48 protein-coding genes, 1 pseudogene, 1 riboswitch and 1 other annotated feature are annotated in these 57,671 nt (G+C 44.6%); of the genes and pseudogenes, 34 read left to right on the top strand and 15 right to left on the bottom strand.

What is annotated here, in order from left to right:
* Positions 1–376 precede the first annotated feature (376 nt).
* Positions 377–1,666: an NAD(P)/FAD-dependent oxidoreductase gene (locus IQQ51_RS07125; RefSeq protein WP_009847154.1), complete on the top strand. Its 1,290-nt coding sequence runs from the start codon at positions 377–379 to the stop codon at positions 1,664–1,666.
* A 111-nt stretch (positions 1,667–1,777) separates the two neighbouring features.
* On the opposite strand, the gene IQQ51_RS07120 is transcribed toward IQQ51_RS07125, so the two are convergent.
* From IQQ51_RS07120 to IQQ51_RS07105, 4 genes are all read right to left on the bottom strand, one after another.
* Positions 1,778–2,323, bottom strand: a complete 546-nt coding sequence (locus tag IQQ51_RS07120) for a GNAT family N-acetyltransferase (RefSeq protein WP_193840679.1) — start codon at positions 2,321–2,323, stop codon at positions 1,778–1,780.
* Between the two features lie 137 nt (positions 2,324–2,460).
* On the bottom strand, positions 2,461–3,228 hold the full coding sequence (locus IQQ51_RS07115; protein ID WP_050650247.1) for a peptidoglycan binding protein CsiV: 768 nt from the start codon (positions 3,226–3,228) through the stop codon (positions 2,461–2,463).
* A gap of 63 nt (positions 3,229–3,291) precedes the next feature.
* The gene (gene mfd, locus IQQ51_RS07110; protein ID WP_193840678.1) at positions 3,292–6,753 is read right to left on the bottom strand and encodes a transcription-repair coupling factor; all 3,462 of its coding nucleotides are present in this window, start codon (positions 6,751–6,753) and stop codon (positions 3,292–3,294) included.
* Positions 6,754–6,759: 6 nt separating this feature from the next.
* The gene (locus tag IQQ51_RS07105) at positions 6,760–7,329 is read right to left on the bottom strand and encodes a PilZ domain-containing protein (RefSeq protein WP_086970387.1); all 570 of its coding nucleotides are present in this window, start codon (positions 7,327–7,329) and stop codon (positions 6,760–6,762) included.
* Positions 7,330–7,556: 227 nt separating this feature from the next.
* On the opposite strand from IQQ51_RS07105, the gene lolC reads away from it, so the two are divergent.
* Genes lolC through lolE form a run of 3 tightly spaced genes read left to right on the top strand, consistent with a single transcriptional unit; the run spans position 7,557 to position 10,695 of the window.
* Complete coding sequence (gene lolC / locus IQQ51_RS07100) at positions 7,557–8,765, top strand: lipoprotein-releasing ABC transporter permease subunit LolC (protein WP_193840677.1); 1,209 nt, start codon at positions 7,557–7,559, stop codon at positions 8,763–8,765.
* On the top strand, positions 8,758–9,450 hold the full coding sequence (gene lolD / locus IQQ51_RS07095) for a lipoprotein-releasing ABC transporter ATP-binding protein LolD (RefSeq protein ID WP_048614550.1): 693 nt from the start codon (positions 8,758–8,760) through the stop codon (positions 9,448–9,450). Before lolC ends, lolD begins: the two co-directional genes overlap by 8 nt.
* Positions 9,451–10,695, top strand: a complete 1,245-nt coding sequence (gene lolE, locus IQQ51_RS07090) for a lipoprotein-releasing ABC transporter permease subunit LolE (RefSeq protein WP_017072111.1) — start codon at positions 9,451–9,453, stop codon at positions 10,693–10,695.
* A 206-nt stretch (positions 10,696–10,901) separates the two neighbouring features.
* Here lolE and IQQ51_RS07085 read toward each other — a convergent pair whose 3' ends face one another.
* On the bottom strand, positions 10,902–11,414 hold the full coding sequence (locus tag IQQ51_RS07085; protein WP_017065303.1) for a DUF2062 domain-containing protein: 513 nt from the start codon (positions 11,412–11,414) through the stop codon (positions 10,902–10,904).
* Between the two features lie 17 nt (positions 11,415–11,431).
* Here IQQ51_RS07085 and IQQ51_RS07080 point away from each other — a divergent pair, with 17 nt between their 5' ends.
* The 11 genes from IQQ51_RS07080 to pyrF all read left to right on the top strand — a co-directional run bounded on the left by IQQ51_RS07080 (position 11,432) and on the right by pyrF (position 23,036).
* On the top strand, positions 11,432–13,762 hold the full coding sequence (locus tag IQQ51_RS07080; RefSeq protein ID WP_193840676.1) for a DNA internalization-related competence protein ComEC/Rec2: 2,331 nt from the start codon (positions 11,432–11,434) through the stop codon (positions 13,760–13,762).
* Positions 13,763–13,793: 31 nt separating this feature from the next.
* On the top strand, positions 13,794–15,542 hold the full coding sequence (gene msbA, locus IQQ51_RS07075) for a lipid A ABC transporter ATP-binding protein/permease MsbA (RefSeq protein ID WP_193840675.1): 1,749 nt from the start codon (positions 13,794–13,796) through the stop codon (positions 15,540–15,542).
* A 14-nt stretch (positions 15,543–15,556) separates the two neighbouring features.
* Positions 15,557–16,564 carry a tetraacyldisaccharide 4'-kinase gene (gene lpxK, locus IQQ51_RS07070; protein WP_193840674.1) on the top strand — a complete coding sequence of 336 codons (1,008 nt, stop codon included), beginning with the start codon at positions 15,557–15,559 and terminating at the stop codon, positions 16,562–16,564.
* On the top strand, positions 16,545–16,724 hold the full coding sequence (locus IQQ51_RS07065; protein WP_004736429.1) for a Trm112 family protein: 180 nt from the start codon (positions 16,545–16,547) through the stop codon (positions 16,722–16,724). Before lpxK ends, IQQ51_RS07065 begins: the two co-directional genes overlap by 20 nt.
* Positions 16,724–17,470, top strand: a complete 747-nt coding sequence (gene kdsB, locus IQQ51_RS07060) for a 3-deoxy-manno-octulosonate cytidylyltransferase (RefSeq protein ID WP_050652282.1) — start codon at positions 16,724–16,726, stop codon at positions 17,468–17,470. The genes IQQ51_RS07065 and kdsB overlap by 1 nt, the downstream gene beginning before the upstream one ends.
* A 292-nt stretch (positions 17,471–17,762) precedes the next feature.
* Complete coding sequence (gene cmk, locus IQQ51_RS07055; protein ID WP_017060237.1) at positions 17,763–18,443, top strand: (d)CMP kinase; 681 nt, start codon at positions 17,763–17,765, stop codon at positions 18,441–18,443.
* Between the two features lie 106 nt (positions 18,444–18,549).
* Positions 18,550–20,220, top strand: a complete 1,671-nt coding sequence (gene rpsA, locus IQQ51_RS07050; protein WP_010439921.1) for a 30S ribosomal protein S1 — start codon at positions 18,550–18,552, stop codon at positions 20,218–20,220.
* A gap of 121 nt (positions 20,221–20,341) precedes the next feature.
* On the top strand, positions 20,342–20,626 hold the full coding sequence (gene ihfB / locus IQQ51_RS07045; RefSeq protein WP_017060238.1) for an integration host factor subunit beta: 285 nt from the start codon (positions 20,342–20,344) through the stop codon (positions 20,624–20,626).
* A gap of 129 nt (positions 20,627–20,755) precedes the next feature.
* Complete coding sequence (locus IQQ51_RS07040) at positions 20,756–21,028, top strand: LapA family protein (protein ID WP_017066774.1); 273 nt, start codon at positions 20,756–20,758, stop codon at positions 21,026–21,028.
* A gap of 12 nt (positions 21,029–21,040) precedes the next feature.
* Positions 21,041–22,216 (top strand): lipopolysaccharide assembly protein LapB, encoded by a 1,176-nt coding sequence (lapB, locus tag IQQ51_RS07035; RefSeq protein WP_016769333.1) that lies wholly within the window; start codon positions 21,041–21,043, stop codon positions 22,214–22,216.
* Positions 22,217–22,340: 124 nt separating this feature from the next.
* Positions 22,341–23,036, top strand: a complete 696-nt coding sequence (gene pyrF, locus IQQ51_RS07030; protein ID WP_193840673.1) for an orotidine-5'-phosphate decarboxylase — start codon at positions 22,341–22,343, stop codon at positions 23,034–23,036.
* A gap of 104 nt (positions 23,037–23,140) precedes the next feature.
* On the opposite strand, the gene miaE is transcribed toward pyrF, so the two are convergent.
* Positions 23,141–23,896 (bottom strand): tRNA isopentenyl-2-thiomethyl-A-37 hydroxylase MiaE, encoded by a 756-nt coding sequence (gene miaE, locus IQQ51_RS07025; protein ID WP_008224293.1) that lies wholly within the window; start codon positions 23,894–23,896, stop codon positions 23,141–23,143.
* A gap of 143 nt (positions 23,897–24,039) precedes the next feature.
* Entirely contained in the window at positions 24,040–24,804 is a 765-nt protein-coding gene (locus IQQ51_RS07020; protein ID WP_048614538.1) for a hypothetical protein, read from the bottom strand.
* Between the two features lie 322 nt (positions 24,805–25,126).
* On the opposite strand from IQQ51_RS07020, the gene cysB reads away from it, so the two are divergent.
* The gene (cysB, locus tag IQQ51_RS07015) at positions 25,127–26,101 is read left to right on the top strand and encodes an HTH-type transcriptional regulator CysB (protein WP_017060244.1); all 975 of its coding nucleotides are present in this window, start codon (positions 25,127–25,129) and stop codon (positions 26,099–26,101) included.
* Between the two features lie 140 nt (positions 26,102–26,241).
* Positions 26,242–27,444 carry a methyltransferase gene (locus IQQ51_RS07010; protein ID WP_193840672.1) on the top strand — a complete coding sequence of 401 codons (1,203 nt, stop codon included), beginning with the start codon at positions 26,242–26,244 and terminating at the stop codon, positions 27,442–27,444.
* A 173-nt stretch (positions 27,445–27,617) separates the two neighbouring features.
* Here the strand turns inward: IQQ51_RS07010 and ald are convergent, their stop codons facing one another.
* Positions 27,618–28,742: an alanine dehydrogenase gene (ald, locus tag IQQ51_RS07005; protein ID WP_017060246.1), complete on the bottom strand. Its 1,125-nt coding sequence runs from the start codon at positions 28,740–28,742 to the stop codon at positions 27,618–27,620.
* A gap of 156 nt (positions 28,743–28,898) precedes the next feature.
* Here ald and lrp point away from each other — a divergent pair, with 156 nt between their 5' ends.
* The 5 genes from lrp to serS all read left to right on the top strand — a co-directional run bounded on the left by lrp (position 28,899) and on the right by serS (position 36,259).
* Positions 28,899–29,393 (top strand): leucine-responsive transcriptional regulator Lrp, encoded by a 495-nt coding sequence (gene lrp / locus IQQ51_RS07000; protein WP_004734558.1) that lies wholly within the window; start codon positions 28,899–28,901, stop codon positions 29,391–29,393.
* 163 nt (positions 29,394–29,556) lie between these two features.
* Positions 29,557–32,718: a DNA translocase FtsK 4TM domain-containing protein gene (locus tag IQQ51_RS06995; protein ID WP_193840671.1), complete on the top strand. Its 3,162-nt coding sequence runs from the start codon at positions 29,557–29,559 to the stop codon at positions 32,716–32,718.
* Between the two features lie 75 nt (positions 32,719–32,793).
* Positions 32,794–33,390: an outer membrane lipoprotein chaperone LolA gene (gene lolA / locus IQQ51_RS06990; protein WP_193840670.1), complete on the top strand. Its 597-nt coding sequence runs from the start codon at positions 32,794–32,796 to the stop codon at positions 33,388–33,390.
* 63 nt (positions 33,391–33,453) lie between these two features.
* The gene (locus IQQ51_RS06985; RefSeq protein ID WP_228012716.1) at positions 33,454–34,809 is read left to right on the top strand and encodes a replication-associated recombination protein A; all 1,356 of its coding nucleotides are present in this window, start codon (positions 33,454–33,456) and stop codon (positions 34,807–34,809) included.
* A gap of 142 nt (positions 34,810–34,951) precedes the next feature.
* A complete protein-coding gene (gene serS / locus IQQ51_RS06980; RefSeq protein WP_010439959.1) occupies positions 34,952–36,259 on the top strand; it encodes a serine--tRNA ligase in 1,308 nt (435 codons plus the stop codon).
* Between the two features lie 125 nt (positions 36,260–36,384).
* Here serS and IQQ51_RS06975 read toward each other — a convergent pair whose 3' ends face one another.
* The gene (locus IQQ51_RS06975) at positions 36,385–38,031 is read right to left on the bottom strand and encodes a response regulator (RefSeq protein WP_193840668.1); all 1,647 of its coding nucleotides are present in this window, start codon (positions 38,029–38,031) and stop codon (positions 36,385–36,387) included.
* A 462-nt stretch (positions 38,032–38,493) separates the two neighbouring features.
* Entirely contained in the window at positions 38,494–39,777 is a 1,284-nt protein-coding gene (bioA, locus tag IQQ51_RS06970) for an adenosylmethionine--8-amino-7-oxononanoate transaminase (protein ID WP_193840667.1), read from the bottom strand.
* A 160-nt stretch (positions 39,778–39,937) separates the two neighbouring features.
* Between bioA and bioB the strand changes: the two genes are divergently transcribed.
* Genes bioB through bioD form a run of 4 tightly spaced genes read left to right on the top strand, consistent with a single transcriptional unit; the run spans position 39,938 to position 43,672 of the window.
* Positions 39,938–40,990 (top strand): biotin synthase BioB, encoded by a 1,053-nt coding sequence (gene bioB, locus IQQ51_RS06965; RefSeq protein ID WP_016792500.1) that lies wholly within the window; start codon positions 39,938–39,940, stop codon positions 40,988–40,990.
* On the top strand, positions 40,977–42,188 hold the full coding sequence (bioF, locus tag IQQ51_RS06960; RefSeq protein WP_193840666.1) for an 8-amino-7-oxononanoate synthase: 1,212 nt from the start codon (positions 40,977–40,979) through the stop codon (positions 42,186–42,188). Before bioB ends, bioF begins: the two co-directional genes overlap by 14 nt.
* Positions 42,189–42,992, top strand: coding sequence for a malonyl-ACP O-methyltransferase BioC (gene bioC / locus IQQ51_RS06955; protein WP_193840665.1), 804 nt, complete (start codon positions 42,189–42,191; stop codon positions 42,990–42,992).
* Positions 42,989–43,672 (top strand): dethiobiotin synthase, encoded by a 684-nt coding sequence (bioD, locus tag IQQ51_RS06950; protein ID WP_193840664.1) that lies wholly within the window; start codon positions 42,989–42,991, stop codon positions 43,670–43,672. The genes bioC and bioD overlap by 4 nt, the downstream gene beginning before the upstream one ends.
* 114 nt (positions 43,673–43,786) lie before the next feature.
* Here the strand turns inward: bioD and IQQ51_RS06945 are convergent, their stop codons facing one another.
* Positions 43,787–43,954: a hypothetical protein gene (locus tag IQQ51_RS06945; protein ID WP_017078977.1), complete on the bottom strand. Its 168-nt coding sequence runs from the start codon at positions 43,952–43,954 to the stop codon at positions 43,787–43,789.
* A gap of 276 nt (positions 43,955–44,230) precedes the next feature.
* Between IQQ51_RS06945 and htpX the strand changes: the two genes are divergently transcribed.
* Positions 44,231–45,094: a protease HtpX gene (htpX, locus tag IQQ51_RS06940; RefSeq protein ID WP_048617716.1), complete on the top strand. Its 864-nt coding sequence runs from the start codon at positions 44,231–44,233 to the stop codon at positions 45,092–45,094.
* 266 nt (positions 45,095–45,360) lie between these two features.
* Here the strand turns inward: htpX and purB are convergent, their stop codons facing one another.
* From purB to mnmA, 3 genes are all read right to left on the bottom strand, one after another.
* A complete protein-coding gene (purB, locus tag IQQ51_RS06935) occupies positions 45,361–46,731 on the bottom strand; it encodes an adenylosuccinate lyase (RefSeq protein WP_019822492.1) in 1,371 nt (456 codons plus the stop codon).
* A gap of 143 nt (positions 46,732–46,874) precedes the next feature.
* Entirely contained in the window at positions 46,875–47,492 is a 618-nt protein-coding gene (hflD, locus tag IQQ51_RS06930) for a high frequency lysogenization protein HflD (RefSeq protein WP_019822494.1), read from the bottom strand.
* 47 nt (positions 47,493–47,539) lie between these two features.
* Positions 47,540–48,676 carry a tRNA 2-thiouridine(34) synthase MnmA gene (gene mnmA / locus IQQ51_RS06925; RefSeq protein WP_048609389.1) on the bottom strand — a complete coding sequence of 379 codons (1,137 nt, stop codon included), beginning with the start codon at positions 48,674–48,676 and terminating at the stop codon, positions 47,540–47,542.
* A gap of 204 nt (positions 48,677–48,880) precedes the next feature.
* Between mnmA and IQQ51_RS06920 the strand changes: the two genes are divergently transcribed.
* Together IQQ51_RS06920 and IQQ51_RS06915 are read left to right on the top strand one after the other, a co-directional pair.
* On the top strand, positions 48,881–49,150 hold the full coding sequence (locus tag IQQ51_RS06920; RefSeq protein ID WP_010439986.1) for a hypothetical protein: 270 nt from the start codon (positions 48,881–48,883) through the stop codon (positions 49,148–49,150).
* Between the two features lie 102 nt (positions 49,151–49,252).
* A complete protein-coding gene (locus IQQ51_RS06915; protein WP_017065317.1) occupies positions 49,253–50,557 on the top strand; it encodes an inosine/guanosine kinase in 1,305 nt (434 codons plus the stop codon).
* Between the two features lie 195 nt (positions 50,558–50,752).
* Here IQQ51_RS06915 and IQQ51_RS06910 read toward each other — a convergent pair whose 3' ends face one another.
* Entirely contained in the window at positions 50,753–51,163 is a 411-nt protein-coding gene (locus IQQ51_RS06910; RefSeq protein WP_017060262.1) for an H-NS family nucleoid-associated regulatory protein, read from the bottom strand.
* Positions 51,164–51,527: 364 nt separating this feature from the next.
* A riboswitch (Lysine riboswitch) is annotated at positions 51,528–51,705 on the top strand.
* A 112-nt stretch (positions 51,706–51,817) separates the two neighbouring features.
* Between IQQ51_RS06910 and IQQ51_RS06905 the strand changes: the two genes are divergently transcribed.
* From IQQ51_RS06905 to hisB, 5 genes and pseudogenes are all read left to right on the top strand, one after another.
* Entirely contained in the window at positions 51,818–53,410 is a 1,593-nt protein-coding gene (locus IQQ51_RS06905) for a Na+/H+ antiporter NhaC family protein (RefSeq protein ID WP_048609390.1), read from the top strand.
* Positions 53,411–53,600: 190 nt separating this feature from the next.
* Positions 53,601–53,736: a sequence feature (His leader region), on the top strand.
* A gap of 53 nt (positions 53,737–53,789) precedes the next feature.
* Positions 53,790–54,686 (top strand): ATP phosphoribosyltransferase, encoded by an 897-nt coding sequence (gene hisG / locus IQQ51_RS06900; RefSeq protein WP_048617711.1) that lies wholly within the window; start codon positions 53,790–53,792, stop codon positions 54,684–54,686.
* Positions 54,686–55,987, top strand: coding sequence for a histidinol dehydrogenase (gene hisD / locus IQQ51_RS06895; protein WP_059019210.1), 1,302 nt, complete (start codon positions 54,686–54,688; stop codon positions 55,985–55,987). Before hisG ends, hisD begins: the two co-directional genes overlap by 1 nt.
* A 9-nt stretch (positions 55,988–55,996) precedes the next feature.
* On the top strand, positions 55,997–57,037 hold the full coding sequence (hisC, locus tag IQQ51_RS06890; protein WP_193840663.1) for a histidinol-phosphate transaminase: 1,041 nt from the start codon (positions 55,997–55,999) through the stop codon (positions 57,035–57,037).
* A gap of 131 nt (positions 57,038–57,168) precedes the next feature.
* A pseudogene (hisB, locus tag IQQ51_RS26780) lies at positions 57,169–57,671 on the top strand (histidinol-phosphatase); the annotation flags it as partial.

Genomic DNA, 57,671 nt, shown 5'->3' with positions numbered 1-57,671 from the left:
AACGTTAACTAATTAGTCGCGAATCCTCATTGAGGGTAAGGATTTTTTTGTTGCGGTCATCTTTTTGCTATATATAATGTTCCCAAGCAAAATATTTTGACAAATATCAAAAAAAATTGAGAGCGAGTGAAAAAACTTGCCCATAATTTGTGTTCTGCCTCTCAGGTAGTCACCTTTTTTATCCATGTGAGCAAAGCAACAACCATTATTTGTTGTTTGTAACCCCTCTAACTACTCGGTGAGCTGTCGTTATTCTTTTTCGCGGTAATCCAATTTGTAACAGCCTTCGCATTCAAGGCCGAGTAGATACATAGAATTTATCGGTTGGAGTAATCGAGCCGAACCCCATTTATTCATTTTGTAGAGGATTGTCATTGTGACAAAAATTATCGTAGTAGGCGGCGGTGCTGGTGGTTTAGAGCTAGCAACTAAGCTAGGCCGCACTTTAGGTCGTAAGAAACGTGCCCAGATTACTCTGGTAGACCGTAAAGCAAGCCACCTATGGAAACCATTACTTCATGAAGTAGCAACTGGCTCACTGGATGAAGGTGTTGATGCACTAAGCTACCGTGCACACGCAAAAAACCATTACTTCGATTTCCAAATGGGCAGCCTGAACGACATCGATCGTGAGCGTAAAGTGATTGCACTAAGCGAACTTACAGACGAGCACGGTGAACTGCTGATGCCAAGCCGTGAACTTGAATACGATATTCTTGTGATGGCGCTAGGCTCAACGTCAAACGACTTCAACACTCCAGGCGTTCGTGACAACTGTATTTTCCTTGATAGCCCAGAGCAAGCACACCGTTTCCGTACAGAAATGAACAACCAGTTCTTAAAGCTTCACGCTAAGAACGGTCAAGGCACGGTAGACATCGCGATTGTTGGTGCTGGTGCAACAGGTGTAGAGCTTTCTGCAGAGCTACACAACGCAGTTAAAGAGCTTCGTACTTACGGCTTCGGCGACCTAGATTCAAGCAAGCTGAACGTAAACCTAGTTGAAGCGGGTGAGCGTATTCTTCCAGCTCTACCTCCTCGTATTTCAAGCGCAGCACACTCTGAGCTAACCAAGCTTGGTGTGAACGTTCGTACGAATACTATGGTGACTCAGGCGGATTCTGACGGTCTAACAACCAAAGATGGCGACAAGATCCCAGCTCAAATTATGGTATGGGCAGCAGGTATCAAAGCACCGGATTTCATGAAGGATATTGGTGGCCTTGAGACCAACCGTATCAACCAGTTGGTTGTGAAGAACACGCTGCAAACAACTTTAGATGACAACATCTTTGCTATCGGTGACTTGGCGCAATGTACACAAGCAGATGGTTCGTTCGTTCCGCCACGTGCACAAGCGGCTCACCAAATGGCAAGCTGTGCATTCAGCAACATCATTGCTAAGTTGAACGGTCGTGACCTGAAAGATTACATCTACAAAGATAAAGGCTCGCTAGTTTCACTTAGCCGTTTCTCTACGGTAGGTAGCTTGATGGGTAACCTGACGAAAGGTTCGATGATGGTTGAAGGTCGTATTGCTCGTGTGGTTTACATCTCTTTGTACCGCATGCACCAGATGGCGCTTCACGGCTTAATCAAAACATCACTGATGATGTTGGTTGGTCGTATTAACCGTGTACTTCGTCCAAACCTAAAGCTTCACTAATCAGGTAAGCCTTCTCAGGGCATTACGCTGATAATAAAAAAGAGCTCTTTGGAGCTCTTTTTTGATCGTGTCGATTATGTGCTATCGCTGGTATTGAACTCATTTCTGCTGTTAAGACGTTGGAGGTAGCACAGAATAAACCACGCCATCTTTTGGCTTACCGTTAAACAGAAATCGATTCTTGGCAATGGTTTCTCGTTCTGCGCCACACTTCTCTATCAACTTTTGGCTAGGTAGGTTCTCGGTATCGCAGACAATCTCCAAACGCGTTAACTTGAGTTGCGCGAAGCAAAATTCAAATAGGGCGAGCATTGCTTCTTTGGCGATCCCTCTCCTTTGAAAGTCATCACCGACCCAATAACCTAAACTCGCCATATTAAAGGTGTGGTAAAGCTCATTAATGGCAACCATACCGATTAACTTATCGCTTTTTCGTTCAAAGATGCCAAAGCCAAACGCATCGGCTTTCACCCAGTTTAGGCGAGTCGCCAGAATAAACTTCTCGGCTTCGACGATAGAAAACTCGCTATGACACCAGTCGACCCATGGCAACAAGCTAGGGGAGGACTTAACCAGCTGAGAAAATTCTTGAGCATCTGAGGCCTCAATGATTTTAAGGCTTAGATTTTGTGTGTTGATCTGAAATTCAGGGCTCATAAGACGTACCAAGTAACGTGTAAGTACTGAACAAAGAGAGTTAGTACAGAATAAAGATAGATAGCACTTAATAAAACGCCCTCACTAGGAGGGCGGATTGAATTATTTATATAATCATAGCCGAATCGGCAAGTAACTTACTGCGCTACACGTCTAACTTGAATCACCATTCCAAGAAGTGGGTGGTCAAGGTAGTGAGTTTCTGTACTGCGCATACGACGTTTTTGGTCCATGCGGTAGCTCTTAAGGAACTCTTGGACTTCAACCGTCGGAGAAATCTCAGTTAGGTTGCCCACTTGAACGTTGCTTTCTGCGCCACTTACTGGCGAATCTAGCTCAATTTGTTGCTCTTGTAGAGTCACTTCACGAACGCTTGGCGCTTTTAAATCTAATGTCGTTTCAGCGTATAGGTAGTGCTGAACATAGATTTGCAGCTTACCGTCTAATTCGTAGAGTGGCTTATCAATGCTCTCTTCTTGGAACCCATCAGCACTGCCTGCAGTGATTGCGCCTTTTTCAGAGCCATCAGCATTAAATTGTTTAGAGAAATCTTTACCTGCTTGAATATGGAAAACAGGTGCAGAGCTCTTACCTTGGTCGCCTTGACGCCAAGCGGTATGCATCAGAACTTCAAAGCCAGCGTGTTTACGTAGCTTGTCTTTTTGAGGCGTTAACTGGTATTCCGAGTAAGGCAGCATCTGTACGCCTTTCTTTGCTCGGTATTGGGTATCTTGAAATGAACCAACACGCTCAAGTGAAATCTTAGGCTGTGTATTTGGCCAAGATTCGTTCACCTTCTCTGCATCAACAGCGCGCTTAAAAATGATCACTTCTATATCAAATTGTCTCTGCGCCAAACTTGGCAGTGAGACGAACAATAGTAGCAGTGGGATCAGTCTTTTCATTTTTACTCCGTCTTCCAGCCGAACTACCGGCTGGATAATTTATATGTGCAAGTGGATTGGGTCTTATGCTGAAGGCAGCAAGTTTTGTCTGAATTCGCCCAATAAATCACTAACAAATTGAATTCGTTTCCGTCTGTCGACCAATGGTATCGTAAACTTGAACTTTGTTGGTCCTTCCATTGAAAACTTTTGCGGTTGAGATTGCAACAGTTTAACAAGGTAGGTCGGGTTTATGTCAGCATCCGGGTAGAATTCTAAGAATCCACCCTTATCGTGAGCTTCAATTTTCTTTGCTTTGATAGACGCCGCGGCTAATTTTAGCTCAGAAACCGACAACAAGTTCTTGGTTGCATCAGGCAGAAGGCCGAAGCGATCAATCAGCTCAACTTTTAACTCTGCCAATTCATCGGTGTCACTCACACTCGCTATACGTTTGTACGTTGATAAGCGCGTGTTGATGTCTGGAATATAGTCGTCTGGCAATAGTGCAGGCAAACGCATCTCAATTTCAGTTTGTTCACGCAGTAGGTCATCAAGCGATGGCTCTCGACCTTCTTTCAATGCTTCAACCGCTTGTTCAAGCATCTCCATGTACAAGGTGAAACCAACCGACTGGATTTGACCACTCTGTTCATCACCTAACAGCTCACCCGCACCACGAATCTCTAAATCGTGAGTTGCTAGGGTAAAGCCTGCGCCCAAGTCTTCGAGCGAAGCAATCGCATCCAATCGCTTGATCGCATCTTTGGTCATTGCTTTAGGGTGTGGCGTTAACAAGTAAGCATAAGCTTGGTGGTGCGAACGACCTACACGACCACGTAATTGGTGCAGCTGTGCTAAACCAAGGTTATCGGCTCTGTCCATCAAGATGGTATTTGCCGTTGGTACGTCGATACCGGTTTCGATGATGGTTGTACACACCAACAAGTTAAAGCGCTGGTGGTAGAAGTCATTCATGATGCGTTCCAGTTCGCGCTCACGCATCTGGCCATGAGCCACGGTAACACGCGCTTCTGGAATCAACTTCTGTAGTGACTCTGCTGTTTTCTCAATCGTGTCGACTTGGTTGTGCAGGAAGTAAACCTGACCACCACGCATGATTTCACGCAGCACCGCTTCTCTGACGATGGCATCATCACTTTCGCGAACGAAGGTTTTAATTGCCAAGCGTCGTGCGGGTGGTGTAGCGATGATCGAAAGGTCACGCATGCCACTCATTGCCATGTTCAGCGTTCGCGGGATTGGTGTCGCGGTAAGCGTAAGGATGTCGACATCCGCACGCATCGCTTTCACTTTCTCTTTCTGACGTACACCAAATCGGTGTTCTTCATCGACAACCAGCAGACCGAGGTCTTTAAACTTAATATCACTCGAAAGTAGCTTGTGAGTCCCCACCAATATGTCGACCTTACCGTCGGCGACATCTTGCATGATCAACTTCTGCTCTTTAGCTGATTTGAATCGGGATAGAACCTCAACACGAATCGGCAAGTTGGCGAAACGGTCACGGAAGTTTTCGAAGTGTTGCTGAGCAAGTAGGGTAGTTGGCACTAATACCGCGACTTGTTTGCTGTTGTCGGTACAAACGAATGCTGCACGCATCGCGACTTCGGTTTTACCAAAGCCAACATCACCACACACCAAACGATCCATGGCTTTTGCTTGGCACATATCAGACATAACAGCATTGATGGCCATCGCTTGGTCATCGGTTTCTTCAAACGGGAAGCCAGACTTAAAGGTCGCGTATTGGCCACGGTCGAGCACAAACTTGTAGCCAGGTTTTAGCTCTCGCTTGGCGTAAACATCAAGTAGCTCCGCTGCAACGTCACGGACTTTCTCTGCGGCGCGTTTACGAGCTTTTTGCCACGCTTCGCCACCGAGTTTATGTAGAGGTGCTGAATCTTCAGCGCCACCAGAGTAACGTCCGATTAAGTTCAAAGATGCTACTGGCACGTAGAGCTTGGCATCGTTTTGATACTCAAGTGTTACGTATTCGGTTTTCATGCCACCAGCTTCGAGTGTTTGCAGGCCAATGTAGCGACCAATACCGTGGTCAATGTGCACAACAGGTTGACCCGGTTTAAGTTCGGCTAAGTGACGAATGACAGTATCGCTGTTAACGCTTTTCTTGTCTTTCTTGCGGCGCTGAACAACGCGATCACCCAACAGGTCGCTTTCACAGATAAGGGCGATGTTTTGCTCTTCATGGATAAAACCGTGTTCAGCAGAGCCAAGGATGAGGCTGAACTTGTCCTTTGCTTTAATTGCGCCATCGAGGTTTTCAACTTCGCTTGGTCGAACTTTAATACCACGAAGCAGTTCACTCAGCGCTTCACGGCGACCTTCTGATTCAACCGAAAAGACCACTTTGCCGTCGAAGGCTTCAGTGAACTTTCTTAGGTTTGCCAAAGGTTCTTTATTTTGATGCTGAACGCTGAGGTCAGGCAATGACACGACAGGTAAGTTAGTGCGTCCGGCTTTTTCTTCAATTGAATCTAAGCTCAGATTGACTTGTGGCTTCTGTTTGAAGTGTGCGAACAGCTCGTCTTTCTTCAGCCATAGTTGTTCAGGCGTAAGCAGTGGTCGTAATGGGTCTACACCGCGCTGTTCGTATCGATGAGCAACGTCCGTTAGGAATGAATCTACTGCAGTCTCGACATCACCTAGAATCAGCAGTTGCGCTTCATCGGCAACGTAATCAAACAAGGTTTCAGTGTGATCAAAGAACAGCGGCTGCCAATACTCGATACCAGCAGGCCAAGTACCTTTTGAAACCTGCATATAAACCGATTCTGGTTCGCGGCGCGCATCAAACTGTTGGCGCCAACGAATACGGAAATCTTCAATCGCCGTTTCCGAGGTCGGGAATTCGTGAGCAGGCAGCAGGCGGATCTCAGAGATGTCTTCGATAGAACGCTGGTTTTCAGGATCGAAAGTACGAATAGTGTCGATCTCGTCATCGAAGAAGTCGATGCGATACGGGTCTTTACTGCCCATTGGGAACAGGTCGAGAATAGAACCACGGCTTGCGTATTCACCTGGGCCAAACACTTGGTCGACGTAACGATAGCCTGACTTTTCGAGCTGTAGGCGCAGTTTCTCAAGCGAGTAGAGGTCGCCCGTTTTCACCATTAACGTGTGTTGTAGCAAAAAGTCTCGCGGTGACTGGCGTTGCAATAACGTGCTGATCGGAACGATCGTGATGCCATCTTTTAGTGTTGGCAGTGCATAAAGGCGAGCGATACGATCTGAAATGATCTCTTGGTGCGGCGAGAAGCTATCGTATGGCAGCGTTTCCCAATCAGGAAATAATGCGACTTCATGTGCCGTAAACTGTTCAATTTCAGATTGAAGCTTAAGCGCCACTTGTGGGTCGGGTACAGCCAAGACGGTATGGCTGTTGTGTTGCTCTGCGAGTTTGGCAATGGCAAGAGCGAGAGACGAACCGACTAGGTTACCGATGTGCTTTTTGTCACCGGCACCTTTAAGTTTAGGTAGTGTAAATATGGATTTTTTGGTCATGTTAATTTACTTGTTATCTCGGTCTAGAGAGCGTTGACGCAAGAGTTTCTGTTGTTGATGAAGTGCCGCTTTAATTAGCAGGTCTTGGTCGGTATCGCGAAGATGAGCGTATTTAAATTTGATTTCGAAACCTGAGTCTTTCGCTTCGCTAGCAAAGACTTCTGCGTAGCAATAAATGGCAGCAGCAGGGTGCTCTAGGAAAAGTTTGGCTTTTACTATACGACCCGTTTCGATGTCTGCTTTAGAAAAGCAGGAAAACTGACTCGCACCAAATGAATAGGTGTGAGTGCGAAATTTCTCATCATCTTGCTGCGATAACATAAAGCTCAACAAGAGGTTTAATTTTGAGTTTTGTGCATCCAATAAACTGGTGACATTCTTCAAGTCGCTGTTTTTCAGTTCCGCTCGAGCGCTGTCAGCTAACAGATCCAATTGGCTAAATTCACTTGCCACCACAAATGGTGCTGGGATCTCAGATTCGAATTGAATTTGAGAAGGTAAAGTGAAGCCGCTGTCCATTGGTTCAATATTAGCGGTAAGGCTATGGTGAACGGTGAAAAACTCTTGTTCTGTCATGCGTTAGTTCCTTGAAGTGATCTATTGATTATCGCTATGTGGCCGCAGTAATCAAGGTCAGTTAATTGAAAGTCTCAAATAGTTGTTTGAAATTTGGCTATTTGACAAGGTTCTGTTTTTCAAGCCTAACTAATTGAGTTAATTCACTCTATATTTTCAATTAACCCCTACACAGTAACAGCAATACCCGTTACATTAACCCGCATCCCCTTTAGATGGTTCAAAGTATGTTTCATCCTATTTCGTTGTTTGTTGGCCTACGCTATTTGAAAGGCCGTTCAGGTGATCGCTTTAGCCGTTTTGTTTCTTATATGTCGACGGCAGGTATCACCATTGGTGTGCTGTCTTTGGTTACTGTTTTATCGGTAATGAATGGATTCGAAGCGCAGTTAAAAGACCGAATTCTTGGTGTTCTTCCTCAAGCGGTGGTTTATGAGCAAGGTGGCACCACCTCTCTTGCTGCCCAAGCGCCTAATTTTGCAGAGCAAATCTCGCTTAATGGTCACGTTGAACCGATTGTCCGCAGTGAGGCGGTGATTCAGAGTCCGGCCCAGTTATCTGCGGGTCTGTTAATCGGCATTGAACCTAATTCAGATGACCCTCTTCAGAACCACTTGATTGCGGGCAGATTGTCTTCACTTAAAGCGGGCCAGTATCAGCTATTTCTTGGTCACACCTTGGCGAGAAATTTGAAGGTATCTATGGGTGACAAAGTTCGCCTGATGGTGACCAGCGCGAGTCAATACACCCCATTAGGTCGTATTCCAAGCCAACGAAATTTCACCGTTGCCGGTATTTTCAACACAGGTTCTGATATCGACGCTCAACTGATGGTGACAGATATTAAAGATGCTGGGCGTTTGATGCGCTATAAATCAGACACCATTTCCGGTTGGAGACTGTTTTTTGAAGACCCGTTTGAAGTGGCAGAGTTATCAACTCAGCCATTGCCAGAAGGTTGGCTGTGGAGTGATTGGCGTGATCAACGTGGCGAGCTATTCCAAGCCGTTCGTATGGAAAAAAACATGATGGGCTTAATGCTTGGGCTTATCATCGGTGTTGCTGCTTTCAATATTATCTCGGCGCTTATCATGGTAGTGATGGAGAAGCAGTCTGAAGTCGCGATTCTTAAGACCCAAGGCATGACCGATGGTCAAGTCATGGGGATCTTCATGGTTCAAGGTGCAAGTAGTGGCGTGATTGGTGCGCTCTCTGGTGGTGTGTTAGGTGTTGCCCTAGCGATGAACCTTAATACTATTTTAGAGGCGATGGGCGTTGCTCTATTCTCATTTGGTGGCCAGCTACCAATTCTGATTAACCCGATTCAAATCGCTGTTGTTGTGGTTTTGGCTATTGCACTTAGCCTGATTGCCACTGTATTCCCTTCTTATCGTGCATCGTCTGTGAAACCTGCTGAGGCCCTTCGTTATGAGTAATTTTCTTCAATGTAATGATATCCGTAAAACGTACCGTGAAGGTTCGTTAGATACAGAGGTGCTCAAGGGAGTCAGCTTTGAAATCGAAAAGGGTGAGCTAGTAGCAATCATCGGTACCTCTGGGTCGGGTAAAAGTACCTTACTGCATATCTTAGGCGCGTTAGACGATGCTTCTGCGGGCAGCGTAAGTTTTCTTGGTCAGGACTTAGCATCTTTGAGTTCGAATAAGCAGGCGAAGCTTCGCAACCAGCATCTTGGCTTTGTCTATCAGTTCCATCATCTTCTATCTGACTTTTCAGCGTTAGAAAACGTAGCTATGCCTTTGTTGATTGGTGGTGAAAAGCCAGCGAAAGCAAAACAAGAAGCGCAACGTCTGTTGGATAAAGTTGGATTGAGTCATCGTGTTGATCACCGACCTTCAGAGCTTTCTGGTGGCGAGAGACAACGTGTGGCGATTGCTCGTGCATTGGTGAATAAGCCTGCGCTAGTGTTGGCGGACGAACCAACCGGTAACCTAGACCATAACACCGCACTGTCAATTTACGACTTAATGCGTGAACTGAACCGTGAATACGATACTGCCTTTTTGGTCGTGACTCACGATGGTGAACTTGCCGGTAAGATGGATCGCCAACTTCACATGCAAGATGGTTTACTGGTCAACGTAGAAAAAGAGGAGAGCTAAGTGTTTTCTTCTTTATCTCTATTGATAGGCGGCCGATTTAGCCGTGCGAAACAACGAGACAAGATGGTGTCGTTCATCTCATTGTCCTCGACGATTGGTATCGCTGTTGGTGTCGCGGTGATCATTATTGGCTTATCTGCGATGAATGGCTTTGAGCGAGAGCTTCAATCACGAGTGCTTTCAGTGATTCCTCACGGTGAGTTTGAAGGCGTGAATGAGCCTGTGACTCGTTGGGAGCACGTGATTGAGGAGTCGGTTAAGCACGATAAAGTCGTTGCTGCTGCGCCTTATGTAAAAATTACTGCGCTTGCTGAAAAGGGCAAAGAACTCAAAGCAATTGAAGTTCGCGGCGTTGACCCACAACTTGAGCAACAAGTATCGAGCCTGTCGAGTTTTATCGATAAGCAAGCTTGGAGCGAGTTTAAGGCAGGACAACAGCAGATCATTTTGGGTTCTGGTGTAGCGAATGTGCTGGGTGCGAAAGTCGGTGATTATCTGACTTTGATGATTCCAACGGTAAACGGTTCTGTGAAGGTTCAGGCGCCTAAGCGTGTTCGAGTGAAAGTGGTTGGCTTGTTGACACTTAATGGTCAGATAGATCACAGCTTGGCGCTAATCCCGATTGGTGATGCTCAGGTCTACGCAAACTTAGGTGAGGCGGTGACTGGGGTCTCATTAAAAGTGACCGATGTGCTGAACGCGAACTCTATTGTGCGTGAAGTGGGCAATCAGCTTGATGTGTATGTGTATCTGCGTAGCTGGCAGCAGAAATTTGGCTTCTTGTATCGAGATATTCAGCTGGTTCGCACCATCATGTATCTGGTGATGGTACTGGTTATTGGTGTTGCTTGTTTCAACATCGTCTCAACCTTAATGATGGCTGTAAAAGACAGAGCATCAGAGATCGCGATTTTAAGAACCATGGGCGCATCAGATGGTCTTGTGAAGCGCATCTTTGTTTGGCAGGGCGTATTCTCAGGTGTGTTAGGCAGTTTAGTCGGGAGTGCGATAGGTGTGTTGGTGGCGCTGAATCTCACGACACTAATCAAAGGGCTTGAAAAGCTGGTCGATCACCAGTTCTTGTCCGGTGATATCTATTTTGTCGACTTCTTGCCATCACAACTTGATATGACGGATGTTGTGGTGGTTTCCGGCACTGCGATTGTGCTGAGCCTGTTAGCGACGTGGTACCCAGCATCACGAGCCGCGAAGTTAAACCCAGCCTCAGTGCTGAGTTCTAAATAGCATTCGCCTAAATAACAGGCCGTCAGTTTTTCAGTCGATACAAAAAAGGATCCCAGTGGGATCCTTTTTTATTGAATTCAATTTGTGTTCTTTACGACTTTTGTTACATGCCAATCTTGCAGAGGTAAGTGGCTCATCCGATTTTAACTTGTGTACGTTTTAAGTGAAGCGCATACAAGGTTAGATTGAATAACAAGAAATGGCGTTTAGTGCCTTGCTTGTCGCTTCTTCCAACTTCTTACTACTGAGTAACGCCATAAACCGCGAATACCAAAGTAGCCAATCATTGCTGAAACCACGCCACAAATCAGACAACCCAATAAGAACGGAGGCCCAATAGTGCTCATTTGCGCCAAGATGAAGTCCCAAGACAATTCGAAATGGAAGGTTTGAGGTGGCACATGCATAACAAACGCCCCGACTTTATAAGCAAAGTAGAAGAGAACAGGCATGGTAACCGGGTTACTGATCCAAACAAGTGCGACAGCTAAAGGCAGGTTAACGCCACATGCGACAGCAAGGCCCGCAGACATAATCATTTGACTTGGTAGAGGGACAAACGCCATGAATAACCCAACAGCAAACGCGCCAGCCGCAGAGCGACGATTAAGGCACCATAAGTTGGGGTTGTACAAAACATTGCCAAAAACTTTCAATGCTTTCTGACGCTTGATTAGATCATGGTCAGGCATAAATCGTTTGATAAACTTTCTTGGCATAGGAGGAAGCTACTCTCTTGTTTAACACTTGGTTCTTGATTTCATTTGCTGCGACAGTTGTGTCTGCCAGCTTCTGGCCTGTGATGCCACATTGGGTTTGGGCACCATTGATGCTGTTGTTACTGCTAGCATCAACAAAGTATAGCGTTTTCCGGAGTGCAAAAGGTCTAGTAACAGCATTGATACTAGTTATCTGCCTAGGGAATGCGATTGAAATACAAACGAGTCGCTTATTCCAATCAGGGCAGAATACTACCATAAATGCGTCGGTTGTTAGCCTTTTTAGTGAAAATAGCCACGGTTTTGAAAGCGTAATAGTAGCCAGATCAATTGGCGGCGAAAAATTAATCTTTCCCCAATTGATAAAATTGCGTTTGTTTACTCCTTTTAAGTTAAGGCTTGGAGATGATGTCTATTTATCGGCCTCAATAAAGCCGATATGGGGCAAGCTCAATGAAGCAGGCTTTGACCTCGAAAAGTACTTGTTTAGTGCTGGCGTGGTTGCCAATGCAACTTACAGAGCAGATACCAAATATCGAATTCACTCTAGCGCCAACTTGCGATCCCGGTGGTTTGAAACCAGCCTTGAAAGGTTAAGTCTGCTGGCAAATCAAGACCTCATTATCGCTTTGAGTTTTGGATATCGAGACCTTATTCCGCCTCAGCGATGGGATTTGCTTAAAAGCAGTGGCTTGATCCACTTGATGGCTATCTCGGGGCTGCACATCGGGATTGCCTTTGGTATCGGCTATCAAATTGGCAAAATATTCAGGTTACTTTCCTCTTCATTTCTTTGGTTACCTACAATATTCGGGCTCGGCTTGGCGTATTTTTATAGCTGGTTTGCTGGATTCACGCTGCCAACTTTGAGGGCTTTAGTGATGTGCTTCATCGCGAGTTATTTCTTGTGGCGAGGGCAGAATATCAGTTTGCTTCGGTATGTTGCTTTAAGTCTGTGCGTGGTTCTGCTGATTTGGCCATTTTCAGCCTTGTCGAGCAGCTTTTGGTTGTCCTTTGGTGCATTGGGCGCTGTTCTCTATATCGCGTTAAATACACAGCGCTCAGCTTCAACCTTTACATTCATCGACCGCGCACTCCAACTGATTAAGATTCAACTGATGCTGACATTCCTGATCGCGCCTTTCTCGATGTTGTTTTTCAAAGGAGTCAGTTTAGTCTCTGTTTTCTACAACTTGTTCCTTTTGCCTTGGGTATCGATGGTGACGATCCCGCTGTTGTTTCTGGCAATGTTTCTAAGCTTAATATCGGAGTCAGTGTCTGGCGTGGTTGGTATAACGGCGCTAGACAATGGCTTGGTTAGCCAGCTGTGGAAGTTGGTCGACTTGTCGCTTGAGCCTCTCGTATTTAGTCTTCCTTTCTCTGAGCGATTTTGGATCCAAGTCGATAACCAGACGATTGCATTATCAGTATTCCTTATCTTGTTCTTGAGCTTTGTTAGTCGGTATTTCAAGCGAACATTATCGATATTGGTAACTGCAGTGTTCGTGTTGTGGTGGGAGTTCGGTAAACCTCAGCAAGACAAGCTAACCATAGACATCTTGGATGTTGGGCATGGGTTGTCTTTGGTTTTAGAAAAAAACAATCAGATTGTCGTTTATGATCTTGGTAATGCGTGGCCAGGAGGCTCGGTTGTTGAGTCCTTGTTGATTCCTACTTTAAACCAAAGGGGGATTTATGAATTAGAAGGCGTGATTGTGAGTCATTTCGATTCTGACCATGCTGGTGGTTATCCGGCGTTACTTGAGAACTATAAGCCAAAGTGGATACGAACCAGTCAGAATATTATTCAAGAACGCCAATCTACCACTCAAGCTCCGTCTAATATTCAAACATGTACTATTGGAGAAGTTTGGAACTGGCAAGATGTTGTTTTTGAAGTACTGTGGCCTCCTAAGCAAGTAAAGAGGGCGTATAACCCACATTCGTGTGTGGTCAAAATCTCAGATCATAGTGCTGATTTCTCAATGTTGCTCACTGGTGATATTGAACTGGTAAGTGAGTGGTTACTTGCTCGTGAAGGAGAACAGCTAAGGAGTGATGTCATGTTGGTTCCGCATCATGGCAGCGATTCGTCATCGATTAAGCCGTTTATTGAGGCGGTGTCACCTCAGCTGGCAATAGCTTCTCTTGCCAAAGGCAATCAGTGGGGAATGCCGAGTGAGTCTGTTATTGAACGCTATCAGGAAGCGGGGAGTACTTGGCTTGATACAGGAGAAAGCGGACAAATAACCATCACTCTTAGTAAAGAAGGTTGGCAATATCATGCGATTAGAGAACAACAAGGCGGGCAGTGGTATAGGCAGATGCTCCGTAAGGGAGTAGAATAGATAGATTATTGTGAGAAAATTAAGCGATTCTATGTCAACACAAACAGATGAAACTACCTGGGTCACATTTAAAAGACTTTGGACTTATATTCGAATATATAAGGCCGGTCTAGGTGTTGCGGTAATTGCGCTTATTATAAATGCCGTTTCTGATACCTATATGATCTCTCTACTAAAGCCGTTACTTGATGAAGGCTTTGGTAATGCTGAATCTGACTTTTTACGCATGCTTCCTATTATTATCTTTGCCATGATGTTTATTCGTGGTGTCAGTGGCTTCGTCTCAACTTATTGCTTAAGTTGGGTCTCTGGCAATGTGGTGATGGAAATTCGTCGTAAAATATTCAGTCATTTCATGCACATGCCGGTTTCTTTTTTCGATAAAGAACAGACAGGCGCATTGCTATCTCGAATTACTTACGATTCAGAGCAAGTGTCTGCAGCAACTAGTCGAGCATTAGTCAGTATCGTCCGTGAAGGGGCGAGTATCATAGGCCTCCTGGTACTAATGTTCTGGAATAGCTGGCAGTTGTCCTTGGTGTTGTTTGCCGTGGCCCCAGTTGTAGCTTGGGCGATCAGCATTGTATCGAAGCGGTTTCGGAAAATATCTAAAAATATGCAAACCAGCATGGGTCACGTTGCCGCTTCGTCTGAACAGATGCTGAAAGGGCATAAAGTGGTTTTGACGTATGGTGGCCAAGATATAGAGAAAGAACGTTTTGATACTGTAAGTAACCAAATGCGTCAACAGAGTATGAAATTGGTAACAGCTCAAGCGGCTGCAAACCCAATAATTCAGATGATCGCATCAGTTGCCATTGTTGTTGTTCTATTTTTGGCTAGTGTCGATTCTATAAAAGCCGAGCTTACTCCAGGTACGTTTACCGTTGTTTTCTCAGCAATGTTTGGTTTGATGAGACCTTTAAAGGCACTTACGGGAGTCACGTCAGAGTTTCAACGTGGTATGGCAGCGAGTACGACTCTATTTGGTTTGATGGATCTAGACACTGAGCACAACAAAGGTACGTTGAAACCTGAAACCGTAACGGGTGAAGTTGCCGTAAAAGATGTGACATTTACTTACCAAGGTGCTGAGAAACCGGCACTCGACAAGGTTAGCTTCAATATACCTAAAGGTAAGACGGTTGCGCTTGTCGGCCGATCAGGTTCGGGCAAGAGTACCATTGCTAACCTATTTACTCGTTTCTATGACGTAGACTCTGGTTCTATTGAACTGGATGGTCATGATATTCGTGATTACGAATTGAAAAACCTACGTGAGCATTTTGCGCTTGTTTCTCAAAATGTACACCTGTTTAACGATACGGTCGCCAACAACATTGCTTACGCAGCCGAAGATAAATATTCTCGCGAACAGATCGAACACGCGGCTAAGCTTGCTCATGCCAGTGAATTTATCGAAGGTATGGAAAATGGTATTGATACGATTGTTGGTGAGAATGGTAGTACTCTATCAGGTGGCCAAAGACAACGTATCGCTATTGCAAGAGCGTTGTTAAGAGATGCACCGGTTTTGATTCTTGATGAGGCAACGTCTGCACTGGATACAGAGTCAGAGAGAGCGATTCAATCTGCATTAGAAGAGCTGCAGAAAGACAAAACAGTATTAGTTATCGCACACCGACTCTCTACGATCGAGCAAGCTGATGAAATTCTAGTGGTTGATGATGGTCATATTGTAGAAAGGGGCGCACATGCTGAGCTAATCGCACATGATGGCGCCTATGCTCAATTACACCGAATTCAGTTCAGCGGATAAGATTAGGTCTTGTTGTGATCGAAAAGATTTGGTTTAACAATCACCCGTTGAAATATCTTCTCTGGCCGCTATTGTGGCCACTGAGTTTGCTGTTCAAAATGATCAGTAGTCAACGTCGTGATGCTTACCTCTCTGGAAAGAAAGAGACCTACCGCCCGCCTTTACCTGTTATTGTTGTGGGCAATATTACTGCTGGTGGAAATGGTAAAACACCGGTTGTGATTTGGTTAGTTGAGATGCTTCAGGCTCACGGCTTTAAACCTGGGGTCGTGTCTCGTGGCTACGGTGCAAAAGCACCAAGCTATCCGTTGGTGTTGGATGAAAATACACCAGCAGAACACTCTGGTGATGAACCTCGCTTGATTCGTAAGCGAACTGGTGCGCCAGTCGCAGTCGACCCTGTGCGAGCTAACGCAGTGAAAGCATTGCTGAACAAAGGCGTTGATGTGATCATCACTGACGATGGCCTTCAGCATTACGCTCTTGAACGCGATATTGAATTTGCAGTTATCGACGGCGCAAGACGTTTTGGTAACGAGAGTTTGATTCCTTTAGGCCCATTACGAGAGCCTGTATCTCGTTTAGATGAAGTCGACTTTTTGGTGAACAATGGCGGTAAAGCGCATGGGCGAGAGTTCTCGATGTCTTTGCTTCCAAGCCAAGCGGTTAACCTGAAAACAGCTCAGAAAAGGTCTGTGGCAGAATTACAGAAGCTGGTGGCTTTTGCCGGTATTGGCCACCCACCGCGCTTTTTTAAAACATTGGAAGATCTTGATGGTGATGTGGTTTTCACACAGGGCTTCGCCGACCATCAAGATTTTGATAAAGATGAACTTCATGCCTTAGCTAAGAAAGGTATGAATCTGATTATGACAGAAAAAGACGCTGTAAAATGCGAAGAATATGCTCAAGATAACTGGTGGTATCTTCCAGTTTCTGCGCAGTTCGATGAAGATTCGCAGCAGCAAATTTTAAAAAGAATAAAAGAGGTTATGGAATACTATGGATCACCGTCTACTTGAGATCGTTGCTTGCCCTGTATGTAAAGGTAAACTAACTTTTGACAAGGATAAGCAAGAGCTTGTTTGTAAAATTGATCGCCTTGCTTACCCAATTAAAGAGGGTATTCCTGTTCTTTTAGAACCTGAAGCTCGCACCGTTTCTATGGATGAGGGTAAGTAATGTCTTATACGGTTGTTATACCTGCAAGATACCAATCGAGCCGTTTACCAGGGAAGCCACTTGCTGACATTGGTGGAAAGCCGATGATTCAATGGGTATACGAACAGTCAATGAAAGCGGGTGCCGATAACGTTATTATAGCCACCGACGACGCTCGAGTTGAAAAAGCGGCTAAAGCATTTGGCGCGACCGTTTGTATGACATCACCGGATCATGAGTCAGGCACTGAACGCCTAGCTGAAGTGATTGAAGTTATGAAGATTCCTGATGATCATATTATCGTGAATGTTCAAGGTGATGAGCCACTTATTCCACCTGCGATCATTAATCAGGTTGCCAACAATCTTGCGAACAGTACAGCTCCGATGGCAACGTTAGGTGTGGAAATCACTCATGCTGATGAAGTGTTTAACCCTAATGCCGTTAAAGTTGTAACTGATAAAGACGGTTACGCCTTGTATTTTAGCCGAGCAACCATCCCTTGGGATCGCGATGCTTATGCGAACAACGGTACTGCAGCGGAATCTCCTTTGCTTCGTCATATTGGTATCTATGCTTACCGAGCGGGTTTTATCAATACCTACATTAATTGGGAACCAAGCACTCTTGAACGTATTGAGTGCCTAGAGCAATTACGAGTACTTTGGTACGGTGAAAAAATCCACGTAGACGTTGCGGCGGAAGCGCCTGCTGCTGGGGTTGATACGCCTGAAGACCTCGAAGCGGTTCGAGCTATTATTGGCTAAGCTTCGTTGAGCGAGTTCTTGTTTGTTCTACAAAATGAAAAATGATGAGCCTTGCCTATTGCGAGGCTTTTTTCTATCTGTCGAAAAGTACGCTATCGAAAAGCGCGTGTGTGTCTTATTGACCTAAGCAAACGGATATTGAGATAGTTGCATTGGTTTATGCATCATCAACACGGAATTATCTGAGATTTACCTCGCTCGAGTACCAATTTTTCTCTATAATATGCCGCCTATAAAGTAGTGGCGAATCGCTAGTACAGAATAAAACTTACGACAAAACGTGGAGTAAAAGATGCCTTCTCAAAGCCCAGTGATTACGGTTGATGGACCAAGTGGTGCAGGTAAAGGTACCCTGTGTATGTTGCTAGCAGATAAGCTAGGCTTTCATCTTCTAGACTCAGGCGCGATCTATCGCGTATTGGCTTTAGCGGCAATTCACCATGGTGTGGATACTGAATCAGAGGATGCTTTAGTACCGCTTGCTACACACTTAGACGTGCAGTTTATTGCTGAAGGCGACTTAGTTAAGGTTATCCTAGAAGGTGAAGATGTGTCTGGTGAACTTCGTAAAGAAGAGACTGGCATGGCGGCTTCAAAAGTTGCTGCTTTACCTCGCGTTCGCGAAGCACTGCTTCGTCGTCAACGTGCATTCAGCGCTGCGCCTGGTTTGGTTGCAGATGGTCGTGACATGGGAACGGTTGTGTTTCCTGAAGCTGAAGCGAAAATATTTTTAGATGCAAGTGCTGAAGAGCGTGCGAGTCGCCGCCTTAAACAGTTGCAACAGAAGGGGTTAGATGTTAAATTTGACGACCTTTTGAGCGAGATCCAAGAGCGAGACGACCGAGATCGTAATCGCCCAGTGGCGCCACTTCGCCCTGCAGAGGATGCTCTAGTGCTTGACTCCACCTCAATGAATATTGAGCAGGTAGTAGAAAAAGCACTACACTATATTGAATCGAAACTGGCTGGGTAATTTCGCCGAGCTAGTACGAACGTTGGTCGCAAGGATGATGACTGGCGAATTTATCAACCCCATGCGGTAGGATACCCATGGACGTTTAATTATTGAAGATTAAATAATGACTGAATCTTTTGCTCAACTCTTTGAAGAGTTTCTATCTGAAACTGAATTCCAACAAGGCAGCATCGTTAAAGGTACTGTAGTAGCTATCGAGAACGGTTTCGTTCTTGTAGACGCTGGTCTTAAGTCTGAATCTGCTATCCCTGCTGAACAATTCAAGAACGCTGCTGGCGAACTTGAAGTTGAAGTTGGTGCTGAAGTAGACGTAGCTCTAGACGCTGTTGAAGATGGTTTCGGTGAAACTCAACTTTCTCGTGAGAAAGCTAAGCGTCACGAAGCTTGGATCGTACTTGAGAAAGCTTGTGAAGAAGCTGAAACTGTTGTTGGTATCATCAACGGTAAAGTTAAAGGCGGTTTCACTGTTGAACTTAACGGTATCCGTGCTTTCCTTCCAGGTTCTCTAGTAGACGTACGTCCTATCCGTGACACTGCTCACCTAGAAAACAAAGAGCTAGAGTTCAAAGTAATCAAGCTAGACCAGAAGCGTAACAACGTTGTTGTTTCTCGTCGTGCTGTTATCGAATCTGAAAACAGTGTTGAGCGTGACGAACTTCTTGAAACTCTACAAGAAGGTACTGAAGTTAAAGGTATCGTTAAGAACCTTACTGACTACGGTGCATTCGTTGACCTTGGCGGTGTTGACGGTCTTCTACATATCACAGATATGGCTTGGAAGCGCGTTAAGCACCCATCAGAGATCGTTAACGTTGGTGACGAAATCCTAGTTAAAGTTCTTAAGTTCGATCGTGAGCGCACTCGTGTTTCACTAGGTCTTAAGCAACTAGGCGAAGATCCATGGGTAGCAATCGCTAAGCGTTACCCAGAAGGTCACAAGCTTTCTGGTCGTGTTACAAACCTAACTGACTACGGCTGCTTCGTTGAAATCGAAGAAGGCGTTGAAGGTCTAGTACACGTTTCTGAAATGGATTGGACTAACAAGAACATCCACCCTTCTAAAGTTGTTAATGTTGGCGACGAAGTTGAGGTTATGGTTCTTGATATCGACGAAGAACGTCGTCGTATCTCTCTAGGTCTGAAACAGTGTAAAGCTAACCCATGGCAGTCATTTGCAGAAATGCAAGCTAAGGGCGACAAAGTTACTGGTAAGATCAAGTCTATCACTGACTTTGGTATCTTCATCGGTCTAGAAGGCGGTATCGACGGTCTTGTACACCTATCTGACATTTCTTGGAACGCTGCCGGCGAAGAAGCTGTACGTGAATACAAGAAAGGCGACGAAATCTCTGCTGTTGTTCTAGCAGTAGATGCAGAGCGTGAGCGTATTTCTCTTGGCGTTAAGCAAATGGAAAACGACCCGTTCAACGCATACGTTGCTGACAACAAGAAAGGTGTTCTTGTAAACGGTACTGTTACTGCAGTTGACGCGAAAGGCGCTACTATCGAGCTAATCGAAGGCGTTGAAGGTTACATCCGCGCTTCTGAAGTTTCTCGCGACCGTATCGAAGATGCATCTCTAATCCTAAGCGTTGGCGACAGCGTTGAAGCGAAGTTCACTGGTGTAGACCGTAAGAACCGCGTAATCAACCTATCTATCAAAGCTAAAGATGAAGCTGATGAGCAAGAAGCAATGGCTTCACTGAACAAGTCTGAAGAAGGCGCGTTCGGTAACGCAATGGCAGACGCATTCAAAGCTGCTAAAGGCGAATAATAGCTTCTCATTAAGAGAATTATAGCTATCTAGCCAAGAAAGGAGCCGTAAGGCTCCTTTTTTTTTGCTTATTTTTCCGATAGGTCTATAATTTCTAAAAAGAAAACCAACGAGGGTAACTATGACTAAGTCTGAATTGATTGAAAGACTGTGCGCTGAGCAAACGCATCTTTCTGCAAAAGAAATTGAAGACGCTGTAAAAGACATTTTAGAGCATATGGCTTCAACACTAGAAAGTGGTGATCGAATCGAAATTCGCGGTTTTGGCAGCTTTTCTCTGCATTATCGTGAGCCTCGTGTTGGACGTAACCCAAAGACTGGTGACAAGGTAGAGTTAGAAGGTAAATACGTTCCTCACTTCAAACCAGGTAAAGAGCTGCGTGAACGAGTAAACTCAGGAATGTAGCCTACTTATCGGAATTAAGAAAAGCGGCATACTATAATGTATGCCGCTTTTTTATGACCATAATATGGTGGTCTGATTAGTAATTTTCCTGCATAATCGTACAGCTAACCAACCAATGAGTGATGAACTATGAAAATTATAAAAATAGTCGCCGTTATCGCACTTTTCCTAATTGCACTGGCTTTGGGCTCTCAAAACCAAACAACTGTGAATTTCAACTATCTGCTAGCGCAAGGTGACTTCCACCTATCAAGTTTATTAGGTGTTGTATTCGTTTCAGGCTTTGCCCTTGCTTGGTTAGTCTTTGGTAATATGCACATGCGGTCTCAGCTAAAAATTCATCGCTTGAAGAAGCAACTCAATAAGCAATCAAAGCAGGTCGCTGCTGATACTAAAGCTTAAAGGCTATATTTGATGTTAGAGTTACTGTTCTTACTTTTGCCCATCGCAGCCGCTTATGGTTGGTATATGGGTAATCGTAATGCTCAGCAAGAAAAACAAAAGCAATCACACCAGATCTCCCGTCAATACGTGACGGGTTTGAACCTATTACTGTCAGATCAATCTGACAAAGCGGTTGATCACTTCATTGAGCTGCTTCAAGTAGACAATGAAACCATCGATACTCACTTGGCTTTGGGCAACTTGTTCCGCTCAAGAGGCGAAGTCGACCGCGCTATTCGCATTCACCAAAATCTCATCTCTCGTTCGGGGCTTACCCTCGATCAGAAAAACCTCGCACTGCAACAATTAGCCAAAGACTATATGGTTTCTGGTTTCCTTGATCGCGCCGAAAAAATCTTTGAGCAGCTTGTAGAAGAACCTGACCATAAAGAGGGCGCTTTACAGCAGTTGGTGGCTATTTATCAGCAGACACGTGAGTGGAACAAGGCTATCCATTACGGAAATATCTTAGTTAAGCTAGGCAAGAAAAAAATGAAGATGCGTGCGACCGTTGCGCATTTCTGGTGTGAGCTTGCGATGCAAGAACAAGCCGATGGTAATCGCTCTAAAGCGCTTCAGCATTTTAAGAAGGCGCTTTCTGAAGACCCTAAATGTGTTCGCGCAAGTATCGCGCTAGGGAAGTTCCACTTAGCGAACGAAGACTACCAAAAGACAATTGATTGTCTTGAATCGGTACTTGAACAAGATATCGATTTTATCAGTGAGGTGTTGCCAACCCTTGCTGAGTGTTACCACAAGCTTGGACAAGAAGCTCAATTGGTTGAGTTCCTCAAAGCGTGTATTCAGAAGAAAGCCGGTGTATCTGCCGAACTGATGCTGGCGCAATTGGTTGCTCACCATGAAGATGTAGGCTCTGCTCAAGAGCTACTGACAAAGCAGCTTGTTAAAAATCCAACCATGAAAGGTTTTTATCGATTAATCGATTACCACCTAGCGGAAGCAGAAGAAGGCCGAGCAAAAGACAGCTTAACCACACTTCAATCTATGGTTGGTGAACAGCTTAAGGTTAAGCCTCATTACCGTTGTCGTCAGTGTGGTTTCTCAACACACTCAATGTATTGGCACTGCCCTTCATGTAAAGGGTGGGGGACGATCAAGCCTATTCGTGGGCTTGATGGTGAATAGATTTGTGGTCACTTTAAGACCAAATTATTAATTGCAGCTTTCGGGCTGCATTTTTATGACTGTTATTTATCACCTGCTTAGGTGATTAGAAATTTTTAGAAAGTTAACTGCGTTAGGAGATGAAATGAACGACCAAAAAATCATTGTAGCCTTGGATTATGATAATCAAGCGGATGCGTTAGCCTTTGTCGATCGTATTGACCCAGCATCTTGCCGCCTAAAAGTGGGCAAAGAGATGTTTACCCTGTTTGGCCCTGAATTTGTTCGTGAATTACATAAGCGTAGTTTCTCAGTATTTTTAGACCTTAAATTCCACGACATCCCGAACACATGTTCAAAAGCAGTTCGTGCTGCCGCAGAACTAGGTGTTTGGATGGTGAACGTACACGCAAGTGGCGGTGAGCGCATGATGACGGCTTCTCGCGAAATCTTAGAACCTTATGGCAAAGACCGTCCACTGTTAATCGGTGTAACGGTACTCACCAGTATGGAGCAATCTGATTTAGCGGGTATCGGTCTGGATCTTGAACCACAACAACAAGTGATGCGCTTGGCTTCTCTAACGAAAAACTCTGGCTTAGACGGTGTTGTATGTTCTGCGCAAGAGGCTTCTTTACTTAAAGGTGCACTTGGTCAGGAGTTCAAGCTAGTTACTCCAGGTATTCGTCCTGTCGGCGCTGACGTGGGTGACCAGAAGCGTATCATGACGCCTTCTAAAGCGATTGAATCAGGCTCAGACTACCTTGTTATCGGCCGTCCGATTACGCAAGCGATAGACCCTGCTGCTGTGCTTGCAGAGATCAACGGTACGTTAGCTTAACGTCTATATTTAGATTGAGATATAAATAAAGAAGGCCAGCAAATTGCTGGCCTTAATTTTTTTGTCTGGATTAGTCTAAACGGACTGAGTGCTCAGTGTGGAGCCTAAACCGGAGCACCACTATGGAATTTGAAGTCGCTGTCATCTGAAGTGATAAGATCAGCTTCTACTTGAGCAAAATGCGCAATACGCTCTGAAATATCTTTCCCTGCGATCTGCTCTGCTAGCTCAAGATAGTCTTGGTAGTGGCGAGCTTCCGAGCGAAGTAGAGACACGTAAAACTTCTCCATATCTTCTTCCAAGAAAGGAGCCAATTTAGCGAAGCGTTCACAAGAGCGAGCTTCAATAAACGCGCCGATGATAAGCTTATCAACCAGAGCGTCAGGCTCGTAAGTCTTAACTTGCTTGATCAAGCCCTTAGCGTAACGACCCGCCTCAATTGGCTGGTAAGTCACGCCTTTCTTCTCCATCAACTCCATGACTTGATAGAAGTGATGCAGCTCTTCTTTGATCAGCAGTACCATCTTATCGATCAGGTCAGCACCGTAATTACAGCCTTCTTTCGCGGTGATTTGCTTGGATACGTTGCTTTTACCACGCAGAGACTCTAAGTCTCCAATACGACGGTAAGCAAATTGTTCGTATGGCAAAATCCACTCATTCAGTTGCTTCGCGCTTTCTTTATCGACAGCGTACTTGCGGATAAGGAACAAAGCACTCTGTGCCGCCTTAAGTTCACACAGCATGTGATCGCGTAGAATGATGTGAAGATTTTCAGGCTTTTTGGCTTCATCTATCCATGAATCTGGCGTTTCGGCTTTAAGAAAAGAGTGGATTGGAGCGAGTAATTCTTGATACATGGTCAGGGAAAGTTTGTTGATAATGCGGGGATTTTATCACAGCTAAAGAGATCTCCCTATACAGAGAAAGGAAATTCAACAGCTACAAAAAAGGCCGCCTATTTAATGTAAATAAGGCGGCCTTTAAGTGTTGAGTTAGACTGTTACCATTTCTTCTTCTGACCGAAGAGGGCGTCCATATCGTCTTCACGCTCTTTAGATTCCATCTGCTGCAAATCTTGAGCGTTTTTGTCTTGGCGTTTCTGGTCAAGCTCGTTGAGCATCTGTTGAAGCTTTTCTTTGGCTTGATTAGAGTACGAGTCGTTCTTAGTCGCCAAAGCATCAATACCTTTGCGTAATAGCTGGATCGCTGTTCCCGGTTGTCCGCGAGAAATCGAATCGTTTGCTCGTTTGATAACATTCTCAATGTTGATACGAATTTGAATCGTCTCTAGGCGAGCATTTTCAACCACATAAGCTTGGGTCTCGAAACGGCCTTTATTGTGCTCGTTACGTACTGTATCACGCAGGCGCTTAACTAACTTAAGCATCATGATCGCTTGCTTGTCACTACTTGGTACGCGGAAGGCTGTACTCTCGCCACCTTTGTAGTTCTCTTTAAGCTGAGTGATTTGTTGCTTTACACTTTCAATGCGTTGGGCAAGCTGCTTATTTTTTGGATCGAGTTGATACATGTTTTCTAATGCATCAAGAATTCGATTGTTTAAGCATACAAGAAGATCTTGGCTAAACGGCATGTGATGAGCGTTGCCAATTAGTTCTTCTGTACCGTCAATAATGGTTAGATAACGAGAAGCTTCCTGTTTCTTCGCTGTTTCTACCTTAACTTTATATTGAAGCATGATGTTGTAGCCTAAAACTAACACCAAAAGAACGGCTACTAAGGCGATTATTAAACCAATATTCATATATTTGAGTCTGCTTATTATTTTCTATAGCTAACTTGAGAGGATACACGATTCCATTGTGTATCGGCACTCGTAAATTGCAATTTCTGATTATCTCTTGTTGAGCGAAATCGGCAATCAAAACTTACCAACTAATGTATGAGAATGAGGGTTGGGTTGCAAAGCGTTAGTGATGTTTTTGTTTGTTAAGCTAGAAAAACTCAATTTTCCTGTCATTTTTGTGTTCGAAGCGTTATAACTATTAATTATATTACACGCGACTATCACGCTCTCTTTGCAAATAAGTTAGCACAGAAATGAGTAAAGGATTACGAGGTTAGATATGAAGTTACAGCAACTGAAGTACATTGTTGAGGTTGTAAACCATAACCTAAATGTTTCAGCTACAGCAGAGAGTTTGTACACATCTCAGCCTGGCATTAGTAAGCAAGTTAGATTACTTGAAGACGAACTAGGCATTCAGATTTTTGAGCGTAGCGGCAAGCATCTAACGCAGGTTACCCAAGCGGGTGAGGATATCATTCGTATCTCTCAAGAGATTTTGGCGCGCGTTGAAAGTATTAAAGCGGTAGCGGGTGAACACACTCATCCAGAGATGGGTACATTGAATATTTCAACGACTCATACTCAAGCTCGTTATGCACTGCCTGATGTAATTAAAGGTTTCACGGCGCGCTACCCTAAAGTATCGCTTCACATGCACCAAGGCACGCCAAGCCAAATGTCAGAAGCCGTCGCTAAGGGTACTGCGAATTTTGCTATTGCAACGGAAGCGCTGCATCTTTACCAAGATGCGATTATGCTGCCTTGTTACCACTGGAACCGTTCGATCGTCGTGACCAAGGATCATCCTCTGGCACAGAAGCGTAATATCACGATCGAAGATCTTGCGGCTTATTCCCTAGTGACCTACGTGTTTGGTTTTACTGGTCGTTCTGAGCTTGATACGGCGTTCAACAAAGTAGGGTTAACACCGCGTGTTGTGTTTACCGCGACCGATGCAGACGTAATCAAAACCTATGTTCGTATGGGCATTGGTGTTGGTGTAATCGCAAGTATGGCGATTGACCACGAGCAAGATACTGATTTGGTTGCGATTGATGCGAGCCATTTATTTGGTGCGAGCACAACCAGTATTGGCTTTAGAAAAGGTACCTTCCTGCGTTCTTACATGTTTGACTTTATGGAGCGTTTTGCACCGCACTTGACTCGCCCTGTGGTTGAGCAAGCTATTTCTTTGAAATCGAATGAAGAGATCGAAGAGATGTTTAAAGATATCGAGCTGCCTGTTCGTTAATCTCATAGTGTAAATCTAGATTCTTATTCGGCCTGTATTTGCAGGCCGTTTTTCTTTTGGGCTTTTAGCTTTCGTTTTCTTTATCGATCCTTTCCATTTCGACCTCTTACCCCTACAATCCACGCATCATAGGGGGTAGCATGCATTCACGATTTACAATTCTCGATTCATTTTTGCTAGAGCACCAGATTTACTGGCGTTCAGAGCCTTTTCACCTATGCCAAACTCAACAGCAGCCGTGGAAGGAGGTCAATCTTCCACTCGTTGATTGGTTAGAAAGCTTAGATAATGAAAGCATTCAAACTTTAAAAGAGCAGCCTCAGCTTTTGGTTGAGGAACTGACTCGTTTCCTTCCTGAATTAGATACTGCTACCCAAAACATCCAGTTCGATAACACAGCTTTGGTTGGTTTAGACCTCCCACGTGGTACTGCTGATGGTATTCCTGGCCGAAAGCTACATCAAATTGTCGCGATGGGTGAGGCTGTATTAGAGCATCACCATGGAAAAGAGTGGCTCGAGTGGTGTTCGGGTAAAGGCTTTCTTGGTCGAATCTTATCTCAACAATCTGCTCAAAAAGTCACGAGCTTTGAATGGCAGCAATCGTTATGCGAATGCGGTCAAAAGATTGCGGATGACCAGAAATTAGCGATGAACTTTGTTCAAGGTGATGCGTTTTCTGAAAGTGCTGATGACGTGTTTAACTCAAACCAACATGCCGTAGCCCTTCATGCTTGTGGCGATCTTCATGTTGAGCTAGTTAAAAAGTCAGTGTCACATGGGCTACCAGCGGTCACTATTTCTCCTTGTTGTTATCATCTTATTCGAGACGATAACTACAAAGCGATGTCTTCTATCGCGAAAAGCTCAGTATTAACGTTAAGTAAGAGTGACTTGAGAATCCCGCTTCAAGAAACCGTCACTGGTGGTGAACGAGTAAAGAGACATCGACAGTTAGAGATGAGTTACCGTTTAGGCTTCAGCCAGTTACTTAAGGCTGAACTTAGCATTGACGAATACATTCCTGTACCGAGCATCAAAAAATCAGAGTTAGCTGAGGGGTTTGAATCCTTCTGCCGTTGGGCATCTGAAGTGAAAGAGCTGTCGCTGGGTTCAGATATTGATTTTGACTCTTATTTTGTTCAAGGCGAAGTGCTTTTCTGGGAAATGGAAAAGCTGAGTTTGGTTCAACAAGTCTTTAGACGACCATTAGAGATATGGCTAGCTTTAGATCGAGCTATCTATCTGCAAGAACAAGGTTATGAAGCTTCGATTGAAGAGTTCTGCGAACGCAGTATTACGCCAAGAAACCTATTGATTCATGGGATTAAAATTGAGCGCTAGTGATAAACCGTACTGTTAAGTGTGTTTACGACCTAAATCCATTAATGCAAATTAAGTCAGAAATGCAAAAAAGCCAGCGCGACATAATGTCGTACTGGCTTTTTGTTTAATGTGTATGAGTTAACTGAGCGCTTCAACGAGAAGGTTATTGCGTTCAGTTAGTCATTACAGCATTAGTTAAACATTGCGATTGCTTCAGCTGGGTCTACGTATTCAAGGTCAAAGCTTTCTGCAACTTCTTTACAAGTTACTTTACCGTGAATAACGTTTAGACCTTCTAGGAAGCCTTCATCAGATAGAAGTGCTTCGCGGTAGCCTTTGTTCGCTAGCTTAACAATGTAAGGAAGTGTTGCATTGTTTAGTGCGTAAGTTGAAGTGCGAGCAACAGCGCCAGGCATGTTTGCAACACAGTAGTGAACTACGTCATCAACAATGTAAGTCGGATCTGCGTGAGTGGTTGCGTGAGAAGTCTCGAAACAACCGCCTTGGTCGATTGCAACGTCAACAACTGCTGAACCTGGCTTCATCTTAGCGATGTGCTCTTTTGTAACCAGTTTTGGCGCTGCTGCACCAGGGATTAGTACTGCACCAATCACTAGGTCTGCTTCTAGAACATGCTTCTCAATAGCGTCTTCAGTAGAATAAACCACTTTTGCGCGACCTTGGAATTCTTCATCAAGACGACGCAGTGTATCTACGTTACGGTCAAGAATTGTAACATCAGCGCGAAGGCCTACAGCCATACGTGCTGCGTTAGCACCCACAACACCGCCACCAACAACAACAACTTTTGCTGGTTCAACACCAGGAACACCACCAAGAAGAAGACCACAACCACCGTTAGATTTCTCTAATGTTTGTGCACCTGCTTGAATAGACATGCGACCAGCGACTTCAGACATTGGTGCTAATAGTGGCAAGCGACCCATATTATCTGTTACAGTCTCATAGGCTACGCAGACAGCTTTGCTCTTGATAAGCTCTTCAGTTTGTGGAAAATCTGGTGCAAGGTGTAAATAGGTAAATAATATTTGCCCTTCGCGAAGCATAGCTCGCTCGACAGCTTGAGGTTCTTTAACCTTTACAATCATCTCTGCTTTCGCGAAAACGTCAGCAGCAGTAGGAAGAATGGATGCGCCTACAGCGATGTAATCATCGTCTGAAAAACCGATACCAGTACCGGCATTGGTTTCTACAAAAACTTGGTGGCCGTGTGAGATTAGTTCTCTCACGCTAGCTGGGGTCATACCAACGCGGTATTCGTGGTTCTTGATTTCCTTAGGTACGCCAATGATCATCCTGACTCCTCATTTTATTTTGGTTGTTTTATCTATGTGTAGGGTAATTCTGTCGAATTAATATCTAGTATAGATAGGTTCAGATAAAATTTGATACTGAATATTAAAAAGTTGTAGTATATTTTTTTGCAAGGAAGTAATAAGGTGGAATAAAAAATGGCAGACAATTATAAGAAGCCGTCCAAGGAACTAGATCGTATTGACCGCAACATTCTTAATGAGTTGCAAAAAGACGGTCGTATCTCAAACGTTGAACTCTCAAAACGAGTAGGACTTTCTCCAACTCCATGTCTTGAGCGTGTTCGTCGTTTAGAACGTCAAGGTTACATTACTGGGTACACAGCGTTGCTGAACCCACAGTACCTTGATGCTTCACTTTTAGTGTTTGTTGAAATTACGTTGAACCGTGGTGCGCCAGATGTGTTCGAACAATTCAACACCGCTGTGCAGAAACTGGATGACATCCAAGAGTGTCATTTAGTGTCGGGTGATTTTGACTATCTTCTAAAAACACGTGTATCTGATATGGGTGCTTACCGTAAGCTACTGGGTGATACGTTACTTCGTCTACCGGGCGTAAACGACACTCGAACTTACGTAGTAATGGAAGAAGTGAAACAAACCAATCAACTTGTGATTAAAACTCGTTAGTCACAATTGGTGAAATGAAAGAAAGCGGACATTTGTTCCGCTTTCTTGCTTTCTGGAATTGGGTTTTTCTGTTTGATATGGTTAAATCAACAGTAGTTTCATTGAAACGAGCGGCTTTGGCCGCTCGAGATGTTTTTATCCCGTTTAATTATTAAGTTGGTTTATGTTCAAGCAGAGCAGTAATAAAGTAGAAACAATCATTAAAACGAGTGAAGAGCCTCAGTCTCCTCGTTTGAGTGGTTCTCAACGTCTCAAAGAGTGCAGTCTGATTCTCGGTGTTCTCTTCTCTATTCTACTTGCCGTTGCGTTATTAACTTTTAGTCCTGCGGACCCATCATGGTCGCAAACGGCGTGGGGTGGTGACATTCAAAATGCGGGTGGCTACCTAGGTGCTTGGTTGGCGGATACGCTTTTCTTCGTATTCGGTTCTTTGGCTTACCCTTTGCCTATCTTAGTGACGGTTGCTGCGTGGGTATTATTCCGCAAACGTAATGAAGACGAGCAGATCGACTTCATGCTGTGGGGCACTCGCTTACTTGGTCTGACTATCCTAATTCTTACTAGTTGTGGTCTCGCGGATATCAACTTTGACGACATCTGGTACTTTTCATCCGGTGGCGTAGTGGGCGACGTCTTAACAAGCCTTGCTCTTCCAACATTGAATGTTCTTGGTAGTACGCTGGTTCTTCTTTTCTTATGGGGTGCTGGTTTTACTCTATTAACTGGTATTTCTTGGTTAAGCATTGTGGAATGGTTAGGTGAATGTGCCATCAAATTCTTCACGTCTGCTGTTAATAAGGCTCGTGGCCAAGATCAAGAGCTACTAGAGCCTCAGCTAAGAGAATCAGCAGACCGCGATTTAATTGAAGAACGTCATCAAGAGCCGAGTTACCGTGATGTTCCTGCTTTAGAAGATAACAAAGAATCAACAGAGCATGATCCACTAGATCCTGCAATGAGCTTTTCTGCGACCAATGATTCTTCAGACGTGGAGACAAATGCTCGAGATAATACTGCATCGCCGAAGCGTCATTACAACATTCATATGCCTGTCGAAGCTCCAGCGAAGCAAGAAGTTTCTGTTCATGAAGAACCTCAGGTTCAGCCTCAAGCGGTAATTGAATCAGAGCAACCGATCCCTGCTGCGCCTGTTTACCAAGCGCCAGAAGAACCGTTAGAAGAAGGCATTGAGCGCTCTAAACAGTTGAATGCAACGATAGAGCAGCTAGAAAATGCGGCCATGTATGAAGATGATCTAGCAGAACAAGAACAGCTCGACGCGCATGATTCTCAGGTTGCTTACCAACAATACATGCAGAACGAACAACCAGAAGTTAGCCCAGCTCATGCTGACCTTGAAAGTGCTGAACTAGAATTAGATAGCTCACCACAAGTAAATGGCGAATTCGGTGCTGAAGATGTTCAACCTGAATCTTTATACGCTTCACCTATGGGCGAGCCAGAAGCAACAGTGGAAGACGATTTCTCTGCACAACCTTCACCGTTTGATGTGACGGAAGAGCAAAGCTACCAACAGGGTTCAGATTTTGAGTCTGAGCAGACTGAAGCTGAGTTAGTTGGCGCAGCATTAACCGAAGAACAGTTTGAACCTTTCTCTAATCAAGAAGAACATTCAGAGCCTGAACAGCCAACAGCACAAAGCCAAGAGCCAGCTGTTGATCTTCCTTGGGAAGAAGTAACGGAAGAAGAATCTGCGCATCAAGATCAAGATGTCGCCGCATTCCAAAGCATTGTTTCTGAAGCCCAAGCGAATATGGCAGCGACGCAGAATCCGTTCTTGGTTCAACAAGATGTTAATTTACCGAAGCCTGCTGAGCCATTACCCACGCTTGAATTGTTATTCCACCCTGAAAAGCGTGAAACCTTTATTGACCGTGATGCACTAGAGGCAATTGCTCGTCTTGTTGAATCTAAGCTAGCGGATTACAAGATCAAAGCAGACGTTGTCGACATTTTCCCTGGCCCAGTAATCACTCGATTCGAGCTCGATCTGGCTCCGGGCGTGAAAGTAAGCCGTATTTCTGGCCTTTCTATGGACTTAGCGCGTTCACTCTCTGCATTGGCAGTACGTGTCGTAGAAGTGATTCCGGGTAAACCTTATGTTGGCTTAGAACTGCCGAACATGAGTCGCCAAACGGTATTCTTCTCAGATGTAGTTGCTAGCCCTCAGTTCCAAGAAGCGAAATCGCCAACGACAGTGGTTCTAGGACAAGACATCGCTGGTGAAGCGGTCATTGCTGATCTATCGAAAATGCCTCACGTTCTGGTTGCGGGTACAACCGGTTCTGGTAAGTCGGTAGGTGTGAACGTAATGATTCTGAGTATGCTTTACAAAGCATCACCGGAAGATGTTCGATTCATCATGATCGACCCGAAAATGCTTGAGCTATCGGTTTATGAAGGCATCCCTCATCTATTGTCTGAAGTGGTAACCGACATGAAAGATGCGTCGAACGCCCTTCGTTGGTGTGTTGGCGAGATGGAACGTCGTTATAAGCTGATGTCAGCGTTAGGCGTTCGTAATATTAAAGGTTACAACGATAAGCTTAAGATGGCAGCGGAAGCGGGTCACCCAATTCACGATCCGCTGTGGAAGCCGGGCGACAGCATGGACCCTGAAGCGCCATTGCTTGAGAAGCTGCCTTACATTGTGGTTATCGTTGATGAATTTGCCGACCTAATCATGGTGGTTGGTAAGAAGGTTGAAGAACTGATTGCACGTTTGGCACAAAAAGCACGTGCGGCGGGTGTTCACTTGATTCTAGCGACGCAGCGTCCATCTGTGGATGTTATTACCGGCCTTATCAAAGCGAACATTCCAACCCGTGTGGCCTTTACCGTATCAACCAAAACGGACTCACGAACTATCCTTGATCAAGGTGGTGCGGAATCACTATTGGGGATGGGTGATATGCTTTACTTGCCACCGGGTTCTAGCCATACAACTCGTGTTCACGGTGCCTTTGCATCTGATGATGATGTACACGCAGTCGTGAATAACTGGAAAGCGCGTGGTAAGCCAAACTATATTGATGAGATCACCAACGGCGAACAAACCCCAGAAACCTTGCTTCCGGGTGAGAAGATGGAAGGTGATGAAGAGGTCGATCCTCTGTTTGATCAAGTGGTAGAACACGTTGTTCATTCGCGTCGTGGCTCAGTCTCAGGCGTACAACGTCGATTCAAGATTGGCTACAACCGTGCTGCACGTATTGTCGAGCAACTTGAAGCTCAAGGTATCGTAAGTGCTCCAGGCCATAATGGTAACCGAGAAGTCTTAGCACCAGCGCCACCAAAAGATTAGTTCCACTAGGAACTCATACCCATTAAGTCGGTCAAATCGAAAATATGACCGACTTATGTTCTAACAGGATTATTGATGAAAAAAGTATTCGCACTTTTATTTATGAGCTTCTCAGTGTTTGCTTCTCCGAAAGAAGAGTTGAGTAGCCGTTTGGCATTAAACGCAGGCTTCAGCGCTGACTTTAAACAAGTCGTGACCAGCCCTGATGGTGATGTTGTTATGGAAGGTGAGGGCACGGTAGAGATTGCACGCCCAAGCTTGTTCCGCTGGGAGACCACGTTTCCTGATGAAAACTTGTTGGTATCTGACGGCCAAAGCTTGTGGTACTACAGCCCGTTCATTGAGCAAGTGAGCATTTACTGGCAAGAGCAAGCGACATCACAAACACCTTTTGTCCTGCTTACACGTAACCAAGAAAGTGATTGGGATAACTATAATGTGGCGCAAGCGGGTAACCAATTTACGCTAACGCCAACTGCTGTCGATTCTAATCAGGGCGACTTCCAGATTAATATCACCGAAAAGGGCATTGTTCAGGGCTTTAATGTGATTGAACAAGATGGTCAAAAAGGTGAGTTTACCTTTATCAATGTTGACTTGGGTAAACCTGCAGCAGACCGCTTTACTTTTGTGGCACCGGAAGGTGTCGAGGTCGACGACCAAAGAAACTGATCTAAAAAGCAGATCGTTTGGTAGTACGTCGATAGGCATCAATGCCATCAACGAATCAAGAGATTGCAATTGAGTAATTACAGCTTAGATTTTGCGGGGGACGAAGATTTTCGTCCCCTTGCTGCTCGTATGAGACCGGAAACTGTCGAACAGTACATCGGCCAGCAGCATATATTAGGCCCAGGTAAACCACTTCGCAGAGCATTGGAAGCGGGCCATATCCACTCGATGATTTTGTGGGGGCCTCCGGGCACCGGTAAAACGACGTTAGCGGAAGTGGCAGCAAACTATGCCAATGCTGAAGTAGAACGTGTATCGGCGGTAACTTCGGGCGTAAAAGACATCCGTATTGCGATTGATAAAGCGCGTGAGAACAAGCAAGCAGGGCGCAGAACTATCCTGTTTGTGGACGAAGTCCATCGCTTTAACAAAAGTCAGCAAGATGCTTTTCTGCCTCATATCGAAGATGGCACCGTGACCTTTATTGGTGCGACGACAGAAAACCCCTCTTTTGAATTGAACAACGCTTTGTTGTCACGTGCGCGTGTCTATAAACTGACGTCCCTGAATACAGATGATATTTCTCTCGTTATTCGCCAAGCGATTGAAGACAAGCAACGCGGGTTAGGTGATGTGCCTGCTGATTTTGCTGATAATGTTTTAGATCGCCTTGCAGAATTGGTTAACGGTGACGCACGTATGTCGCTTAACTACCTTGAACTGCTGTATGACATGGCAGAAGATAACGATAAAGGCGAGAAAGCGATAACCTTGCAGTTGTTGGCTGAAGTGGCTGGTGAGAAAGTCGCTCGTTTCGATAACAAGGGTGATATTTGGTACGACCTAATCTCCGCGGTTCATAAGTCAATTCGTGGCTCAAACCCTGATGCGGCCTTGTACTGGTCAGCACGAATGATTGCTGCGGGTTGTGATCCTTTGTATATCGTTAGACGCTTGCTGGCGATTGCTTCTGAAGATATTGGCAACGCTGACCCAAGAGCAATGCAGGTTGCGATGTCGGCGTGGGATTGCTTCACTCGCATTGGCCCAGCCGAAGGGGAGCGTGCGATTGCGCAGGCGGTTGTTTATCTTGCGTGTGCACCAAAGAGTAACGCCGTTTACACCGCGTGGAAGCAAGCTCTAACAGATGCTCACAATCTTCCTGAATATGAAGTCCCTCATCATTTGCGAAATGCACCGACAACTTTGATGAAGGACATGGGCTACGGGCAAGAATACCGTTATGCTCATGACGAACCAGGAGCCTACGCGGCGGGTGAAAAGTATCTGCCTCCTGAAATGGGAGAGAAGCAATACTATTTCCCAACAAAACGAGGCTTAGAGACCAAAATTGGCGAGAAGCTAGATTATCTGGCGGATTTGGACGCAAAAAGCCCACAAAAACGCTATGAAAAGTAGTCTTTTTTGGATATCGTTACCTAGTCATAAAATTTCAATTAAATCGTTATAAATTGGTCGAAATAGCACCAGTTTTAGGGGTTTAGCAGTGATTCAGTAGCAAACTACTGAATATTCAAATAACTAAAGCATAGGATTAGCAATGCTGGATTCTAAATTACTTCGAGCTGAGCTGGATGAAACAGCGGCAAAATTAGCACGTCGAGGCTTCACCCTTGATGTAGAGACAATTCGTGAACTTGAAGAAAAACGTAAGTCCCTTCAGATGAAAACTGAAGAGCTACAAGCGTTACGTAACTCTCGATCGAAGTCCATTGGTCAAGCGAAAGCAAAAGGCGACCATGAAGAAGCTGAGCGTATCCTTGCTGAAGTAGGCAACTTAGGCGCAGAACTAGACCAAGCTAAAGTAGCATTGGCTGACCTTCAATCTGAGCTAGAAACGATCACAATGTCTATTCCTAACCTACCTGATGCAGAAGTGCCAGATGGTAAAGACGAAGATGACAACGTAGAAGTTTCTCGTTGGGGTCAACCTAAGACTTACGACTTTGAAGTGAAAGATCACGTCGATCTTGGCGAAATGTCTGGCGGTCTTGATTTTGCTAGCGCAGTTAAAATCTCTGGTTCTCGTTTCATCGTGATGAAAGGCAAGTTTGCACGCCTACACCGTGCTATTGCTCAGTTCATGCTGGACCTTCACACTGATGAGCACGGCTACACAGAAATGTACGTACCGTACCTAGTGAACCACGATAGCCTTTACGGTACTGGTCAACTTCCTAAGTTCGGCGAAGACTTGTTCCACACAAGCCCGCTAACTGAGCAAGTAAGTGACGTACCTCTTAAGACTCTATCACTTATCCCTACTGCGGAAGTACCGGTAACGAACATGGTTCGTGACACGATTACTGATGAAGCTGAACTGCCACTTAAGATGACAGCTCACACGCCATGTTTCCGTTCTGAAGCGGGTTCTTACGGTCGTGACACTCGTGGTCTTATCCGTATGCACCAATTCGACAAAGTTGAATTAGTACAAATCACTAAGCCAGAAGACTCAATGGCAGCGCTTGAAGAGCTAACTGGCCACGCTGAGAAAGTACTTCAACTTCTAGAGCTTCCTTACCGTAAAGTGATTCTATGTACAGGTGACATGGGCTTCGGTTCTGCGAAAACTTACGACTTAGAAGTATGGGTTCCAGCACAAGAGACTTACCGTGAGATTTCTTCTTGTTCAAACATGTGGGATTTCCAAGCGCGTCGTATGCAAGCTCGTTTCCGTCGTAAAGGCGAGAAAAAACCTGAACTTGTACACACACTAAACGGTTCTGGTCTTGCTGTTGGTCGTACTATGGTTGCTATCCTTGAGAACAACCAAGAAGCTGATGGCCGTATTGCAATCCCAGCAGTACTTCAGCCATACATGGGCGGCGTAACGCACATCGGTTAATGCCAATTTAGGTAAATCAAATTTAGATTAATCTGACTTGCCAAAATATTTAAAAGGCTTTGCTGTAATGGCAAAGCCTTTTTCGTATCTGAAGCTTACCCAAGTAGAAGCTGTATAAAGAGAAGCTACATAAAAGAGAAGCTCGCTTTGGTTGCTTCGTCTGCTTGCTTACAAGCTAATAACGCCTTTCGATAGTAATTTTGATAATTGTTTTTGGTCAGTTCATCAAGCGTATAAAGTTGAGTGACCACACCATCACATTTTTGAATAATCGTTGAAACCTGTTTCGCACCCATTGCGTCAGGCCAAATAACAGAGAGCAGTTTGACGATGTTCATGCATACGTTTTTGATCATCGGGCATCGCTTGTGAATCTCTAAATAAGCGACCAGTATCTGTTTATAATCCGACGAAGCCTGCTTAATGCTGACGTTGCTCTGTTTGAGCCATTCCATCTTTTCTGCGTTACGGCGTTTCATCTCACTGCACATGGTCATTTGGCTAGAAACAACGGTTTCGTTCGCCGTTTGGATGATCATCATGCCACAGCGGCTCTCTGCGACTTTAAACTCATTCTCACAACTCATTCTGTCTAACAACCAGGTGTGGTGATAGATAACCGGGAATGCATTAAAGCTATTTCTGTCATGCAGTGCAGTCAAAATAGTCACCGCTTTTTGGTACTGTTTTGATTCCATTGCTATGTGTGCTGCAATGAGTGCTAAATCCGTTTGAAGACCTGCTCTTGCCTCTGTAGGGATTTTCGAAATCAGATAGTTTACTTGATCGAGTGTTGCTTTATTATTGCTCTCACCAGATGCGCAATAGAGCAAAAATCGAATATGGTTGAGCTTCATATAGAGGTTATCTCGAAAGGTATCTCTATTGATCTGCACATAGTTCTGATAGTGAACCAACGCCGTCTTGGTATCATTCACGGAGAGACACAGATTTGCGATTGCCAGTTCCCTTTCTGAGTTACCCGGTGTGAGTTCACTTGCCAATTTAAAATGGGCAATCGCAGCAGGAACTTTATTACTGATAAGGTTCACTTGAGCTGCTTGGTCGCGATACAAGGTGCTGGTGGGTGCCGAATCAATCAAGCTTTCGATCATTTGTTGTGCTTCATTGATCTGACCTAAATTCGCAAGGCTGTTTGCTAGACCCGCTTGAGCCCAATCAAAACTGCCTTCATCAAGCGCCTTCTCATATACGTTCTTTGCTTCTTCGTAAAGCTTAAGCTTTGACAAAAAGCTTCCGCGAAATTGCTGGATGGTCGTAAAATATTCAGGATGAAAGGCGATCAGCTCTTCGCAGAACTCAAGTCCGGCTTCATAGTCATTTTCTCGTTCGGCCTTATAGATTTTTTGTAGCACCAGCTTCTTTTTTAAAGAGCTTGTAATACGTTGTTTTAAGGTCTCACGATTGAATGGTTTTAATAAATAATTATCTGGTCGAAGCTCTAAAATAGGGCGGATTGATAAAGCGGAATTCTCACCTGTAACCAGAATAAATATTCCATCGTCTTTCAATCTATTCGATTGTTTAAGCTCTTCAAACAGCTGCTTGCCATTGATGGTGTTACCAAAGTTGTAGTCACAGATAATCACATCAAAAGTCGTCTCGCTTGTTATCGTCATAGCGATGCGAGGGGATTTAGCAATTGAAATCATTCGCTCTGAAAAGCCGATATGAATCAACATATTGCGGATGGTTGATAGCACGATCGATGAGTCGTCAACGATAAGTACATTGAGTTGGTTTAATTTCATGTTTACTTTAAATTATTTACTGACGTGAATTCCGCAGCGATTACGGGTTGCTTTGCTGTCTTGCTCGATCGACAAAACAGAAAAGCTCTGTTTCTACCAAGTTGATACAAGCTTTCGTTAATATTTATTATCTAAGTACAGTCGAATTAAATTAGCTGATTTGATTCTAGAATGAAATCGAATGAGGAAGCACATCATAATATCCGACAAAAAAATGGCTTGTATTTTAAGCGGCTATTGACCCGATAGGTAACACTCTTTTGCTAATTGTTTTTATGGAGAGGATTAAATTTATTTGTGAGATTCTTCAGTGTGGAATCATAGATAAAATATCAGATTGAGATGTTTTTATTGACTGTCTGATTATTTGCCTTGTGAGTAAGCCACCTTTAGTACTCTAAAGGCGGCGTATCAGCTTATATACTTATAAGTTTTCGGAATTTCTATTTAGCTTTGTTTATATCAATTTGACTTGAAGCAAGCAGATTGTTGCAGAGCTTTATCAATTGCAGAGACCAGTTGCTCGATATGCGTAGGTTCGCTGATAAATGGAGGCATCATATAAATTAGCTTACCAAACGGACGGATCCAAACGCCTTGCTCTACAAAGTGAGCTTGGATGGTTTCCATATCGACAGGTGTGTGGGTTTCAACGACGCCAATCGCGCCCAACCAGCGAACGTCTTTGACAATATCATGCTCTCGCAACGGTGGTAGCATCTCAGAGAAAAGCTGTTCAATCTGCTGAGTCTGATTTTTCCAATGACCTTGCTCGATGATGGATAAACTTGCCGCACCGACTGCGCAAGCCAATGGGTTGCCCATAAAGGTTGGCCCGTGCATAAAGCAGCCCGCTTCACCGCCACATACCGTGTCAGCAACTTCTTTACTCGCAAGCGTCGCTGACAATGTCATATAGCCACCAGTTAAAGCCTTGCCTACGCATAAGATGTCCGGTTGAACATCGGCATGCTCGCAAGCGAACAGTTTCCCTGTGCGGCCAAATCCGGTCGCAATCTCATCCAAGATCAGCAATACGTTGAACTCATCACACAGTAAGCGCACTTGTTTTAGGAACTCAGGGTGGTAGATGCGCATACCGCCAGCACCTTGCACGATTGGCTCTAAGATCACGGCTGCGACTTCTTGATGGTGTGCTGCCAGCTTTTCTCGAAAGCTATCGATGTCACTTGAGTTCCACTCATCCCAAAAGCCTGTTTTTGGCGAATCAGCGAAAATATGTTCCGGTAAAAAGCCTTTGTAGAGGTTGTGCATCGAGTTGTCAGGGTCGGTCACTGACATCGCCGCAAAGGTATCACCGTGATAGCCATCTCTTAGTGTGAGGAATTTTGAACGAGGTTGTCCTTTAGCGTGCCAATATTGCAGTGCCATCTTGAGGCTAACTTCTACGGCTACTGAACCTGAATCGGCCAAAAATACATGCTCAAGATTACTTGGCGCGAGATTCAAAAGCTTCTTACATAAATCGATAGCGGGTTGGTGGGTGATGCCACCAAACATAACGTGTGAAACCTTATCGATTTGGCTGTGAGCTGCAGCATTTAGCTCAGGGTGATTGTAGCCGTGGATGGTTGACCACCAAGATGACATACCATCAATAATTCGTTTCCCGCCTTCTAATTCTAGGTAAACACCGTCTGCGTTGGTGACTGGGTAGCAGGTCAGAGGTGTTAACGTTGATGTGTAGGGATGCCAGATATGCTGGCGATCAAAGGCGAGATCCATAGTAACTTCCATTCTTGGTGTGATTAAAAAATAACCAGATGTAAACTTTTGATATTATCAATGTGTTGACAGTCTAAAGCTTGTCGGTAGACTAGCCAAGCATAAATGCAATCTCTATTGATCGAGATGAAACATCAAATAATAAAAAAAGGATCGACACGTGGAAGTTCGTCATGACTGGACAGTTGCTGAAGTAACAGCGCTGCTTGAAAAACCGTTTATGGATTTAATGTTTGAAGCTCAAGTGGTTCATAGACAATACCAAGAGCACAACCACGTGCAGGTGAGTACGCTTCTATCGATTAAGACCGGTGCTTGTCCTGAAGATTGTAAGTACTGTCCTCAAAGTGCTCACTACCGAACGGATGTCGACAAAGAACGCCTAATGGAAGTAGAGCGTGTTTTGGATGCGGCGCAAAAAGCCAAGAACGCAGGCTCGACTCGTTTCTGTATGGGCGCGGCGTGGAAAAACCCGAAAGAACGCGATATGCCTCACCTGACTGATATGATCAAAGGTGTGAAAGGTATGGGTCTAGAAACGTGTATGACACTAGGTATGTTAACGCCAGATCAAGCCGGCGAGCTAGCGGATGCAGGTTTGGATTACTACAACCATAACCTTGATACGTCTCCTGAGTTTTACGGCAGCATCATCACCACTCGTACATACCAAGATCGTTTAGATACGTTATCTCACGTGCGCGATGCCGGTATGAAGATCTGTTCTGGTGGCATTATTGGTATGGGCGAAAGTACCAATGACCGTGCAGGTTTGCTGGTAGAGCTAGCGAACCTTCCTGTGCACCCTGAGAGTGTGCCGATCAATATGCTCGTAAAAGTGAAAGGCACACCGATGGAAAACGTCGATGATGTTGAATCTTTTGACTTCATTAAGTTAATTGCGATTGCTCGTATCATGATGCCAATGTCTGCGGTTCGTCTATCTGCAGGTCGCGAGAATATGAATGAACAGATGCAGGCGATGTGCTTCATGGCTGGCGCGAACTCTATCTTCTACGGTTGTAAGCTACTGACTACGCCAAACCCAGATGAAGACACGGACATGCAGCTGTTTAAGAAGTTAGGTATCAACAGCCAACAAGTGGCTCAGAAGCCTGATGAAATTCAAGAAAACGAACTGTTAGATCAAGTGGTGGAGCGCGTTGCTGCTCGTCCAACGAAAGATGACATGTTCTACGATGCCACTGTTTAAATCCCGTATCAAAGATGCCCTTGTTCAACGCCGTGAACAGGGGCTAACTCGTCAACTCAAGGTACTCGAAAACAGTAATGGCTCTTTGCTTACTTGCGAAGGCTCTCGCTTTATTAATTTTTCGAGTAATGATTACCTAGGTTTGGCGAACGCCCCTGAATTGGTGGAGGCGTGGCAAGCGGGGCTTTCTCAGTATGGTGCTGGCAGTGCGGCATCGCCATTGGTCACGGGTTTTAGTCCTGCTCATCGAAATTTAGAGACTCAGCTGTGTGAATGGCTTGGCTTTGAACGCGCCATTCTCTTTAGTTCTGGTTTCAGTGCTAACCAAGCCTTGTTGTTTTCTCTGCTCGAAAAAGACGACTCTCTGTTACAAGACAAACTTAACCACGCCTCTTTGATGGAAGCGGGGATGCTTTCTCCTGCAACCATGAAACGCTTTAAGCACAATGACACGCAACATTTAGAGTCGCTATTGAGCCGCTCTTCGCAATCGTTAGTCGTGACAGAAGGTGTGTTTAGCATGGATGGCGACCAAGCGCCTCTCAGTCAGATATCTAACCTGACCCATCAATACGACAGTTGGTTGGCGGTTGATGATGCCCACGGTATTGGCGTATTAGGTGATAAAGGGGCTGGGAGTTGCAGTGCGGCACAAATCTCACCCGATATTCTAGTCGTCACTTTTGGTAAAGCATTTGGCCTATCTGGTGCTGCTGTTTTGTGTTCGTCAGAAGTCGGTGACTATCTAACTCAGTTTGCTCGTCATCATGTTTACTCTACGGCAATGCCACCCTCACAAGTGGTAGCTTTGTCTCATGCCTGTCAGATGATTCAAACTCAAGAATGGCGCCGAGAAAAGCTGATCGAATTAGGGGCTCTCTATGCAGAGCAGATGAGAGGCTTGAAAGGCTTTGTGGATACTCAGACTCCGATTAAGCCATTTGTGATAGGTGAAGCTCAGGCGGCATTATCTATCGCTGAAGAGTTAAAGAAAAATCAAGTTTGGGTGACCGCAATAAGGCCGCCAACCGTTCCTGGAGGAACCGCTCGGTTACGAATCACGTTAACGGCTAACCATAGCCATGAACAGATTCTCCAGTTAACCAGGTCGTTGCATCAAGCCATTGAACGAAACATCGACTCAGGCATTAAATCGGGTATCCATCCAAGCTTTGAATCAAATAAAGAGGCTCAGTAAATGTCACAAGAAGCAGTAGTGCATAATTACGTTGGCCAAGATAAGAGTGCGATTGCTGAAGCCTTTGGTAAAGCGGCAACAACCTATGACAAACACGCTGAATTTCAGCGAGATGTTGGCCACCGATTATTGGATAAATTACCCTGCGATCTATCAGGCTTTAAGGTGCTGGATCTAGGTTGTGGTACCGGCTATTTCTCAGAGCAACTTGTAAAACGAGGCGCCGAAGTGGTTTGCGCTGATCTTTCTGTTGGAATGTTAGCAACAGCAGAGAAGCGGTGTGGTGCATCTGTCTCTTTATATAAACAAGCCGATGCCGAACAATTGCCGTTTGAAGATGGGTGTTTTGACATCGTTTTCTCTAGCCTTGCGTTGCAATGGTGTGACGACTTGTCGTCGCCTTTGAGAGAGATGAAGCGTGTTACAGCGGTTGGTGGGCGTGTTATTTTCTCAACTTTGCTTGATGGGTCACTGTTTGAGTTGAAAAAGTCATGGTCCAAAATTGACGCACATCAACACGTTAACCATTTTATTACAATCAATCAGGTAAAAATTGCGTTAGCGCAATCTAGCTGTACGGTTCATCAACTAGACTTGCCCACCATCACCGTTTGGTACGACACTGCGTTTGAACTGATGCGCGACCTTAAAGGCATCGGCGCTAATCACGTAAGTGGTCGCTCACAGGGTTTAACAAGTCGCAGCATGTTGCAGCTTGTTGAACGGGAATATCGAGAGTTTAAAAACCATCAAGGTTTCTTGCCAGCAACATATCAAGTTTGTTTAGGGGTTATTCAATTATGATTGATGCATTATTTATTGCAGGTACGGATACCGAAGTGGGAAAAACTGTGGTTTCAAAAGCGATTCTTCAAGCTTTGGCCGCACAAGATTTATCGACAATTGGTTATAAGCCAGTTGCTGCAGGGTGTGAGAAATACCCTGAAGGTTTACGTAATAGTGATGCTCTGCATCTTCAAGAAGCGGCGACGCAAGATATTGCTTACGAAGACGTAAACCCGTATGCACTATTGTTACCGTCATCGCCTCACATCGCTGCGAAGCATGACGGTGTGGTGATTGATGAAGCCGTATTATCTGCAAAGCTGAAAGAGCATAAGCAAAACTCTGACATCGTGTTAGTTGAAGGTGCTGGTGGTTGGCGTGTACCGGTTTCAGATGATGAATATCTGTCTAGCTGGGTTAAAAAAGAGCAGCTGCCAGTAGTACTTACTGTGGGTATTAAACTTGGTTGTTTGAGCCACGCTCTATTAACGGCAGAAGCGATTCGTGCTGACGGCCTAAACCTAGTAGGCTGGGTCGCAAACCGTATCAATCCAGGTACTGAGCACTACGCAGATATTATTGCGATGCTTGAAGATAAGCTAGGTGCGCCAAAATTAGGTGAAATCCCTTACGTACCAAAAGCGAAGTCTAAGAACATTGGCAAGTACATTGATGTGCAGCCTTTGCTTGCGCTTTAATTATCACGCTATGTACTAAATAAGAAAAGGGCTGCGATTGCAGCCCTTTTGCTATTTTAAGCCTTTAGACCTTGAGTTGATAAACAACCGATCTTTTAATAAACAAGCTTAGAATTAATGTTCTTTCGTCAGTCCCATTAAAGCTTGCTGAGTTTCTGTGATTTTTGTCTGTGCCGTTTGCGGTGTTAGGATTCCAATCTGCTTTTTCGCTTCTTCTTCAGTAATCCCTAGGTGACAGCACAGTAAATCGATAGCCATTTGAGTGTTAGTACCTTCAACCATGATCCTTCCCTTTTTGTACATGGACTAGCCAATAAATCATCTGAAGTCACTGTAAACGGATTGTTATATCGACACCATACGACTTAGGTCTAATAGAGTGGATTTAATTCGGATATGGTCTCGTAATCAAATGTTGCAATTTAATGCTTAACCTTGTTTTCTTAATCTAAGACTATATGTATAAGTAAGTATAAGTCTCAAGGTTGGAATCTATTGCTGTCTGCCTTGTCTATAACAATAAGTTTTATAAAAACAGCTTTCATGCGGAGATAAGTAATGAAGCGAGTAATGTTGTTCCTTGCAACCAACCTAGCGGTTGTATTGGTACTAAGTGTTGTTCTTAATATTGTATACGCAGTTACAGGTATGCAACCCGGTAGCCTCTCAGGCTTATTGGTGATGGCTGCGGTATTTGGTTTTGGCGGCTCATTCATTTCATTAATGATGTCGAAGAAAATGGCGCTACGCTCTGTAGGCGGCATGGTCATTGAAAGCCCACGTAACGAAACAGAACATTGGTTGATGGAGACGGTAAGCCGTCAATCTCAACAAGTTGGTATTGGTATGCCAACAGTGGCGATCTACGATTCGCCAGACATCAACGCATTTGCAACTGGCGCTAAGCGTGATGATTCATTGGTCGCAGTATCAACGGGTCTTCTGCACAGTATGACGCGTGACGAAGCTGAAGCGGTATTAGCTCACGAAGTTAGCCACATCGCGAATGGTGACATGGTGACCATGACTCTAATGCAAGGTGTTGTGAACACGTTCGTTATCTTCCTGTCTCGTTTCATCGCCAACATTGTTGCGTCGAATGACAACGAAGAAGAGGGTGGCAGCAACATGATGGTGTACTTCGGTGTATCTATGGTGCTGGAACTGGTATTTGGTTTCCTAGCGAGCTTCATTACCATGTGGTACAGCCGCCATCGTGAGTTCCATGCTGATGCAGGTGCAGCGCACTTGGTAGGTAAAGAGAAGATGATTGCAGCGCTAGAGCGTCTAAAGGTGAGCCACGAGCCACAACTAGAAGGTTCTATGATGGCGTTTGGTATCAACGGTAAGAAGTCTCTAACTGAGCTTCTAATGAGCCACCCGCCGCTAGATAAGCGTATTGCTTCTCTACGTAACATGTAATCTCTAATACAAGCTGCTGTCGTTAAGCGGCAATGTGTATTCTAAAGGCTTCCTTCGGGAGGCCTTTTTTGTACTTGCTGCTTAAGAAAAGGAACGGATGTCTGTCTAATGCGGTTTGCAGTATTTGAATGGGGGAGGCTAGTTGGAAGAAGTCAGGCTAGATTGACGACGGTTGTTTTACTTAGGGACTACTGTTCGAAACATTTGTTCTACACAACAAAAAGGCTTCCACGTGGGAAGCCTTTGTTTATTCGTTTGTTCGAATCTTACAGCTTGTCAGTCAGCTCGATTGCTTGACCGATGTAGTTCGCTGGTGTCATCTCTTTCAGGCGAACTTTCTCGTCTGCAGGGATTTCAAGACCGTCGATGAATGCACGCATGCCTTCGCCATCTACACGCTTACCACGAGTTAGCTCTTTTAGCTTCTCGTATGGTTTCTCGATACCGTAACGACGCATTACTGTTTGTACTGGTTCAGCCAGTACTTCCCAGTTCTTGTCTAGTTCAGCAAGTAGCGCTTCACGGTTAACTTCTAGCTTGCTAATACCTTTCAGAGTTGAAGTGTATGCAATGATTGCGTAGCCAACACCAACACCTAGGTTACGAAGAACCGTAGAGTCAGTTAGGTCACGTTGCCAGCGAGAAACTGGAAGTTTTTGTGCAAGGTGGCTAAATACTGCGTTAGCTAGACCAAGGTTGCCTTCAGAGTTTTCGAAGTCAATTGGGTTAACTTTATGCGGCATTGTAGAAGAACCGATTTCGCCAGCAATAGTCTTCTGCTTGAAGTGACCAAGAGCGATGTAGCCCCAAACGTCACGGTCGAAGTCTAGAAGGATCGTGTTGAAACGAGCAACAGCGTCGAATAGCTCAGCGATGTAATCGTGAGGTTCGATTTGAGTTGTGTACGGGTTCCAAGTTACGCCAAGAGATTCAGTGATGAACTCTTCGCTGAATTGGTGCCATTCAACTTCAGGGTATGCAGAAAGGTGAGCGTTGTAGTTACCTACAGCACCGTTGATTTTCGCTAGGATCTCAACGCTTTCGATTTGCTTGAATTGACGTTCCATACGGTACGCAACGTTAGCCATCTCTTTACCCATAGTAGAAGGAGAAGCTGGCTGACCGTGTGTACGAGAAAGAAGAGGAATATCACGGTACTCGTTCGCAAGAGCTTTGATAGCATCGATTACGTTGCGAATTTCTGGAAGAATCACTGTGTCACGAGCTTCTTTAAGCATAAGCGCGTGAGATGTGTTGTTGATGTCTTCAGAAGTACATGCAAAGTGAATGAATTCGTTAACTGCGTGAAGCTCAGGAACGCCAGCAACTTTCTCTTTCAAGAAGTATTCAACCGCTTTAACGTCGTGGTTTGTCGTGCGCTCAATCTCTTTGATACGCAGAGCATCTTCTTCGCTGAAGTTAGCGGCTAGTTCATCAAGAAACTGGTTAGCTTCTGCACTGAACGCTGGTACTTCTTTGATTGCATCAGTTGCTGCAAGCTTTTGTAACCAACGAATTTCAACGATAGAGCGGTACTTTAGTAGTCCAAACTCACTAAAGATGCTGCGTAATGCAATAGTCTTACTTCCGTAACGGCCGTCTACTGGTGAAACAGCAGTCAATGCTGACAGTTCCATGGTGTTCTCCTGAATTGAGTTTTCTAAATTTTGAGAGGTTTATACCAGTAACAATCTCAATTGTCACGCACATTGCGCAATCGTTTGCGTGAGAGTTGTGTTGATACAAAAAACAAGCTCGCGACGAGGCGCGAGCTAATAAATTACATTCGAGCTAGTAGGATTTGAGCCTGCTCGATCATCTTCTTGCGACCGAAGATAAGATGGCGGCGTTTACCACCAACCTGGCGCCAAAGAACAGCGCTTCGAATTCCTGACAAAAGGAGTGCACGAACTTTGTGCTGGCTCGATGTCTGTTGAAGTACTGCTGGTGTGCCAGATACCTGAATACGTGGACCAATAGGGCTCACAACATCAAGGTAGATGCTCGCTAGGTTGCTGATCATTTGCTCGTCAAACAGATCAAAATGTTCAGTTTGGCGTTCTGCAGTTTGAATGCGATCGCCAAGCTGAGACATAGAGTCATTACGAGAAGATAGCTTACGTTCAAGAGCCATCAAGCTGATGATGTAGCGCGTAATATCGCTACCAGCTGGAGTACTATCGATACCTTTTACTAAGCACTCAAGGCCAAGCTTTAGGTTCGCTTCACGTCCAAATACGCCCACGGTGTTCGCCGGGTTGGTATTTAAAATAGCATTGAGTGAAGCTTCGAAGGCATCTTTATCACAATGGCCGTCTTTCGCTACTTGTTGAACCAAAGCCACAGCTTGGCAAATTCCGGCGAAAGCAATAGTACGGTCATAAAGTGTATTAGCCACGTAGTAACTCCTAGTTGTCTTCTATCGTTTGTTGTTCGTCGATTTGATTAAATGCGCTTTTCGATGATACCGCCACCAAGACAAACGTCGTCTAGGTAGAACACTGCCGATTGACCTGGGGTCACAGCAATCTGTGGTTCATCAAAAATAACCTTAATGTTCTCATCATCAATTGGGATGATTGTACAAGGAATATCGGTTTGACGGTAACGTGTTTTTACCGTGCATGTCATAACTTCAGTAATTGGTGTGCGATTTACCCAGTGAAGCTGAGAAGCGATCAAACCTTCTGATTTTAAAAGAGGGTGGTCTTTACCTTGTACTGCGATCAGAACATTACGCTTCAGATCTTTTTCACCAACAAACCATGGTTCTTCGTTACCGCCGCCACCTTTAGTGCCGCCAATATGAAGGCCTTTACGCTGACCTAGCGTGTGGTACATCAAACCTTGGTGTTGACCAATCACTTGGCCTTCAGGTGTTTCGATGTTACCCGGCTGTGCTGGTAGGTATTTGCCTAGGAACTCCGTGAACTTGCGCTCACCGATAAAGCAGATGCCTGTTGAATCTTTCTTCTTCGCTGTGATCAAGTCTTGCTCTTCAGCAATACGTCGCACTTCTGGCTTCTCTAATTCACCGACAGGGAATAGGCTGCGTGCCACTTGATCTGAGCTTAGCGTGTATAGGAAATAGCTTTGGTCTTTGTTGCTGTCTAGACCGCGTAGCATTTCTGGTTTTACGCCAGCATCAAGCTCTTCTTGAGTTGGGAAAGTACGACGAACGTAGTGACCCATCGCAATGTAGTCTGCGTCTAGCACTTCATCCGCAAACTCTAAGAATGCTTTGAATTTGATTTCTTTGTTACAAAGAATATCTGGGTTAGGTGTACGACCTGCCTTGTACTCTTCAAGGAAGTATTCGAATACGTTGTCCCAGTATTCTGCAGCAAAGTTGATAGTGTGAAGGTGGATACCTAGTTTGTCACATACCGCTTGAGCATCAGCAAGATCTTCAGCTGCCGTGCAGTATTCTTCGTTATCGTCTTCTTCCCAGTTTTTCATGAAAAGGCCTTCTACCTGATAGCCTTGTTGCTGAAGAAGATACGCCGATACTGACGAATCTACACCGCCGGACATACCGACAATTACTTTCTTTTCGCTGTTTCCAGAGCTGATATCTGACATGTCTAAACACCGTTACTATTACTTGGTCGCAGATTCTAACAGAAAGAGAAACGCCGTGACAGATCCGAGACCGGAATCACAGTTTCATTTGCACAAATAGTGCGCTGACTTTGTTAGAGAATCGCATGAGAGCGAGGTGAGTCGCTAGGATGTCAGAAGTATATGTGGCATAGTCGCTCGAAATCCAAGACCTGAGATAAAAAAATGTCTGAACAAAACGAATTTATGCAAGAAGAAGAGCTGATTGAGATTATCGAGAACCAGCTTGAAGATGGCGAACCAGTGAAAGTGAAAGAGACGTTGATGCGTTTAATGATGACTGGCACTCCTCGTGAAGAGGCAATTGCGGCTATGGCATGTGCACTGGCAATTGAAGTATTTGACGTTATGAAAAACGGCGCGGAGTTTAACCAAAAACGTTACGCAGAGCATTTGGGGATGCTGCCTGATTTAAGCTTTATGGAAGGCGAATAAAAAAAACCTTCAGCAAACGTTTGCTATAGTTTGAAAGATTGCCGCGTTAAATATAGCGCGGTAGAATCCGCCACCTATTTCCCCTTGACTTAGACTAGCCCTATGAAATTCCCTGGACAACGTAAATCAAAGCACTACTTTCCGGTTCACGCTCGTGATCCTCTAGTGAGCCAAGCTCAAAGCAGTAAAAGAATGTCACGCACTCATATTATCGGTATTGACCAAACATTGGTGGATATTGAAGCAAAGGTGAGTTCTGAACTTATTGAGAAGTATGGTTTGAGCAAGGGACATTCACTGGTTATTGGCGACGCAGCCGCTGAATCTTTATATCAAGAATTAAAAGAACAGTGCCTGATTACCAATGAATACGCTGGTGGCACAATTGGTAACACATTACACAACTATTCAGTGCTAGCGGATGACCGATCTACACTGTTAGGTGTAATGAGCCAAGATATTAAGATTGGTAGTTACGGTTACCGCTATTTATGTAATACATCAAGCAGAATGGATCTGAACCATTTACAAGGGGTAGATGGCGCAATTGGTCGCTGCTTTGCATTAATTACAGAAGACGGTGAACGTACTTTCGCAATTAGCGAAGGACAAATGAACCAATTAAAACCAGAAAGCATTCCTGAAAAAATCTTCAAAAGTGCTTCTGCTTTAGTCTTAACCGCTTATTTAGTTCGTTGTAAGCCAGGCGACCCTATGCCTGAAGCAACAATGAAAGCGATCGAATACGCGAAGAAATACGATGTGCCAGTCGTGCTTACACTAGGTACTAAGTTCGTTATTCAAGATGATCCAGAATTCTGGAAAGATTTCCTTGAGCAACACGTAACGGTTGTTGCAATGAATGAAGACGAAGCTGAAGCATTAACGGGTGAAAGCGATCCACTGGCTGCATCAGATAAAGCGTTAGAGTGGGTAGACCTTGTTCTATGTACTGCGGGACCTGTTGGCCTATTTATGGCTGGTTATACAGAAGATGCAGCTAAGCGTGAAACGTCACTGCCTTTACTTCCAGGTTCAATTGCTGAATTCAACCGTTTTGAATTTAGCCGTCCTGCGCATAAAGATTTATGTGAAAACCCAACTAAAGTGTATTCGCACATTGCGCCATACATGGGTGGTCCAGAAAAGATCAAAAACACTAACGGTGCAGGTGATGCTGCGTTATCAGCTTTATTACATGATATGGCTGCTAATAAGTACCACAAAGAAAACGTGCCAAACTCAAGTAAGCACCAACATTCATTCTTGACGTACTCTTCGTTCTCACAAGTTTGTAAATATTCTAACCGTGCAAGCTATGAAGTGTTGGTTCAACACTCTCCACGTTTATCTCGAGGCCTTCCTGAAAGAGAAGATAGCCTAGAAGAAGCGTACTGGGAAAGATAAGTTACTTTCTTTAATCAGTAGTACTATCAGTATCAGTTGGTTTCTAATACTGATAGTACAAATATAAAAAAGGCTCCGAAAGGAGCCTTTTTTGTTTCTGAATATATTGAAGTCGTAAATAATACTTTGGTCGACTTAAATATTAATTCTATTGCTTAGCGTGTAATTGGTTACTACACTAAGTAAACTAAATGTTTAGATAGCAAACTCTTCTAGAGATTTACCAGCATCTAGCTGTTCTTGGATAGCTGAAGGCGTACGGCCTTGACCTGTCCAAGTCTTCTCGTCGCCGTTTGCGTCTACGTATTTGTATTTCGCTGGGCGAGGAGCGCGTTTAGCTTTTGTTGTTTTAGATTTTGCTTCACCAGAAAGTGCAGCAATAAGATCGGCAACATCAATTCCGTCTTTTGCAATTTGTTCAGCAATAGCAGAAAGCTTAGCTTCTTGCTCTGCTTTAGCAGCACGCTCTTCAGCTTCAGACTCTTGACGCTCTTGTACAACAATAGTCAGCTTGTCTAGCGCTTCTTCAAGTTGCTCAAGAGTTAATTCACGTGAGAACGCACGAAGGCTGCGGATATTTAATAGAGTTTTTGTTAATTCAGACATGATATTTTCCATCAAGGTAAACTAAATAATCTTCCTAATAATAAACAGAGCCTAGGAATAAAACAAATAGTATTTCTTCTATTACATATTTAAATATAAAAGTGAGATGAATAGTTGAAAATTCAGAGCCGTATTTCTATCGAATTTATAATAATTATTAAGATTATCTTAAAAACTGATATGTGACTGGTGGAGTAGTTAACTTATGTAGACTATTCTCTTATTGATTAGTTCATTAGCAAAAAGCTATTTTTCTCGGAATGATATGTTGCATTGTTGCTCTTGATGAGTACAATTGCGGCTACCTGATGCGAGGTGTTGGTTAATTTGTTGTTAAACTCTGGTTTACACGGTTAATAATGTTATCGCACGTAGAGGTGCAATTATAAAAAGTAACTTCCGTTGGGGTGATGCCAATGAACGGGAATGAAAGGTGTAATTGCCGAAGTAAATTGTATATCTAAGCAATTTGCTGGGGTTGTGCTCAATAGGTACAACACTGCCATAGTCTTAATTTTAAACTATGGAGCGCTACTGTAGGGTTGGGTGAAGTGTTCACTTCCCTTTCGCTTAGTTCAACATGAGCTTGGTCAGCCGTATCAAGTTTGTCTGCAGTAGATCTCTAGCCAAATAAAAAACTGGTTTTTGAAGATCATGAATTTAATAGATTTTGCAACATCACCTTTATCTTTGCTTCCGCCCCTTGTGGCTTTGAGCCTTGCTATTGTTACCCGCCGTGTATTGGTTTCTTTGGGTGTCGGTATCATCATGGGTGCGATTCTACTTGCTGACTACTCAGTAGGTAACGCAGCTAGTTACGTGTTTACTAAAGCATCTGGTGTTTTCATCGAAGATGGTGGCATCAACACTTGGAACATGAGCATCATTGCATTCCTAATTATTCTCGGAATGACAACGGCATTATTAACACTGTCTGGCGGTACTCGCGCATTCGCGGAGTGGGCGCAGTCTCGTGTTAAGAGCAAACGTGGTTCAAAACTACTTGCTGCCTTCTTAGGTGTATTCATCTTTGTTGATGACTACTTTAACAGCCTAGCGGTTGGTGCTATCTCTCGTCCTGTAACAGACCGCTTCTATGTATCTCGCGCTAAGCTTGCTTATATTCTAGATTCAACGGCTGCTCCTATGTGTGTGATCATGCCTGCTTCTAGCTGGGGTGCTTACATCATCACTATCATTGGTGGCATCTTAGTAACACACGGTGTGACAGAGTATTCTGCACTGGGTGCATACGTTCGTCTTATCCCAATGAACTTCTACGCTGTATTCGCACTACTAATGGTGTTTGCAGTGGCATGGTTCGGTCTAGACGTTGGTAAGATGCGTGAGCATGAAATCGAAGCATCTCAAGGCCGTGGCTTTGAAGGCGACAACGATCAAAAGCAAGCTCACGATCTAAATGAAGAGCTAGACATCGAAGAGAGCGAAAACGGTTCAGTTTCTGATCTGGTTATGCCAATCGTATCGTTAATCGTAGCGACGGTTGCTGCGATGCTTTACACCGGTGGCCAAGCGCTTACTGCTGATGGTCAAGCATTTAACCTTCTAGGTGCGTTTGAAAATACGGATGTAGGTAAGTCACTTGTTTACGGTGGCGTTATCGGCTTAATCGTTGCTCTAGCAACTGTATTCAAACAGAAGCTGTCTATGGCAGATATCGCAAGAACGATGTGGATTGGTGCAAGCTCTATGTTTGGCGCTATCCTAATTCTTGTGTTTGCTTGGACTATCGGTTCTGTAATCGGCGACATGAAAACAGGTTCTTACCTATCGTCTCTAGTAACGGGCAGCATTGATTACCACTGGCTACCAGTTATCTTGTTCCTTCTTGCTGGCATTATGGCTTTCTCGACAGGTACATCTTGGGGTACGTTCGGTATCATGCTACCTATCGCGGGTGACATGGCTGCTGCATCTGACATCGCGCTAATTCTGCCGATGCTAAGTGCGGTTCTAGCGGGTGCTGTATTTGGTGACCACTGTTCTCCAATCTCAGACACAACGATTCTGTCTTCTACTGGTGCTCGTTGTAACCACATTGACCACGTATCGACTCAGCTTCCATATGCGCTGTCTGTGGCGTTCGTATCGTGCATTGGTTTCATTACCCTAGGTATGACATCTTCAATTGGCATCGCATTTGGCGCAGCGTCTCTAACGTTTGTTGCTGTATGTTTTGCATTGGCTTACTTCTCTCGCTGCAAAATGGCGACGTGCAAAAGCTAAAACTGAAAGCTAATCAGTAAACTATCAGGGAGGCATTAGCCTCCCTTTTTTGTGCTTGTTAATTTAATTTTAAGTTTCGTGAAAAAAGTTCGAATAAATGGTTGAAAAAGGATCTCAGCTTAGTTAGTGTGGAGATAAGAAAGCAAACAACTGAAGAGCTTATAAGTATGCGTAAATTAGTAATGAACATTCATCACCATCATCACCCTATCTAGTCTTTCGGGGAGATTTACGTATACCCGGGAGCAAGAATTCTCCCGGAGGTTAAGTCAAAGAATTTAGATTTAAACCCTCGGGATGACAAGGTCTTCCGAGGGTTTTTTAGTTTTAGCGCTTTTAAATAATCAATAAATTCAAATATTTGCACAGGGATACAGCAATGCAGACACAACGCCTAAGAATCGCAATTCAAAAGAAAGGTCGCTTAAGTAAAGAGTGCCAAGACCTACTTAAAAAATGTGGTGTTAAATTTAACATCATGGGTGAGCGCCTAGTTGTTCATTCACTAAATATGCCAATCGACTTGTTATTAGTTCGTGATGATGACATCCCAGGTCTTATCATGGATGGTGTGGTTGACCTTGGTTTCATCGGTGAAAATGAACTAGAAGAAGTACGCCTAGACCGTGTTGCTCTAAAAGAGCCATCAGAGTTTCGCACACTACGTCGTTTAGATTTCGGTGGTTGCCGCCTTTCTATCGCAATCAACAAAGATGAAGTGTACAACGGCCCACAAGATCTTGCGGGCAAACGTATTGCGACAACTTACCCACAACTACTGAAAGCCTACATGGATGAGCAGGGTGTTGAATTCAGCACTTGTATGCTAACAGGCTCGGTTGAAGTTGCTCCTCGCGCTGGACTAGCAGACGCTATCGCAGATTTAGTTTCTACAGGCGCAACGCTAGAAGCAAACGGCCTAAAAGAAGCAGAAGCTATCTTCCAATCTAAAGCAACACTGATTCAACGTGTTGGTGAGTTCGACGCAGATAAAACCGCATTGATTGAAAAACTACTGACTCGTATGCAGGGTGTTCAACAAGCGAAAGAGTCGAAGTACATCATGCTTCACGCGCCAACATCTCAGCTAGAGCAAATCAAAGCATTACTTCCTGGTGCTGAAGATCCAACGGTTCTTCCACTATCAACAGACAAAGACAAAGTTGCCGTTCACCTAGTAAGTACAGAGAACTTGTTCTGGGAAACAATGGAACAGCTGAAAGAGTTGGGTGCAAGCTCGATTCTAGTATTACCAATCGAAAAAATGATGGGGTAGTGACGATGAGAACCGTTGTTTGGCAATCTTTAAGTGAATCACAGCAAGACTCGGTATTAGAGCGTCCAGCTATTACTGAAGGTGCAAACATCACAGCGACCGTTTCTGATGTTATTGCAAAAGTACGGAATGAAGGCGATGGCGCGCTTAAAGAGCTGACTGCAAAGTTTGATGGTGTAACTCCTGAATCTATTCGAGTCAGTTCAAATGAAATTGAAGAGGCGTGTGCTCGTCTAACACCAGAAATGAAGCAAGCGCTAGAGCAAGCTTATAGCAACATTGCTAAGTTCCACGAAGCTCAAAAGCCGCAGCCAATTAAGGTTGAGACACAACCGGGCGTAGTGTGTGAGCAAGTGACTCGCGCGATTAATACTGTTGGCCTTTATATTCCAGGTGGCAGCGCGCCACTTCCGTCAACGGTTCTTATGTTAGGTGTTCCCGCTCAAATTGCAGGTTGCCGTAAGGTTGTGCTTTGTTCACCTCCGCCAATCGCTGACGAAATCTTGTATGTCGCAAAGCTTTGTAAGATCGACGAGGTTTACAACGTTGGTGGTGGCCAAGCGGTGGCTGCAATGGCTTACGGTACCGAGAGTGTTGCTAAAGTCGATAAGATCTTCGGCCCAGGTAATGCCTACGTGACAGAAGCGAAGCGCCAAGTGAGCAATGACTTCCGCGGTGCGGCGATTGATATGCCTGCTGGCCCATCTGAAGTATTGGTGATTGCTGATGAAACGGCTGATGCCGACTTTATTGCAGCAGATTTGTTAAGCCAAGCTGAACACGGTCCGGATTCTCAGGTTGTCTTGGTAACACCATCTCCGGTGGTTGCAGACCAAGTAACAGAAGCGGTTCAGAAGCAACTGAAAGAGCTGTCTCGTGCGAATATCGCTCAGCAAGCATTGGCTTCAAGCTTAATCATCATTGCTGAATCGCTCACTCAAGCGATTGCGATTTCGAACTTCTACGGCCCTGAGCACTTGATCGTTCAAACCAAGAATCCACGTGAATTGCTGCCATTGTTAGACAATGCAGGTTCAATCTTCCTGGGTGACTGGTCTCCAGAATCTGCAGGTGACTACGCATCAGGCACAAACCACGTTCTTCCGACTTACGGCTATACCAAGACGTATTCAAGCCTAGGCTTGGCTGATTTCTCTAAGCGAATGACGGTGCAAGAGCTAACAGCCGATGGTTTGAAAGGCCTAGCGCCAACAGTAGTAACAATGGCGGAAGCCGAAGGCTTGGATGCACACAAACGCGCTGTGACCATCCGAGTTGAAAAGTTAAATAAAGCGAAATAAGGGTAGGGCATGGAAAAGTTAGCAAGAAAACAAGTTCAGGCTCTGACACCTTACTTGTCTGCAAGACGCATTGGTGGCAGCGGAGATGTATGGTTGAACGCCAACGAATCTCCGTTTGATAACGAGTACAACCTGAACTTGTCTCGTCTTAACCGTTACAGCGAGTGCCAGCCAAAAGAACTGATTGACGCTTACGCTCAATACGCAGGCGTGAAATCAGAGCAAACTCTGACAACGCGTGGTGCTGACGAAGGTATTGAATTACTGATTCGTGCTTTCTGTGAGCCGAACGAAGACGCTATTCTTTACTGCCCACCCACTTATGGTATGTACGCAATCAGTGCAGAGACGATTGGTGTTGAGCGTAAGGTTGTGCCTCTGACGTCTGAATGGCAATTGGATCTTCCAGCTATCGAAGCTCAACTCGACAACGTAAAAGTGGTGTTTGTTTGTAGCCCAAATAACCCAACCGGTAATTTGGTTGATCGCAAAGACATCATCAAGTTGCTTGAAATGACACAAGACAAAGCGATTGTGGTCATGGATGAAGCGTATATCGATTTTTGTCCAGAAGCGTCAACCGTTGATTTGCTTGATCAATATCCAAACCTAGCGATTCTGCGTACCTTGTCGAAGGCCTTTGCTTTAGCGGGTTTACGTTGTGGTTTTACGCTAGCGAATAAAGAGCTTATCGATGTACTGTTGAAAGTGATCGCTCCTTATCCTGTGCCAATCCCTGTTGCTGACATTGCCGTTCAAGCACTCTCAGAGCAAGGACTAGCGCGAGCTAAGTTCCAAGTTCTGGATTTAAGTGCTAACCGAGCGTATTTGCAAGCGGGTCTATTAGGCATGCCTCAAGTGACGGTATTTGATGGTTGGGGTAACTACCTTCTGGTTAAATTCCCGAACGGTGATGAGTTATTTAAAGCGGCTTGGGATACAGGCATCATCTTACGTAATTCACCAATTGAAGACTGTGTTCGTATTAGTATTGGTAACCGCGAAGAGTGCGAAAAGACACTTGGATTCATTCGTAACTTTTATCAGTAACGAAAGGCTTACCAGTAATAACATTTGCCAGTTTGAGTTTATTAATCGCAGGCTGGCAAGTGAAACCAATATTTTGGGTTAGCGTTTGATTTTAGCTAGGCCACCAGATTTAAAATTAAAAGGAAGTTCAAGTGAGTAAACAACAGAAAATACTTTTTATAGACCGTGACGGCACCTTAATTGTTGAGCCGCCAGTTGACTTTCAAGTAGACCGTTTAGACAAGCTAAAATTCGAACCGCTAGTGATTCCTAGCCTGCTTGCTTTGCAAGACGCTGGCTACCGCTTAGTGATGGTCACTAACCAAGATGGCCTAGGTACCGACAGCTACCCACAAGAAGATTTCGATGCGCCACACAATATGATGATGGAGTTCTTCGAATCTCAAGGCGTTAAGTTTGACGATGTGCTTATTTGCCCTCACTTTGACGAAGACAACTGCTCTTGCCGCAAGCCTAAACTGGGTATGGTTAAAGAGTACCTACAAGGCGGTAAAGTCGATTTCCAACACTCTGTTGTGATTGGCGACCGAATGACGGATCTTCAACTGGCTGAGAATATGGCTATCCGCGGTATTCAATATGGCCCGGATGCGGAAACTGAAGGCACGCTTAACTGGCCACAAATCGTTAAAGA

The sequence above is a fragment of the Vibrio sp. OPT18 genome (assembly GCF_015163615.1).
Taxonomy (GTDB): domain Bacteria; phylum Pseudomonadota; class Gammaproteobacteria; order Enterobacterales; family Vibrionaceae; genus Vibrio; species Vibrio coralliirubri.
The sequence above is the reverse complement of the archived record's forward strand: the minus strand, read 5'-3'. Positions and strand labels throughout refer to the sequence as shown.

Coding starts and splice junctions, on each gene's coding strand:
- IQQ51_RS07120 (WP_193840679.1), bottom strand. CDS start 2,323: ATGAGCCCTGAATTTCAGATCAACACACAAAATCTAAGCCTTAAAATC.
- IQQ51_RS07115 (WP_050650247.1), bottom strand. CDS start 3,228: ATGAAAAGACTGATCCCACTGCTACTATTGTTCGTCTCACTGCCAAGT.
- mfd (WP_193840678.1), bottom strand. CDS start 6,753: ATGACCAAAAAATCCATATTTACACTACCTAAACTTAAAGGTGCCGGT.
- IQQ51_RS07105 (WP_086970387.1), bottom strand. CDS start 7,329: ATGACAGAACAAGAGTTTTTCACCGTTCACCATAGCCTTACCGCTAAT.
- lolC (WP_193840677.1), top strand. CDS start 7,557: ATGTTTCATCCTATTTCGTTGTTTGTTGGCCTACGCTATTTGAAAGGC.
- lolD (WP_048614550.1), top strand. CDS start 8,758: ATGAGTAATTTTCTTCAATGTAATGATATCCGTAAAACGTACCGTGAA.
- IQQ51_RS07085 (WP_017065303.1), bottom strand. CDS start 11,414: ATGCCAAGAAAGTTTATCAAACGATTTATGCCTGACCATGATCTAATC.
- msbA (WP_193840675.1), top strand. CDS start 13,794: ATGTCAACACAAACAGATGAAACTACCTGGGTCACATTTAAAAGACTT.
- IQQ51_RS07065 (WP_004736429.1), top strand. CDS start 16,545: ATGGATCACCGTCTACTTGAGATCGTTGCTTGCCCTGTATGTAAAGGT.
- kdsB (WP_050652282.1), top strand. CDS start 16,724: ATGTCTTATACGGTTGTTATACCTGCAAGATACCAATCGAGCCGTTTA.
- cmk (WP_017060237.1), top strand. CDS start 17,763: ATGCCTTCTCAAAGCCCAGTGATTACGGTTGATGGACCAAGTGGTGCA.
- rpsA (WP_010439921.1), top strand. CDS start 18,550: ATGACTGAATCTTTTGCTCAACTCTTTGAAGAGTTTCTATCTGAAACT.
- ihfB (WP_017060238.1), top strand. CDS start 20,342: ATGACTAAGTCTGAATTGATTGAAAGACTGTGCGCTGAGCAAACGCAT.
- IQQ51_RS07040 (WP_017066774.1), top strand. CDS start 20,756: ATGAAAATTATAAAAATAGTCGCCGTTATCGCACTTTTCCTAATTGCA.
- lapB (WP_016769333.1), top strand. CDS start 21,041: ATGTTAGAGTTACTGTTCTTACTTTTGCCCATCGCAGCCGCTTATGGT.
- pyrF (WP_193840673.1), top strand. CDS start 22,341: ATGAACGACCAAAAAATCATTGTAGCCTTGGATTATGATAATCAAGCG.
- miaE (WP_008224293.1), bottom strand. CDS start 23,896: ATGTATCAAGAATTACTCGCTCCAATCCACTCTTTTCTTAAAGCCGAA.
- IQQ51_RS07020 (WP_048614538.1), bottom strand. CDS start 24,804: ATGAATATTGGTTTAATAATCGCCTTAGTAGCCGTTCTTTTGGTGTTA.
- cysB (WP_017060244.1), top strand. CDS start 25,127: ATGAAGTTACAGCAACTGAAGTACATTGTTGAGGTTGTAAACCATAAC.
- IQQ51_RS07010 (WP_193840672.1), top strand. CDS start 26,242: ATGCATTCACGATTTACAATTCTCGATTCATTTTTGCTAGAGCACCAG.
- ald (WP_017060246.1), bottom strand. CDS start 28,742: ATGATCATTGGCGTACCTAAGGAAATCAAGAACCACGAATACCGCGTT.
- lrp (WP_004734558.1), top strand. CDS start 28,899: ATGGCAGACAATTATAAGAAGCCGTCCAAGGAACTAGATCGTATTGAC.
- IQQ51_RS06995 (WP_193840671.1), top strand. CDS start 29,557: ATGTTCAAGCAGAGCAGTAATAAAGTAGAAACAATCATTAAAACGAGT.
- lolA (WP_193840670.1), top strand. CDS start 32,794: ATGAAAAAAGTATTCGCACTTTTATTTATGAGCTTCTCAGTGTTTGCT.
- serS (WP_010439959.1), top strand. CDS start 34,952: ATGCTGGATTCTAAATTACTTCGAGCTGAGCTGGATGAAACAGCGGCA.
- IQQ51_RS06975 (WP_193840668.1), bottom strand. CDS start 38,031: ATGAAATTAAACCAACTCAATGTACTTATCGTTGACGACTCATCGATC.
- bioA (WP_193840667.1), bottom strand. CDS start 39,777: ATGGATCTCGCCTTTGATCGCCAGCATATCTGGCATCCCTACACATCA.
- bioF (WP_193840666.1), top strand. CDS start 40,977: ATGCCACTGTTTAAATCCCGTATCAAAGATGCCCTTGTTCAACGCCGT.
- bioC (WP_193840665.1), top strand. CDS start 42,189: ATGTCACAAGAAGCAGTAGTGCATAATTACGTTGGCCAAGATAAGAGT.
- bioD (WP_193840664.1), top strand. CDS start 42,989: ATGATTGATGCATTATTTATTGCAGGTACGGATACCGAAGTGGGAAAA.
- IQQ51_RS06945 (WP_017078977.1), bottom strand. CDS start 43,954: ATGGTTGAAGGTACTAACACTCAAATGGCTATCGATTTACTGTGCTGT.
- htpX (WP_048617716.1), top strand. CDS start 44,231: ATGAAGCGAGTAATGTTGTTCCTTGCAACCAACCTAGCGGTTGTATTG.
- purB (WP_019822492.1), bottom strand. CDS start 46,731: ATGGAACTGTCAGCATTGACTGCTGTTTCACCAGTAGACGGCCGTTAC.
- mnmA (WP_048609389.1), bottom strand. CDS start 48,676: ATGTCAGATATCAGCTCTGGAAACAGCGAAAAGAAAGTAATTGTCGGT.
- IQQ51_RS06920 (WP_010439986.1), top strand. CDS start 48,881: ATGTCTGAACAAAACGAATTTATGCAAGAAGAAGAGCTGATTGAGATT.
- IQQ51_RS06915 (WP_017065317.1), top strand. CDS start 49,253: ATGAAATTCCCTGGACAACGTAAATCAAAGCACTACTTTCCGGTTCAC.
- IQQ51_RS06910 (WP_017060262.1), bottom strand. CDS start 51,163: ATGTCTGAATTAACAAAAACTCTATTAAATATCCGCAGCCTTCGTGCG.
- IQQ51_RS06905 (WP_048609390.1), top strand. CDS start 51,818: ATGAATTTAATAGATTTTGCAACATCACCTTTATCTTTGCTTCCGCCC.
- hisG (WP_048617711.1), top strand. CDS start 53,790: ATGCAGACACAACGCCTAAGAATCGCAATTCAAAAGAAAGGTCGCTTA.
- hisC (WP_193840663.1), top strand. CDS start 55,997: ATGGAAAAGTTAGCAAGAAAACAAGTTCAGGCTCTGACACCTTACTTG.